Source organism: Pseudomonas sp. R15(2017) (genome assembly GCF_002112685.1).
GTDB lineage: Bacteria > Pseudomonadota > Gammaproteobacteria > Pseudomonadales > Pseudomonadaceae > Aquipseudomonas > Aquipseudomonas glycinae.
Genome location: NZ_NEII01000013.1, coordinates 55,375 through 112,592 on the forward strand (window position 1 = coordinate 55,375; position 57,218 = coordinate 112,592).

Sequence of the window (57,218 nt, forward strand, 5' to 3'; positions counted from 1 at the left end):
CAAGTGCGGGTTTTCTTTTGCCTGTGATTTTTTGCCCATGCCGGCTTAGAGCAAGACGGTTCTAAAAGTCGGACTAATCATCAGCAACAATGAACACACTAAGCCGACCAGCCAGACCAGACTGCGCAGCTTGGGAATATCCGCCAGGTAGAACCACAGATAGAAAATCCGTGAGATCACAAAGATGATCGCCAGTGTATCGATCAGCCATCCCGCCGTCTGCGTGGTGTGTGCCATCAGCACACCAACGGCAAACAGGGCGAAGGCTTCGATGCTGTTCTGATGTGCCGCCAGCGCCCGAGCCCCATAACCGGTGAGTTGCGCCTGCTGCTGACGCGGCAAGTGGTTGTTGTAACCGCCCTGCTCTTTCATGGCCCTGCCGACCGGCATGCGCGCCACGTAGATCAACAATGCACTGATAAACACACACCAGAACGGAATACTCATCAAGCAGCCTCTTTGTTCGCTTCAGGCAATGGCGCCTCTGTAGGGGTATAGACCATTACATCGAGCACGTCGGAATGAAACTCCCGGCGATACAACACCAGCACCACGCCTGCGCTCATCAACATGAACAGCCACGGGCTGACGAACCACGCCAGCATGCTCATCCCGAAGTAATAGGAGCGCAGACCGAAGTTGAACTGGTTGGCCGCCATCGAAATCACCCGCGCCGCCCGCGAGGCGAACGCCTTGCGCTCCTGCTCCGAGACCTGCCGCTCACCGATCATCGGGGCCGAGCCGACCAGAATGGCGGCGAAGTTGTACTGGCGCATGCACCAGCTGAAGGTGAAGAAGGCATAAACGAACACCAGCGCCAGGCACAGCAACTTGATCTCCGACATCCCCTGCGAGGCCTGTTGCACCATCGGAATGTCTGCCAGCAGCGACACCGCGCGCTCGGAAGCACCGAGCACGGTCAGGATGCCCGCCAGGATAATCAGTGTGCTGGAGGCGAAGAACGAGGCGTTGCGTTCGAGGTTGCCGATCACGCTGGCGTCGGCGATACGGTTGTCACGCAGCAGCATGCGGCGCATCCAGTCTTCGCGATACAGGTGCAGCACGCTGGCCAGACACGCCGTGTCACGGCCCTTCCAGGTGGCATAACGGGTGTAACCGCCCCAGCAGATGACAAACCAGAGCGCGGCCAGCAGATGGATCAGGTTGGCTTGGATGAACGACATGCAATTCCCTGTGATGAAGATTTCGGCTCCCCTTCGACGTTAGTCGAGGGAAAAAGACACTGCCTGAAGCCCATAAAAAATGCCCCGTATCGATTGATACGGGGCATTTCTGTTTAATCGCTCGGCAGCCGCTTGTGGCGACCCGGCAATCTTAAGCGAGTGCTTCGGCGCGCTTGCCCAGCAGGCGGTCGCAAACCACGGCAACCACCAGGGTCATCACGCACGGCACCAGCCACGCCAGACCTTGCTCGCTCAGCGGCAGGTGGGCCAGTTGCGATGGCATCCAGTCAGCCAGGCCAGCACCTTTCAACGCATCGATGGTGCCGAACACGAACGACACCAGCATTACCGGGCCCATGATGCGGCTCTGCTCATGCCAGAACGCGGCGCAGAAGCTCAGGGCCACCAGCACGATGCACGGTGGGTAGATCGCAGTCAGCACCGGGATCGAGAACGCGATCAGCTTGGTCAGGCCCAGGTTGGACACCAGCAGCGAGAACGCCGCCAGGATGATTACCAGGGTCTTGTAGGACAGCGGCAATACGCGGCTGAAGTATTCAGCACAGGCGCAGGTCAGGCCAACAGCGGTCACCAGGCACGCCAGGGAAATCAGCACGGCAAGGAAGCCACTGCCCAGCGAACCGAAGGTGTGTTGCACGTAGGCGTGCAGCACCGCGGCGCCGTTGGTCGCGCCCGCCGCCACTTCATGGCTGCCGGAACCCAGACGGAACAGGCTGACATACACCAGCGCCAGACCGACACCGGCAATCAGCCCGGCGATGATCGCGTAACGGGTGATCAGCGCCGGCGACTCGACGCCACGGGAGCGGATCGCGTTGACGATGACGATGCCGAACACCAGCGCGCCGAGAGTATCCATGGTCAGGTAACCATTGATGAAGCCTTGCGAGAACGGCGCCGCGACGTATTCCGGGGTGGCTACGCCGATGTCACCGGCCGGCAGCGCGAACGCGGCGATGCCGAGCACGGCCAGGGCGATGATCTTCAGTGGCGCGAGGAAGCGACCGACGGTGTCCAGCAGACGCCCAGGGTAGAGCGAAATGAAGAACACCAGCAGGAAGTACACCGAGCTGTAGAGGAACAGTGCCAGCGGGCTCTCGCCGGTCAACGGCGCCAAGCCCACTTCAAAGGAAACGGTCGCGGTACGCGGCGTTGCGAACAACGGGCCGACTGCCAGGTAGCAAGCCGCTGCCAGTACGCCGCCAGCGATCTTGCCGATCGGGCTGCTCAGGGCGTCCATTGCGCCACCAACCTTGGCCAGTGCAACTACCGTGACCACCGGCAGACCGACTGCCGTGATCAAAAAGCCCAGCGCCGCGATCCAGACGTTAGGCCCGGACTGCAAACCGACGATAGGCGGGAAGATGATGTTGCCGGCCCCGACGAACAGGGCGAATGTCATAAAGCCAAGTGCCAGGATGTCCTGACCTTTCAAAACTTTCATTAAGGAAATACCACACTACTGAATCGGAATTTAGAGGGGGATTTCCCTGTGGGGTTAGGGAAATGCTGTCAATCCGTATAAGACTGACCCGTTTAGCGCGTTGCATGCCTTGTGGGCGGCAGACGCAAAATGGCGGCTAGCCTAACGAATTTGCCTGACAAACGCACTGTTCGAGGGCGAACTATCCGATACGCGACGTTTCCGTGTCGCGTTTTTGCATGTTATTGGGTGAGTGCTTATAAATTGCCATCGTCCACCCGAACCCCAGAAACGACAAAGGCCACCCGAAGGTGGCCTCTGTTGCTGGAGCAGAGAAGTCAGCCGAAGCTTACTTCTTCACTTCCCAGCCAGTCAGCTCGGCCAGGGCCTTGCCGATGTCTGCCAGCGAACGCACGGTTTTCACGCCTGCGTCTTGCAGAGCAGCGAATTTCTCGTCTGCAGTGCCTTTGCCGCCGGAGATGATTGCGCCAGCATGGCCCATGCGCTTGCCCGGAGGAGCAGTCACACCAGCGATGTAGGAAACAACCGGCTTGGTCACGTGTGCCTTGATGTAGGCAGCCGCTTCTTCTTCAGCCGAACCGCCGATCTCGCCGATCATGACGATCGCTTCGGTCTTCGGGTCTTCCTGGAACAGCTTCAGGATGTCGATGAAGTTCGAACCCGGGATCGGGTCACCACCGATGCCGACGCAAGTCGACTGACCGAAACCGGCGTCAGTGGTCTGCTTCACAGCTTCGTAGGTCAGGGTGCCGGAACGGGAAACGATACCGACCTTGCCTGGCAAGTGAATGTGACCTGGCATGATGCCGATCTTGCATTCGCCTGGGGTGATCACGCCTGGGCAGTTAGGGCCGATCAGGGTAACACCCAGCTCGTCGCACTTAACTTTGGCGTCCAGCATGTCCAGGGTAGGAATGCCTTCGGTGATGCAGACGATCAGCTTGATGCCGCCGAAAGCTGCTTCCAGGATCGAGTCCTTGCAGAAAGGAGCCGGAACGTAGATGACGCTGGCGGTGGCGCCAGTGGCTTCTACAGCTTCTTTCACGGTGTTGAACACTGGCAGGTTCAGGTGAGTGGTGCCACCTTTGCCTGGCGTCACGCCGCCAACCATTTTGGTGCCGTAGGCAATGGCTTGTTCGGAGTGGAAAGTACCCTGCGCACCGGTGAAGCCCTGGCAGATTACTTTGGTGTCTTTATTGATCAGGACGCTCATTACTTGCCCTCCGCAGCTTTAACGACTTGTTGAGCAGCGTCGGTCAGGCTGGTAGCAGCGATGATGTTCAAACCGCTTTCTGCCAGTACTTTAGCGCCCAGTTCAGCGTTGTTGCCTTCAAGACGAACAACAACCGGGATTTTCACGCCGACTTCTTTCACTGCACCGATGATGCCTTCGGCAATCATGTCGCAACGAACGATGCCGCCGAAGATGTTAACCAGTACTGCAGCGACATTGCTGTCGGACAGAATGATTTTGAAAGCTTCGGTTACGCGTTCTTTGGTAGCACCACCACCTACGTCGAGGAAGTTGGCTGGCTTGCCGCCGTGCAGGTTGACGATGTCCATGGTACCCATGGCCAGGCCGGCACCGTTCACCATGCAGCCGATGTTGCCTTCCAGCGCTACGTAGTTCAGTTCGAACTTGGCAGCGTGCGCTTCGCGCGGATCGTCCTGCGACGGATCGTGGAAAGTCTTCAGCTTTGGCTGACGGTACATTGCGTTGGCGTCGATGTTGATCTTGGCGTCCAGGCAGTGCAGATCGCCGTCAGCCTTGATCACCAGCGGGTTCACTTCCAGCAGAGCCAGGTCGTGATCCTTGAACAGCTTGGCCAGACCTACGAAGATCTTGGCGAACTGAGCAACCTGCTTGCCTTCCAGACCCAGCTGGAATGCCAGCTCGCGACCCTGGAATGGCTGAGCGCCAACCAGTGGATCGATAGTGGCTTTCAGAATTTTTTCTGGAGTGTCGTGAGCGATTTTCTCGATGTCCACGCCACCTTCGGTGGAAGCCATGAACACGATGCGACGGCTCGAACGGTCAACGACAGCGCCCAGGTACAGCTCTTTAGCGATATCAGTGCACGATTCAACCAGGATCTTGGTGACTGGCTGGCCGTTGGCGTCAGTCTGGTAAGTCACCAGACGCTTGCCCAGCCACTGCTGTGCGAAGGCTTTGGCGTCTTCTTTGCTGCGAACCAGCTTGACGCCGCCCGCTTTACCGCGACCACCGGCGTGAACCTGGGCTTTGACAACCCACTCGTTGCCGCCGATTTTGTCGCAAGCTTCTGCTGCTGCTTCCGGGGTGTCTACTGCGAAACCAGTGGAAACTGGCAGGCCGTATTCAGCGAACAGCTGCTTACCCTGATACTCGTGAAGATTCATGCTTTTTACCGTCTTCGTTAGGTACTGCGCATTCGGCGCTGCGCTCTTTATGAGTGCCGCGCCACCTGTGACTGCTGCTTGCGTAGCTTTTCCGGATACCCGGTGCAGCTACGCAAGGCTGCGTCCAGCGGACATTCCGCGGTGAGTCTTGCACGCAAGGCTCACGACGGGCCGTACCGCCGTGGTTTCTTATTGTGTGTCTTAACGCTTCTTGCGGTTGGCAATGTGGATGGCGCCGCCATTCACTGCCAGAGCTGCTTCGTGCAAGGCTTCAGACAGGGTCGGATGGGAGAAAACCATCATGCCCAGGTCTTCAGCGCTGGTGCCGAATTCCATACCGATCGCGCCCTGCTGAACCAGTTCTGCGGCGCTCGGGCCAATCACGTGCACGCCCAATACGCGGTCAGTCTTGGCATCGGCGATGACCTTGACGAAACCACCGGTATCGTTGGCGGCCATGGCACGGCCGGATGCTGCGAACGGGAAGGTGCCGACGTTAACTTCAACGCCTTCAGCTTTCAAGGCCTGCTCGGTTTTACCGACCCATGCGATTTCCGGGTGAGTATAAATAACCGAAGGGATCAGGTCATAGTTCATCTGGGCCTTGTGGCCCTTGATGCGCTCGACAACCATGATGCCCTCTTCCGAAGCCTTGTGAGCCAGCATCATGCCGCGAACCACGTCGCCGATGGCGTAAACGCCCGGTACAGTGGTGGCGCAGTGATCGTCAACGTGCACGAAACCGCGCTCGTCCAGGGTCACGCCGCTGTCGGCAGCCAGCAGATCAGTGGTCACCGGACGGCGACCAACGGCTACGATCAGCTTGTCGAAAGTGATGGTCTGTTCGCCGTTGGCGTCGGTGTAGTTCACAACGACTTCGTCGCCGTTCACTTTCGAGCCGGTTACACGGGCGCCCAGCTTGATGTCCAGACCCTGCTTGGTCAGGGTTTTCAGCGCTTCCTTGGAAACCGCGGTGTCCGCTGCCATCAGGAAGGTGTCCAGGGCTTCCAGGACAGTCACTTCTGCACCCAGACGCGACCAGACCGAACCCAGTTCCAGACCGATCACGCCAGCGCCGATCACGCCCAGACGTTTAGGTACGGATTGGAATTCCAGAGCGCCAGTCGAATCGACGATGACTTTCTGATCGACCGGAGCCGGTGGAATGTCGATCGGACGCGAACCTGGAGCCAGGATGACGTTTTCGGCTTCGATGACTTCAACCGAGCCGTCCGGCTTGGTGACTTCGACTTTCTTGCCGGCCAGCAGTTTGCCGTGGCCCTGGATCGAAGTAACGCCGTTGGCCTTGAACAGGGTGGCAACACCGCCGGTCAGGTTCTTGACGATGCCAGCCTTGCGGCCAACCATCGCAGCGACATCCATTTTGACTTCGCCGGTCGAGATACCGTGGACGTTGAAGCTTTCTTTCGCTTCCTTGTATTTCCAGGAGCTGTCCAGCAGCGCCTTGGAAGGAATGCAGCCTACGTTCAGGCAGGTGCCGCCCAGGGCTTGCTTGCCTTCAGCATCGGTGTACTTCTCGATGCAGGCAGTGCTCAGGCCGAGTTGAGCGGCCTTGATGGCTGCCACGTAGCCGCCAGGGCCCGCACCGATCACTACTACGTCAAATTTCTGCGACATTCAAAAAATCCTCTTTAGCGAAAAGCTTCAAGCCACAAGCTTCAAGCCAAGCCGCCCTTTCTTGCGGCTTGTTGCTCGAAGCTTGCAGCTGCTTCTATCAGATATCCAGCAACAGACGAGCCGGATCTTCCAGCAGGTTCTTGATGGTCACCAGGAAGGTTACAGCTTCTTTGCCATCGATCAGACGGTGATCGTAGGACAGCGCCAGGTACATCATCGGACGGATCACGACCTGACCGTTGATGGCCATCGGACGCTGGATGATGTTGTGCATGCCCAGAATCGCTGCCTGCGGCGGGTTGACGATCGGGGTCGACATCATCGAACCGAAGGTACCACCGTTGGTGATGGTGAAAGTACCGCCGGTCATTTCGTCCATCGACAGTTTGCCGTCACGGGCTTTCTTGCCGAAGGTGGCGATGCCGCCTTCGATCTCAGCCAGGCTCATGTGCTCGGCGTTACGCAGAACCGGAACTACCAGGCCACGATCGCTGGAAACTGCGACGCCGATGTCGGCATAACCGTGGTAAACGATGTCGTTGCCATCGATCGAAGCGTTGACCGCCGGGAAGCGTTTCAGCGCTTCGGTGGCAGCCTTCACGAAGAACGACATGAAGCCCAGGCGTACGCCGTTGTGGGACTTCTCGAACAGGTCCTTGTACTTCGAACGCAGGGCCATGACTTCGGTCATGTCGACTTCGTTGAACGTGGTCAGCATCGCCATGTTCGATTGAGCTTCAACCAGACGCTTGGCAACGGTGGCACGAACGCGGGTCATCGGAACGCGCTTCTCGATGCGGTCGCCAGCGGCGAACACAGGAGCGGCGGCGGCCGGAGCAGCAGCCTTGGCAGGCGCGGCAGCCGGAGCGGCTTTCTTGGCAGCAACGGCTGCAACCACGTCTTCCTTGGTCACGCGACCGCCTTTGCCGGTGCCGGCAACGGAAGCGATGTTGATGCCGTTCTCTTCAGCCAGCTTGCGCGCGGCAGGAGCAGCGATCGGGTCGTCTTCGCCATCAGCGGCAGCAGGTGCAGCGGCGGCAGCGGCCGGAGCAGCAGCGGCAGCCGGAGCAGCGGATGCAGCGCCGCCTTCAACGATGGAGCCCAGGACTTCGTCGGACAGGACGGTTTCGCCCTCGCCCTTGACGATCGCGCCCAGTACGCCGTCGGCGGTAGCCAGCACTTCCAGTACGACTTTGTCGGTTTCGATGTCGACGATCAGTTCGTCACGCTTGACGGCGTCGCCCGGTTGTTTGTGCCAGGTGGCAACGGTGCCATCGGCAACCGATTCCGGGAAAGTGGGGGCTTTGATCTCGATAGCCATTATCTGTGGTTCCTTAAATTCGGTTTCAGGTGCGCGAAGGCGTTAAACGGTAAACGCGTCTTGCAGCAGTTGTTCCTGCTGCTCGGCGTGCATCGATGCGTAACCACATGCTGGGGCAGCAGAAGCCTCACGGCCCGCGTACTCGAGTACGAGAGATTTGTTGAGGTTGCTGATGCTGCGACGCAGGTGGTGCTGGCTGCAGTACCAGGCGCCCTGGTTCATCGGCTCTTCCTGACACCACACGGCCGCTTTGGCATTGGTGTAAGGAGCCAGGACTTCTTTCAAGTCGTCCTCAGGGAACGGGTACAGCTGCTCGATACGCACGATGGCGATATCTTCGCGGCCTTCGGCACGACGTTTTTCCAGCAGGTCGTAGTAGACCTTGCCGCTGCACAGAACAACGCGCTCGACCTTTTTCGGGTCCAGTGCATCGATTTCCGGGATAACGGTCTGGAACGAACCTTCGGCCAGATCTTCCAGGGTCGAGATGGCCAGCTTGTGGCGCAGCAGCGACTTTGGAGTCAGAACGACCAATGGCTTGCGCAGCGGGCGAATCACCTGACGGCGCAGCAAGTGGTAGATCTGGGCCGGGGTGGTCGGCATGCACACCTGAATGTTGTGCTCGGCGCACAGCTGCAGGTAACGCTCAAGACGTGCCGAGCTGTGCTCAGGGCCCTGACCTTCGTAACCGTGTGGCAGCAGCATGGTCAGACCGCAGAGACGGCCCCACTTGTGCTCGCCGCTGGTGATGAACTGGTCGATAACGACCTGTGCACCGTTGGCGAAGTCGCCGAACTGGGCTTCCCAGATCACCAGCGCGTTTGGCGTAGTGGTCGAGTAACCGTATTCGAACGCCAGTACGGCTTCTTCCGACAGGAACGAGTCGTACAGGTCGAAGCGTGGCTGACCTTCATACAGATGCTTGAGCGGAATGTAGGTACCGGCATCTTTCTGGTTGTGCAGCACAGCGTGACGGTGCGAGAACGTGCCGCGGCCAATGTCCTGACCGGTCATGCGGATCGGGTGACCTTCGAACGCCAGGGTCGCGTACGCCATGGTTTCGGCGTAACCCCAGTTGATCGGCAGGCCGCCGGCTTGCATTTTCTGACGGTCTTCGTAGATCTTCGCGACCTGACGCTGAACCACGAAGCCTTCCGGAATTTCCAGCAGCTTGGCGGACAGTTCCTGCAGGGTCTTGAGGTCGAAGCGAGTGTCGTGACGCGCAGTCCAGGCGTGGCCCAGATACGGACGCCAGTCCACGAACAGCTCTTTGTTCGGCTCTTTGACCAGCGATTTCACGACGTGCAGACCGTTGTCCAGCGCGTTGCGGTATTCGTCGACTTTCGCCTGAACACGCTCTGCGTCCAATACACCGGCCTGGGTCAGACGATCAGCGTACAGCTCACGGGTGGTGCGCTGCTTGGTGATCTGCTGATACATCAGAGGCTGGGTGCCGCTTGGCTCGTCGGCCTCGTTGTGGCCGCGACGACGGTAGCAGACCAGGTCGATCACCACGTCACGCTTGAACTGCATGCGGTAGTCGATGGCCAGCTGGGTCACGAACAACACGGCTTCCGGATCATCACCATTCACATGGAGGATCGGCGCCTGGATCATTTTCGCAACGTCGGTCGCGTACTCGGTGGAGCGCGAGTCCAGCGGGTTGCTGATGGTGAAACCGACCTGGTTGTTGATCACGATGTGCACGGTACCGCCGGTCTTGAAACCGCGGGTCTGCGACATCTGGAAGGTTTCCATTACCACGCCCTGACCGGCGAATGCCGCGTCACCGTGGATGGAGATCGGCAGAACCTTCTCACCGGTAGGGTCGTTGCGACGATCCTGACGGGCGCGAACCGAACCCTCGACCACCGGGGAAACGATTTCCAGGTGGGACGGGTTGAACGCCATGGCCAGGTGAACTTCACCGCCGGTGGTCATTACGTTGGACGAGAAGCCCTGGTGGTATTTAACGTCACCGGAACCCAGCTCGACCTTCTTCTTGCCTTCGAACTCGTCGAACAGCTCGCGCGGGTTCTTGCCGAAGGTGTTGACCAGTACGTTCAGACGGCCACGGTGGGCCATGCCAATGACGACTTCCTTGGTGCCGTAGGAACCGGAACGCTGGATCAGTTCGTCGAGCATCGGAATCAGGCTTTCGCCGCCTTCCAGACCGAAACGTTTGGTGCCCGGGTATTTGGTGCCCAGGTATTTTTCCAGGCCTTCACCGGCCGTCACGCGCTCGAGCAGGTGGCTCTTGATGTCCGCGGAATATTCCGGACGGCCACGCACGCTTTCCAGACGCTGCTGGAACCACTGGCGCTGCTCGGAATCGGTGATGTGCGTAAATTCAGCGCCGATGGTGCGGCAATATGTCTGCTGCAACGCTTCGTGAATTTCACGTAGGCTCGCTTCCTCTTTGCCGATGAACAGGTCGCCGGCACGGAAGGTCGTATCAAGATCGGCATTGGTCAAGCCGTAGTGATTGATCGACAGGTCTGCAGGTGCAGGACGCTGCCACAGCCCCAGCGGGTCAAGCTGGGCTGCCTGGTGGCCACGCATACGGTAGGCCTGGATCAATCGCAGCACTTCAACTTGCTTCTTCTCGTGCTCACTGCTCACGCTGCCGGCGGAAACCGGTTGGGCGCGGCGCTGGTTCTTTGCCAGCAGCACGAAATGATCGCGAATTGTGGAGTGCGAAACATCGGTGGCAGAGCTGCCGTCGGCAGGCAGCTTCTGAAAGTAGGTGCGCCACTCTTCTGGCACAGCGTTAGGGTCGTGCAGGTAGAGCTCGTAGAGCTCTTCCACATAGGCAGCGTTTCCACCTGAAAGGTAGGCGCTGTTCCACATGCGCTGCATCACGCTTTCTTGCATGCTTGGTCACCCTCGGTTAGGGGAACACCATCGGTGCCGACACCGAGCAAGCTTGCAGAAGTCCGAATGCAGCGACCAAAACAAGCCACTTAGGATCACACTGATAGTCCGGGTACCAGCCCGGATGCCCCTGCTTGTCTCATTTCTTCAAAATAAGAGCCGCAGCTTATGGCTGCTGCTCTGGTTATAGCCATGGCGCGGGTTGAAGCCCGCGCCTAAGCCCTCTGCGGGTACAGCGGTTACAGCAGCTGAATCACACGCCGCTCGAAAGCAGCATGTTACGGATGTGACCGATGGCCTTAGTCGGGTTCAGGCCTTTCGGACATACGTTGACGCAGTTCATGATGCCCCGGCAGCGGAAGACGCTGAACGGGTCATCGAGGGACGCCAGACGCTCGGATGTCTTGGTGTCACGGCTGTCTGCCAGGAAGCGGTACGCTTGCAGCAGGGCAGCTGGACCCAGGAACTTGTCCGGGTTCCACCAGAAGGACGGGCAAGAGGTCGAGCAGCAGGCGCACAGGATGCACTCGTACAGACCGTCGAGCTTTTCACGCTCTTCAGGGGACTGCAGACGCTCGATGGCCGGAGCCGGCGTGTCGTTCTGCAGGAATGGCTTAACCTTCTCGTATTGCTTGTAGAAGATGCTCATATCGACAACCAGGTCACGGATAACCGGCAAACCTGGCAGCGGACGAACGATCAGCTTGTTACCTTTGACGACAGCGGACAGCGGCGTGATGCACGCCAGGCCGTTCTTGCCGTTGATGTTCATGCCGTCGGAGCCGCAGACGCCTTCACGGCAGGAGCGACGATAGGAGAAACCTTCGTCCTGCTCTTTGATCAGGGCCAGCACGTCCAGCACCATCAGGTCTTTACCACCGGTATCGACCTGGAATTCCTGCATGAACGGCGCAGCGTCCTGATCAGGGTTGTAACGATAAACACTGACTTGCAACATGGCGGTCACCCTTAATAAGTCCGGACTTTAGGTTCGAAAGTCGGAACAGTCTTCGGCGAGAAGTTCACGGCACGCTTGGCGACGCGTTTCTCACCCGGGAAGTACAGGGTGTGGCACAGCCAGTTTTCGTCGTCACGGTCTTCGAAGTCTTCACGGGCGTGGGCGCCGCGGGACTCTTTACGTACTTCGGCAGCGATGGCGGTAGCTTCAGCCACTTCCAGCAGGTTTTGCAGTTCCAGCGCTTCGATACGTGCAGTGTTGAACGCCTGCGACTTGTCGTTGATCTTCACGTTGGCGATGCGTTTGCGCAGATCGGCCAGCTGGGCAATACCCTTCTGCATGTATTCGCCGGTACGGAATACGCCGAAGTAGTTCTGCATGCAGCTTTGCAGCTCGCGACGCAGAGTAGCGACGTCTTCGCCGTCGGTACGGCTGTTCAGGGCGTTCAGACGCGCCAGGGCAGCTTCGATGTCGGCTTCGGTAGCGTCGTCGTATTCGATGCCGTCGGTCAGCGCCTTTTCCAGGTGCAGGCCGGCAGCGCGGCCGAATACCACCAGGTCGAGCAGCGAGTTGCCGCCCAGACGGTTGGCACCGTGAACCGATACGCAAGCCACTTCACCTACCGCGAACAGACCAGGGATGATCTGATCCACGCCTTCGGCGTCCTGGGTGATCGCCTGGCCGTGAATGTTGGTGGCAACGCCGCCCATCATGTAGTGGCAAGTCGGAACAACCGGAACCGGAGCAACCACCGGGTCAACGTGTGCGAAGGTCTTCGACAGTTCGCAGATACCTGGCAGACGGCTGTGCAGCACTTCCTCGCCCAGGTGGTCGAGTTTGAGCATCACGTGGTCGCCATTCGGACCGCAACCGTTACCGGCGATGATCTCTTTAACCATCGAACGGGCAACCACGTCACGACCGGCAAGGTCTTTGGCGTTCGGAGCATAACGCTCCATGAAACGCTCGCCGTGCTTGTTGATCAGGTAACCACCTTCACCACGGCAACCTTCGGTCACCAGTACACCGGCGCCGGCGATGCCGGTCGGGTGGAACTGCCACATTTCGATGTCTTGTACCGGCACGCCAGCACGCAGAGCCATGCCGACGCCGTCACCGGTGTTGATCAGGGCGTTGGTGGTGGAGGCATAGATACGACCTGCACCGCCGGTAGCCAGTACGGTGGCTTTGGCGCGGATGTAGGTGGTTTCGCCGGTTTCGATGCAGATCGCGATCACACCGACGAATTCGCCTTCCTGGTTTTTCACCAGGTCGACAGCGTAGTACTCGTTCAGGAACGTGGTACCGGCTTTCAGGTTGCCCTGATAAAGGGTGTGCAGCAGCGCGTGACCGGTACGGTCGGAAGCGGCGCAGGTACGGGCAGCCTGCCCGCCTTTACCGTAATCCTTCGACTGACCGCCGAACGGACGCTGGTAGATACGGCCTTGCTCGGTACGCGAGAACGGCAGACCCATGTGGTCGAGCTCGAAAACGGCAGCCGGGCCTTCCTGACACATGTATTCGATAGCGTCCTGGTCACCGATGTAGTCGGAACCCTTGACGGTATCGTACATGTGCCAGCGCCAGTCATCGTTCGGGTCGGCCGAAGCGATGGCGCAGGTGATCCCGCCCTGTGCGGACACAGTGTGCGAACGGGTCGGGAAAACCTTGGTGATCACGGCCGTCTTGTGACCGCCCTGGGCCAGTTGCAGCGCTGCGCGCATGCCGGCACCGCCGCCACCAATAATGATGGCGTCGAAAGAAATCGTTGGAATGTTAGCCATGAATCAGATACCCCAGAGAATCTGCACACCCCAGACGAAGTAAGCGAACATCGCGACGCCGCATACTGCCTGGAAAAGGAAACGTACTGCAGTCGCGGACTTGCCCAGCGCCATTGGCGTCAGGTAGTCGGTCGCGATGGTCCACATGCCGACCCAGGCGTGAGCGCCCAGGGCAACCAGTGCCAGCAGACTGAAGATACGCATTCCGTTGTGGGCGAACAGGCCGTGCCATTGGTCGTAGCCAATGCCCGGGTTCGCGGCGAGGTAGCCGATCAGGAATATGAAATAAGCCGCGAGAACGACCGCAGACACACGCTGTGCCATCCAGTCATAGAGGCCCGAACGCGAAAGGTTTGTAACGCTGGTTACCATATCCAAACTCCTGCCAGAACGATCAGCACCACGGAAACGGCGATGATCAGTTTCGAGCCCAGGCGGCCGCCTTCCAGCGTCTCACCGATGCCCATGTCCATGATCAAGTGGCGCACACCGGCAACCAGGTGATACAGAAGAGCGGACAGGAGGCCCCATGCTACGAACTTGGCCAGCGGGCTGGTCAAGCATGCCTTCACCTCGACATAACCTTCCTCGGAACCCAGGGATTTGCCCAATGCATAAAGCATGATGCCAAGGCCCAGGAAGAGGATGATGCCGGAAACACGGTGAAGAAACGACGTAACGCCGGTGATGGGGAGTTTGATGGTCCTTAGGTCTAGGTTTACAGGTCGTTGGCTTTTCACGGCTTTTTTTTCACACTGAAGAGCCCCTAACAATCAGGGCAAAGTTGTTGGGGAGTGCACTGGTCAGGTAACCACCACCCAGGGATGCGACCCCCAATGAAAGCAAGCCCAAAAGCCCTTGGCGGTCGGTCGCCGAGTATAGACAGTTAGGCTACTAATGACAACGCAATCGCCTACCCCCAATAGCGGATTGCACAAGTCGTATAAAAGGCGTAAATGGCAGGCAATTTCGAGGAAAAAGTACGGTTAAAGCCTTCTGGAGCAAGACTTTAGGCAAATTGACATTCGAATTTATCTCACTATAGTGGTGCGGGCCCTGCGTGGGGGGTCTGTCTGATGATTTCAAGCATAAATAGGAGGCCACATGGCTGACAAAAAAGCGCAGTTGATCATCGAGGGCGCAGCCCCCGTCGAGCTGCCCATTTTAACCGGCACCGTTGGTCCCGATGTTATCGATGTTCGGGGCCTGACGGCCACGGGCCGCTTCACTTTCGACCCCGGTTTCATGTCGACCGCTTCCTGCGAATCGAAGATCACCTATATCGACGGCGACAACGGCATCCTGCTGCACCGCGGCTACCCGATCGAACAGCTGGCTGAAAAGTCGGACTACCTGGAAACCTGCTACCTGCTGCTGAACGGCGAACTGCCGACTGCAGAGCAAAAGGCCCAGTTCGTCGGCACCGTGAAGAACCACACCATGGTTCACGAACAGCTGAAAACCTTCTTCAACGGCTTCCGCCGCGACGCCCACCCGATGGCCGTCATGTGTGGTGTAGTCGGCGCCCTCTCGGCCTTCTACCACGACTCCCTCGACATCAATAACCCGCAGCATCGCGAAATCTCCGCGATCCGCCTGGTTGCCAAGATGCCGACCCTGGCCGCGATGGTTTACAAGTACTCCATGGGCCAACCCATGATGTACCCGCGCAACGACCTGTCGTACGCGGAAAACTTCCTGCACATGATGTTCAACACCCCGTGCGAGATCAAACCGATCAGCCCGGTACTCGCCAAGGCCATGGACCGGATCTTCATCCTCCACGCCGACCACGAGCAGAACGCCTCGACCTCCACCGTGCGTCTGGCGGGCTCCTCGGGCGCCAACCCGTTCGCCTGTATCGCCGCCGGCATCGCCGCACTGTGGGGCCCTGCCCACGGCGGTGCGAACGAAGCCGTGCTGACCATGCTCGATGAAATCGGCGATGTTTCGAACATCGACAAGTTCATCGCCAAGGCCAAGGACAAGAACGATCCGTTCAAGCTGATGGGCTTCGGTCACCGCGTCTACAAGAACCGCGACCCTCGCGCGACTGTAATGAAGCAGACCTGCGACGAAGTGCTGAAGGAACTGGGCATCCAGAACGACCCGCAACTCGAACTGGCCATGCGCCTGGAAGAGATCGCCCTGACCGATCCGTACTTCATCGAGCGCTCGCTGTACCCGAACGTCGACTTCTACTCGGGGATCATCCTCAAGGCGATCGGCATTCCGACCAGCATGTTCACTGTGATCTTCGCCCTGGCACGTACTGTCGGCTGGATTTCGCACTGGAAGGAAATGCTCTCCAGCCCGTACAAGATTGGCCGTCCGCGTCAGCTGTACACTGGTTACGAGTCGCGGGATATCACCAAATTGGAAGACCGCAAATAAGAGCTGTCTTGCGATAGCGTCTTAGCGCTGTACCGGGAACGGCCTCCATGTGAATGGGGGCCGTTTTTCGTTTTGGGCATCTCAGCGGCCTTTGGGCCGACTGTTTTTTTTGTTGATTGGGTGTATATCCGTTGCTTCGGGTGCTGCCGCTGGCGGTTTCGCTCTTACAGCGAGTCCCTTTTTCAAACGCCAAAAAGGAACCAAAAGGCTTTTGCCCCGGCGTACGGCACTTCGCCTAGGCTCAGTGTTCCCTCGCTACGGTGTCCATCAGGGGGCATCGCCTACGGTTTGCTTCGCTGCACCTCCTCTCGATGTATGCGGCTTCGCCGCACGGCGCTGCGCGCCTACCCCCTGATGGACACCTACGCTCGGCCTGCCGAAGGGGCAAAAAATCAAAAGCCAGAGCCAGAGCCAGAGCCAGAGCCAGAGCCAGAGCCAGAGCAAAAGCCAAACACGCCGCGCCCCTCCCCACTCACCACAATGAGCGTTAGCTCGAGTACCGCTGTTGATCGCAGGGCCCGTCGGCAGGCTGAGTGGAGGGATTGATCCGGGGGTGGGAGCGTAGCGACCGTTTGGCGAAGCCAAACACATCGAGAGGAGGTGCAGCGAAGCAAACCGTAGGCGATGCCCCCGGATCAATCCCGGAGCGAAGGAACCCGAGCCACAGCGAGGGCCGTACGTCAGGGTAAAGCCTTTTGGGTTACCTTTTCGGCGTTTGGAAAAGGTGACCCGCCGTAAGGGCGGAACCCCAAGCAGCCGTTACCGCAGCAACGGATATACACACAAACCAAAACCACCCTAAGAAAGTCCGATAATCGCCCACAAAAAAAATGCCCCAATCTCTCGACCAGGGCATTTTCATTCAACTCAACCTACACAAAAAGCCTCAGTGCGAAACCGCCCCACTAGCCCCCAACCCAGTCTGCGAACGCACAAACTGCGGGAAGAACAGCGCACGCTCATTCTCGGCTTCGGCCGACTTATCGGTGACCGAGAAGAACCAGATCCCGATAAACGCAATGATCATCGAGAACAACGCCGGATACTCGTAAGGGAAGATCGCCTTCTCATGATGCAGAATCTGCACCCAGATGGTCGGGCCAAGAATCATCAGACCCACCGCACTCACCAGGCCCAGCCAGCCGCCAATCATGGCGCCACGAGTGGTCAGCTTCTTCCAGTACATCGAAAGCAGCAGCACCGGGAAGTTGCAGCTTGCCGCGATGGAGAACGCCAGGCCAACCATGAACGCAATGTTCTGGCTTTCGAACAGGATGCCCAGGCCAATGGCCAGAACGCCCAGCGCGATGGTGGTGATCTTCGAAACGCGGATCTCATCCTTCTCGTTGGCCTTCCCCTTCTTGATCACGCTGGCGTACAGGTCGTGAGACACCGCCGAAGCACCGGCCAGGGTCAGACCGGCCACGACCGCCAGAATGGTCGCGAACGCTACCGCCGAGATGAAGCCGAGGAAAACGCTGCCGCCCACGGCGTTGGCCAGGTGCACCGCCGCCATGTTGTTGCCGCCGAGCAGAGCGCCAGCCGCATCCTTGAAGGCCGGGTTGGTGCTGACCAGCAGGATCGCGCCGAAGCCGATGATGAAGGTCAGGATGTAGAAATAGCCAATGAAACCGGTCGCGTACAGCACGCTCTTACGGGCTTCTTTCGCATCGCTCACGGTGAAGAAGCGCATCAGGATGTGCGGCAGGCCAGCCGTACCGAACATCAGTGCCAGGCCGAGAGAGAACGCCGAGATCGGATCTTTTACCAGACCGCCCGGGCTCATGATTGCTTCGCCCTTGGCGTGAACCTTGATCGCTTCGGAGAACAGGGTGTTGAAGTCGAAGTTGACGTGTTTCATCACCATCAGCGCCATGAACGAGGCACCGGACAGCAACAGTACCGCCTTGATGATCTGTACCCAGGTGGTCGCCAGCATGCCGCCGAACAGCACGTACATGCACATCAGGATGCCGACCAGAATCACCGCGACGTGGTAGTCGAGGCCGAACAGCAGCTGGATCAACTTGCCGGCACCGACCATTTGCGCAATCAGGTAGAACGCTACCACCACCAGCGAACCGCAGGCAGACAGCGTGCGGATCTGGGTTTGCCCGAGGCGGTAGGACGCCACGTCGGCAAAAGTGTATTTGCCCAGGTTACGCAGACGCTCGGCGATCAGGAACAGAATGATCGGCCAGCCCACCAGGAAGCCGATCGAGTAGATCAGGCCGTCGTAGCCGGAGGTGAACACCAGCGCAGAAATCCCCAGGAAGGACGCCGCCGACATGTAGTCACCGGCAATCGCCAGACCGTTCTGGAACCCGGTGATCTTGCCGCCCGCCGCATAGTAGTCGGCCGCCGACTTGTTGCGTTTGGAAGCCCAGTAGGTAATGCACAGGGTCGCACCGACAAACACCACAAACATGACGATCGCGGAAACGTTGAGTGGTTGTTTGTGGACTTCGCCGGTCAGGGCGTCAGCGGCCCAGACGGCCGGAGCGAACGCTGCGATGCTCAAAAGAGCCAGTAGACGCCGGATCATTGCTGAGCCTCCTTGAGAATCGCGTTGTTCAGGTCGTCGAACTCGCCATTGGCGCGGCGCACGTAAATGCCGGTCAGGATGAAGGCCGAGACAATCAGTCCTACACCGATCGGGATGCCCCAGGTGATGGATGATTCGGGGCTGATTTTCGTCCCGAGCACTTGCGGCCCGTACGCGATCAGAAGGATGAAGCCGGAATAAAGCCCGAGCATGATCGCCGAGAGTATCCAGGCGAACCTTTCTCTTTTCTTCACCAGCTCCTTGAATCGCGGGCTGTTCTGAATCGAGAGGTAAATGCTGTCGTTCATTGTTTTTATCCTCGCAGCACAGATTTTTATTTTTGGAACATATCCACTGTATGCGGCTGCGAGCCGGGTTCCAGACGACCTTAGTAGTAGAACGCCATGACGTTTTCGCCAATTTCCAGACGGATCGAAAACGTCCAACGCTGCCTATTAATAGAGGACAAACAAAAAAGGCCGCCCGACTGTCATGTCGGGCGGCCCTGGGAAGCGCAGATTAGACGCTTCGGCTTAAATCACTTGGTCCAGTCGGCAACACGCTCAGGGTGCTTGGCAACCCAATCCTTGGCCGCTGCGTCAGGTTTTGCACCGTCCTGAATCGCCAGCATGACTTCGCCGATTTCGTCTTTCGAAGCCCACTGGAAGTTCTTCAGGAACTTGGCCACTTCCGGCGCCTTGGTCGCCAGCTCCTTGCTGCCGATGCTGTTCACGGTTTCAGCCGCGCCATACACGCCTTTCGGGTCGTCGAGGAAGCGCAGTTTCCACTTGGCGAACATCCAGTGCGGCACCCAGCCGGTGACGGCGATGGATTCGTTTTTCTTCTCGGCGCGAGTCAGCTCGGCAATCATGCCGGCGCCGGAACTGGCCTTGAGGGTGTATTTGTCGAGGCCGTAATCCTTGATCGCCTGATCGGTCTTGAGCATCACGCCTGAACCGGCATCGATGCCGACGATGCGATTCTTGAAGGAGTCGTCGGTTTTCAGGTCCTCGATCGACTTGGCCTTGACGTACTCCGGCACGATCAGACCGATTTTCGCGTCCTTGAAGTTCGGGCCGTAATCGACGACCTGATCCTTGTTCTTGGTCCAGTATTCGCCGTGGGTCACTGGCAGCCAGGCCGAGAGCATGGCGTCGAGTTTGCCGGTGGCAACACCCTGCCACATGATGCCGGTGGCGACGGCCTGCAGTTTCACGTCGTAGCCGAGTTTCTGCTTGATCACTTCGGCCGCCACGTGAGTGGTCGCGACGCTGTCGGACCAGCCGTCAACGTAACCGATGTTCAGGGTCTGTTTTTCAGCGCTGGCGAAAGTGGAGCTCATCGCAAGTACCAGAGCGGCACCTGCGCCTAAAAGTCGTCGCATCTTCATCGTTACTTCCCCGAAATGCTGCGCCCGACGGATGCCGGGCATCGTCAACGTGTTGTTATGGTGCTCGGCGCCCCCATCACGCCCGTTCGCGAATTCGTTCGAACATCAGCGGAGTACTGACGCTTTTGATCATCAACCTGACGCCCGATAAGACCTGCTCTGCCAGCGACCTCGAAGCAACGAGAAACGACATCAGAACGCCATTAACTGCGTCCGGATATTTGGCGCCAGACAATCCGCCCGAACTTTGCATGTCAAAATCGTGCGGGCCACCAACCTGCTTATAAATGCAGGTAACATGCGTCGCTTTGCAGCCACTCGGCCTGACCATGTCCGCGACTTCCCGCTTCCCCTTTCGTCCTTATCTGTTCGCCTGCCTGCTCGGGCTGTTTGCCCTGTGCGGTTTCTGGTACGGCCTCGGTAAACCGGTGATCCTGCCGGACGTCGCCACCCCGACCCACAAGCTGCAATGCGCCTCCTATACCCCGTTCGACAAAGACCAATCGCCGTTCGACGTGCCGTTCAAACTGCGCCCGGAGCGCATGGACGCCGACCTCGCCCTGCTCGCCACCCGCTTCGAATGCATCCGCACCTACTCAATGAGCGGCCTCGAAGCGCTGCCGGATCTGGCGCGCAAGCACGGTTTGAAGTTGATGATCGGCGCGTGGGTCAACAGCAATCCGGTGGACACCGAGAAGGAAGTCGATCTGCTGATTGCCTCGGCCAACGCCAACCCGGATGTGGTCAGCGCCGTGATCGTCGGCAACGAAGCCTTGCTGCGCAAAGAGGTTACCGCGACCCAGCTGGTGAAGCTGATCAACAAGGTCAAGAGCCACATCAAGCAGCCGGTGACCTACGCCGATGTCTGGGAGTTCTGGCTCAAGCACCCGGAAGTCGCGCCGGCGGTTGATTTCCTGACCATTCATTTGCTGCCGTACTGGGAAGATGATCCGTCGAACATCGACGCCGCGCTGCATCATGTAGCGGAAGTGCGCCAGGTGTTCGGCAACAAGTTCGCCCCCAAGGACGTGATGATTGGCGAAACCGGCTGGCCGAGCGAAGGTCGCCAGCGCGAAACCGCCCTGCCGAGCCGGGTCAACGAGGCCAAGTTCATTCGTGGTTTTGTCACCCTCGCCGAACAGGAAGGCTGGCGTTACAACCTGATCGAAGCGTTCGACCAGCCATGGAAGCGCGGCAGCGAAGGCGCGGTCGGCGGTTACTGGGGGCTGTTCGATGCTGATCGCCAGGACAAGCGCGTGCTGGCCGGCCCGGTGTCGAACGTGCCGTACTGGTCGCAGTGGCTGGCGGTCGGCGGGCTGATTTTCCTCGGCACATTACTGCTGGGCGGCCGGGTTCGCACGACGCGCTCGGCGCTGATCCTGCCGCTGCTCGGCGCCCTCGCCGCCTGCTCGATCGGTGCCTGGGGTGATCTGGCGCGGGTGACCACGCGATTTGCCAGCGAATGGCTCTGGGTCGGCTTGCTGACGGCTCTGAATCTGTTGGTGCTGGCCCATGCTGCGCTGACCTTGAGCGCCCGTAATGGCTGGCGTGAACGGGCGTTCAACGCTTTCGAGCGACGGGCCGGCTGGCTGGTGGCGGCAGCCGGTTTTGCCGCTGCGGTGATGATGCTGGAGTTGGTGTTCGATCCGCGCTATCGCAGCTTCCCGAGCGTGGCGTTCATCCTGCCGGCGCTGGTTTACCTGTGCCGTCCAGTGCCCGTGGCCCGTCGGGAGATCGCCCTGCTGACCTTCATCATCGGCGCCGGCATTGCGCCGCAGCTGTACCGCGAAGGACTGCAGAATCAGCAGGCCTGGGGCTGGGCGCTGGTCAGCGTGTTGATGGTGGCTGCACTATGGCGCTGCCTGCGGGTTCGCAACCACTGATCTTCAGGGCTGAACCGGCCTCTTCGCTGGCAAGCCAGCTTCCACAGGATTCCTGTCTGCCACAGGTTCTGTATCTACATGGATCAAGCGTGGGAGCTGGCTTGCCAGCGATGGCTGACTGTCAGACGCCGCGAGATGCTCGAACCAGTCGCAAACCGGCAATCACCACCGCAAACACCGCCAGCGTCGTGTTGTACAGCGCCAGCGCCGGCAACCCGAACACCAGCGCCAGCACCGCCAGCCACCACCCGGCTCGGCCCGGCACTACAAAACCGATCACCGCAGCCGCGACCGCCGCCCAGCCAAGCAGCTGAAAATGAATCATCAGGCCCAGATTCGAGCGCACCGAGCATTCCCAGCGGCTCGCCTCATCCACGCAGATGCCCACCCACTGCGCGTCCTCCATGAAGCCATAACGCGCGCCATAACTGGCGGCCAGCCACAACGGCAACAGAACGAGCAGCAGAATCACGGGCAAGCGGCGGGACATGGAACACTCCAATCGATGAAATCGGCGGCCAGCTTAATCTGCCGCGGCGCATACGCAAGGACTAACAACTCTTAACTGGTCATTCCTTCCTTGCAAAGTGTATCGTCCGGCTACTATTACTCCGAATTCCGTCAGTTTGGTGCCGAGGCATGGCACTTTGGCGCAACCCCGGTGGTCATAGCCTGCGAACTTCATTCGGCACCTTCCTCTAAGGGATCCAGTCATGCTCCGTTCCTTGCGCTTCGCCGCCCTGTTTGGCGGCCTTATTCTGAGTGCGTCCGCACTGGCGGTGGATATCGACGCCGCCAGCTATGGCTATCCCCTGACCAATCCGTTCGAGGCGACCATCGCTACCACGCCGCCGGACTTACGCCCGGAACTGCCACTGGACGACGACATCGATCAGGCCGATCGCAGCGTCACCCTGCGCCCCGAGCGCGAATTCATCCTGCCGGACAATTTCTGGCCGGTGAAAAAACTGACCTACCGCATCGCCACCCAGGACAAGGCCGCACCGCTGATCTTCCTGATCGCCGGCACCGGCGCGCGTTATGACAGCACGCTCAACGAGTACCTGAAGAAGCTTTATTACAAGGCCGGCTACCACGTCGTGCAGCTGTCATCGCCGACCAGCTTCGACTTCATGAGCGCCGCCTCGCGTTTCGCCACCCCCGGCGTGACCAAGGAAGATGCCGAAGACATGTACCGGGTGATGCAGGCCGTGCGGGCGCAAAACCCGAAACTGCCGATCACTGACTATTACCTCAGCGGCTACAGCCTCGGCGCACTGGACGCAGCGTTCGTCGCCCATCTGGATGAAACCCGGCGCAGCTTCAACTTCAAGAAAGTCCTGCTGCTCAATCCGCCGGTCAACCTCTACACCTCGATTACCAACCTCGACAAGCTGGTACAGACCGAGGTCAAGGGCATCAACAACAGCACGACGTTCTATGAGCTGGTGCTGAACAAACTGACCCGCTACTTCCAACAGAAGGGCTACATCGACCTCAACGATGCGCTGCTCTACGACTTCCAGCAGTCCAAGCAACACCTGAGCAACGAGCAGATGGCGATGCTGATCGGCACCTCGTTCCGTTTCTCGGCGGCGGATATCGCGTTCACTTCCGACCTGATCAACCGTCGCGGCCTGATCACCCCGCCGAAATTCCCGATCACCGAAGGCACCAGCCTCACGCCGTTCCTAAAGCGTGCGCTGCAATGCGACTTCGACTGCTACCTCACCGAACAGGTGATCCCGATGTGGCGCGCCCGCACCGACGGCGGCAGCCTGCTGCAACTGATCGATCAGGTGAGCCTGTACGCCTTGAAGGATTACCTGCACGACAGCCCGAAAATCGCCGTCATGCACAACGCTGACGACGTGATCCTCGGCCCGGGCGACCTCGGTTTCCTGCGCCGCACCTTCGGCGATCGCCTGACCGTTTATCCGCTGGGCGGCCATTGCGGCAACCTTAACTACCGCGTCAACAGCGACGCCATGCTGGAGTTCTTCCGTGGCTAAATATCTCCTGCTGATTGCAGCGCTCCTCAGTGCAGGTATGGCCCAGGCCGACAACAGCAAAGCCAATGCACCGGTGGTCATCGACAGCGACGGTTTCAAGGAGCCGCTGTCCAAACTCAAGTTCAACCCGGGGCTGGATCAGCGCGAATTCGAGCGCTCGACCCTCAGCGCGCTGAACGTCTATGACCCGCTGGAAGAGTGGAACCGCCGCGTCTACCACTTCAACTACCGCTTCGACCAATGGGTGTTCCTGCCGGTGGTCAATGGCTATCGCTACGTCACCCCGAGCTTCGTGCGCACCGGCGTGAGCAACTTCTTCAACAACATTGGCGACGTACCGAACCTGGTCAACAGCCTGTTGCAGTTCAAGGGCAAGCGCTCGATGGAAACCACCGCGCGCCTGCTGCTCAACACCACCATCGGCATCGCCGGGCTTTGGGATCCGGCCACCGCCATGGGCCTGCCGCGCCAGAACGAAGACTTCGGCCAGACCCTGGGCTTCTACGGCGTACCGGGCGGTGCTTACTTCGTGCTGCCGATCCTCGGCCCGTCGAACCTGCGCGATACCGCAGGCCTGGCCGTGGACTACACCGCCGAGTCTGCGATCAACTTCCTCAACGTCTCGGAAGTCAGCTCCAACCACCCGGAAGTGTGGGTACTGCGTGGCGTCGACAAGCGTTACCAGACCAGCTTCCGCTACGGTCAGTTGAACTCACCGTTCGAGTACGAGAAGGTGCGCTACGTCTACACCGAGTCGCGCAAGTTGCAGATCGCCGAGTAAAAACAACAGCCACAAAAAAGGCCATTCGATGCGAGTCGAATGGCCTTTTTATTTGCCTCAGGATTTAACCTTTCAGGGCTTTCCAGACTTTACCGATCACGGACACGCCCGCCAGCACCACCGCACCCGCGATGATCCCCGCCACGCCGTTCAACAGCATCGGCACCACAAACCCGGCACCACCGGCCGCTGCGCCGACGCTTTCGATCCAGTGATGCACCACCGGCACGCCGTGGGTCAGGATGCCGCCACCGACCAGGAACATCGCAGCAGTGCCGATCACCGACAGGCCTTTCATCATGTACGGCGCCGCACGCAGAATGCTGTTGCCGATGCTTTTTGCCATCTGCCCGGGCTTCTGGGTCAGCCACAGGCCGAGGTCATCGAGTTTGACGATACCGGCCACCAAACCGTAAACGCCCACGGTCATGACGATGGCGATGCCCGACATCACGATCACTTGCTGGGTCAGCGAAGCATCGGCCACGGTGCCGAGGGTGATGGCGATAATTTCCGCCGAGAGGATAAAGTCGGTGCGGATCGCGCCCTTGATCTTGTCCTTCTCGTACGCCACCAGATCGGTTGCCGGATCAGCCACGGCTTCAACCAACTGCGCATGCTCGGCCTCGTCTTCAGCCTTGCTGTGCAGGAATTTGTGCGCGAGTTTTTCGAAACCTTCGAAACACAGGTAGGCGCCACCGACCATCAACAGTGGCGTCACCAGCCACGGCACGAACGCACTGATCGCCAGCGCCGACGGCACCAGGATCAGCTTGTTGACGAACGAGCCCTTCGCCACCGCCCAGACCACCGGGATTTCCCGCTCCGCGCGTACGCCGGAGACCTGCTGGGCATTGAGCGCCAAGTCGTCGCCGAGCACGCCGGCGGTCTTCTTGGCAGCCATTTTGGTCATCAACGCAACGTCGTCCAGAACGGTAGCGATGTCGTCGATCAGCACCAGCAAACTGCTTCCTGCCATGAATCATGTTTCCTTATGTGAATAATGCCGCGCAGCATACCGCGACTGCGGGCCACACGGGGCATTGTTGAGCGCCGCGCGAGGCCGGTGCTACCATGCGCAACCGCCAGAACAGGCAAGGAACCACCGGGTTTATGAGCACAATCCGCGAGCGCAACAAAGAACTGATCCTGCGTGCAGCCAGTGAAGAGTTTGCCGACAAGGGCTTCGCTGCGACCAAAACCAGCGACATCGCCGCCAAGGCAGGACTGCCCAAGCCCAACGTCTATTACTACTTCAAGTCCAAGGAAAACCTCTACCGCGAGGTGCTGGAAAGTATCATCGTGCCGATTCTGCAGGCCTCGACCCCGTTCAATCCGGACGGCGTACCGAGCGAAGTGCTGAGCGGCTACATCCGCTCGAAGATCCGCATCTCCCGCGACCTGCCCTTCGCCTCCAAGGTGTTCGCCAGCGAAATCATGCACGGCGCCCCGCACCTGAGCGCCGACCTGGTCGAGCAGCTCAACGGCCAGGCCAAGCACAACATCGACTGCATCCAGACCTGGATCGACCGCGGCCAGATCGCCCCTATCGACCCCAACCACCTGATGTTCAGCATCTGGGCCGCAACCCAGACCTACGCCGACTTCGACTGGCAGATCTCCGCCGTCACCGGCAAGCACAAACTCGACGAAGCCGATTATGAAGCGGCAGCACAAACCATTATCCGGTTGGTGCTCAAGGGCTGCGAGCCGGACTGAAAATTCGCGGTGCGACTATCTCGAGCAAGTCGAATCGTCGCATCGCGGCCCCCACAGGTTTCTGTGCTGAATTCAGATTTAGCAAACAACACAAATCCCTGTGGGAGCTGGCTTGCCAGCGATGAAGGCAACTCGGTTCAAAGTTGCTAAAGCCAAACTGCATCCCACAGCGGATAGTCGCCGATTTTACCCACCAGCCCAGCGCGCAAAGGATTGGCCACTACATAGCGTGCCATTTTCACCAAGTCATCTTCCCGCCTCAACGCCCGGTCATGGTAACCCTGCTGCCATAACGGCCCATGTCTGCCACTGTGCAGATTCACCTCTCGCGCAATCAGGGATTTGGTCTCGCGCATCAGTTTGCGGAGAGAGCAATTTTCCAGCTCGACCAGCCAGTGAAAATGATCGGGCATCACAACCCACGCCAACGATTTCGCCATTCTGTGGTCCTGTGCGCGACGAAGTTGATGAACAACCAGTCTGCCCAACGCGAAATCGGCAAAGATCGGTTCTCGATCAAGAGTGTTTGAAGTCAGTAAATAGATTTGATTCGGCTCGGCATAGCGACCGGTTCGCAGCCGATGCGAAGCAGGAAGATCAGGCAATCCGTTGCCCCTTTCTGATGAGTTCATCAGAAGGCTAGACCTCAATGATTCCTTTGACTGGGTCAGTCTGTTATCTGGATGTGTCAGTAAGACCGCCATCGCTGGCAAGCCAGCTCCCACAGGGTTTGGTGCCGTTCGCAGAGTTTGAATGCAACGCACAATGTGTGGGAGCTGGCTTGCCAGCGATGACTTTCGATCAATCGCCGCACATCACGCAGCCACCCCCGCATCGGCGCGCAGGTCCAGGGCCTCTACGGCCTTGATTGCCACCTGCTCATCGATGTCCGAGAGATCGCCGCTGATGCCGATCGCACCCAGCACGTTCCCCGCCTGATCACGAATCAACACACCACCCGGTGCCGGCACGACGCTGCCCTGCCCCATGCTGTTGAGGGCGGCGATGAACGCCGGGCGTTGTTGCGCGTCCAGCGCCAGCAGGCGTGAGCCCTTGCCCAGGGCGATGGCGCCCCAGGCTTTGCCGATGGCGATGTTCGGGCGCAGCAGGCTGGCGCCGTCTTCGCGTTGCAAGGTGACCAGGTGGCCGCCGGTATCCAGTACTGCAATGGTCAGCGGTGCGGCGGAGATCGCCCGCCCTGCGCTGATGGCTTCGTTGACCAGCTTGACTGCGACTTTCAAGGTTAAAGCGCTCATGGTGCCGTCCTCATTTTGTTATTGGGAAAGTCGTTGGGCTGCGTTTTTTTGCTGCGCGCTTGCGTCGCAGCCCGATGCAACAAATAGAACACAATGAATTATTTTTTTGTATACAATAATTCTCGAAAAGCGCCTCATGCGACGAAAAGCCACAGCAGAACGGGCTTCCGACGAATGAAACAGGCGCTTGAGAAAATGGATTGACCTGCGCCGTCCGCCGTGAATACACTCTGCGCAAAGCCACTTGTATACAATTACAAAACGTAAAGAGGCACAAAACCATGAGCAAAATGAGAGCAATCGAAGCCGCCGTTCTGGTGATGCGCCGTGAAGGGGTTGATACCGCTTTTGGCATTCCAGGCGCTGCAATCAACCCGCTGTACTCCGCCCTGCAGAAAGTCGGTGGCATCGATCATGTCCTCGCTCGCCACGTTGAAGGCGCCTCGCACATGGCCGAGGGCTACACCCGCACCAAGGCCGGCAACATCGGCGTGTGCATCGGTACTTCCGGCCCGGCCGGTACCGACATGGTCACCGGTCTGTACAGCGCCTCCGCGGACTCGATCCCGATTCTCTGCATCACCGGGCAAGCACCCCGCGCCCGTATGCACAAGGAAGACTTCCAGGCCGTCGACATCACCAGCATCGTCAAGCCGGTGACCAAGTGGGCGACCACCGTTCTGGAGCCGGGCCAGGTGCCTTACGCCTTCCAGAAGGCCTTCTACGAAATGCGCTCCGGCCGCCCGGGCCCGGTGCTGATCGACCTGCCGTTCGACGTGCAGATGGCTGAAATCGAATTCGACATCGACGCCTACCAGCCACTGCCGCTGGCCAAGCCGAGCGCCACCCGCGTGCAGGTCGAAAAAGCCCTGGCGATGCTCGATCAGGCCGAGCGTCCATTGCTGGTGGCCGGCGGCGGCATCATCAACGCCGACGCCAGCGAGCTGCTGGTCGAGTTCGCCGAGCTGACCGGCATTCCAGTTATTCCGACCCTGATGGGCTGGGGCACTATCCCGGACGATCACCCGCTGATGGTGGGCATGGTCGGTCTGCAGACTTCGCACCGTTACGGCAACGCCACCCTGCTCAAGTCCGACGTGGTGCTGGGCGTCGGCAACCGCTGGGCCAACCGTCACACCGGCTCGGTCGACGTTTACACCGAAGGCCGCAAGTTCATTCACGTCGACATCGAACCGACCCAGATCGGCCGCGTGTTCACCCCGGACCTGGGCATCGTTTCCGACGCCGCTGCCGCGCTGACCGTGTTCATCGAAGTCGCCCGTGAATGGCAAGCCGCCGGCAAGCTGAAAAACCGCAGTGCCTGGCTGCAGGATTGCCAGCAGCGCAAAGCCAGCCTGCAACGCAAGACCCACTTCGACAATGTGCCGGTCAAACCGCAGCGCGTTTACGAAGAAATGAACCAAGTGTTCGGCAAGGACACCTGCTACGTCAGCACCATCGGTCTGTCGCAGATTGCCGGCGCGCAGTTCCTGCACGTCTACAAACCGCGTCACTGGATCAACTGCGGCCAGGCCGGCCCGTTGGGCTGGACCATTCCGGCAGCGCTGGGCGTGGTGAAGGCCGATCCGAACCGTAAAGTCGTGGCCCTGTCGGGGGACTATGACTTCCAGTTCATGATCGAAGAACTGGCGGTCGGCGCTCAGTTCAAACTGCCGTACATCCACGTCGTGGTGAACAACTCGTACCTGGGGCTGATCCGTCAGGCCCAGCGCGGGTTCGATATGGACTACTGCGTGCAGCTGTCCTTCGATAACCTGAACGCGCCGGAACTCAACGGTTATGGTGTCGACCACGTCGCAGTCGCCGAAGGCCTGGGCTGCAAGGCACTGCGTGTGTTCGAACCGGCTGACATCGCCCCTGCCCTGCGCAAGGCCGAAGAGCTGATCGAAGAGTTCAAGGTGCCGGTGATCGTCGAGATCATTCTGGAGCGTGTGACCAACATCTCCATGGGGACCGAGATCAACGCCGTCAACGAATTCGAAGACCTGGCGCTGGTCGGCAACGATGCGCCTACCGCGATTTCGTTGCTCGATTGATTGCTTTTGCTTGATCGTTCCCACGTCGAGGCGTCGAACCGTCTGCGTGGGAACGCAGCCGGGGACGCTCTGCGTCCCAAAGCGGACGCAGAGCGTCCATAGAGGCATTCCCACGCAGAGCGTGGGAACGAGAATCTAGAACGGGAGACCACCATGCCGCGTTTCGCAGCCAACCTGTCCATGCTGTTCACCGAACAGGATTTCCTTGCCCGTTTCGACGCCGCCGCCAAGGCTGGCTTCAGCGGTGTCGAGTATCTGTTCCCGTACGATTTCAGCTCTGCCGAAATCAAGGCCAGGCTCGATGCCAACGGTCTGACCCAAGTGCTGTTCAACCTGCCGGCCGGTGACTGGGCCAAGGGCGAGCGCGGTATCGCGTGCCTGCCGGACCGGGTCGAAGAGTTCCGCGCCGGGGTTGATCTGGCCATCGCTTACGCACAGGTGCTGGGCAATACCCAGGTCAACTGCCTGGCCGGCATCCGTCCGCAGGGCGTGGACGATGCCACTGTTGAAAAGACCTTCGTCGCCAACCTCAAGTACGCCGCCGACAAGCTGCAAGCCGTCGGCATCAAACTGGTGATGGAAGCGATCAACACCCGCGACATCCCGGGCTTCTACCTGAACAACACGGCACAGGCCCTGTCGATTCGCGAGCAGGTCGGCAGCGCCAATCTGTTCCTGCAATACGACATCTATCACATGCAAATCATGGAAGGCGATCTGGCCCGCACCCTGCAATCGCACCTGGCCGAGATCAACCATGTGCAGCTCGCCGACAACCCGGGCCGCAACGAGCCGGGCACTGGCGAGATCAACTACCGCTTCCTGTTCGAACACCTCGATCGCATCGGTTATCAGGGCTGGGTCGGCTGCGAATACAAACCGCTGACCACCACGGAAGCGGGCCTCGGCTGGCTGAAGACCCACAACGCGATCTGAACGAACACCACAAAAGCCTGTGGGAGCGGGCTTGCCCGCGATGGCGTTGGCACACACAACAGATATGTTGCCTGACCCACCGCCCTCGCTGGCAAGCCAGCTCCCACAATGAATCTGCTGCGTCTCCAGACTGCATTGCAGCATCAGAATAAAAAGAGGAATTTCTCATGGCTAAAATCGGATTCATCGGCACCGGCATCATGGGTCACCCAATGGCGGCGAACCTGCAGAAAGCCGGTCACAGCCTGTTCCTGTCGGCGCACCACGACGCTGCCCCTGCCGACCTGGTCGCCGCTGGCGCCGTCGCTCTGGCCAACCCGCGTGACGTGGCTCAAGAAGCCGAATTCATCATCGTCATGGTGCCGGATACCCCGCAGGTCGACGACGTGCTGTTCCGCGCCGACGGCGTCGCTGCCGGCATCGGCAAAGGCAAAGTCGTGATCGACATGAGCTCGATCTCGCCGACCGCCACCAAGGCTTTCGCCGCGAAGATCAACGAGAAAGGCGCGCAGTACCTCGACGCTCCGGTGTCCGGTGGTGAAGTCGGCGCCAAGGCCGCGACCCTGAGCATCATGGTCGGTGGCGACGCCGATGCCTTCGAACGCGCACTGCCGCTGTTCCAGGCCATGGGCAAGAACATCACCCTGGTCGGTGGCAATGGCGACGGTCAGACCGCCAAGGTTGCGAACCAGATCATCGTTGCCCTGAACATTCAGGCCGTGGCCGAAGCCCTGCTGTTCGCTTCGAAAAACGGTGCCGATCCGGCCAAGGTGCGTGAAGCGCTGATGGGTGGCTTCGCCTCCTCGAAGATCCTCGAAGTGCACGGCGAGCGCATGATCAAGGGCACTTTCGATCCGGGCTTCCGCATCAGCCTGCACCAGAAGGACCTGAACCTGGCCCTGCAAGGCGCCAAGGAGCTGAACATCAACCTGCCGAACACCGCCAACGCCCAGCAAGTGTTCAGCACCTGCGCGGCCATCGGTGGCAGCAACTGGGACCACTCGGCGCTGATCAAGGGCCTGGAACACATGGCCAACTTCTCGATTCGCGACAAGAAGTAAGTTGCGTCCCTGACCCGCTCCCTGTGGGAGCGGGCTTGCCCGCGATGGCATCGACTCGCTCGGTCTGAAAGACCGCAGCGCCTGAATCGCTGGCAAGCCAGCTCCCACAAGGATCGCGTCGCTGCATCGCTGTCGCTCTATCCCAATAACAAGAATTCCGGGAGCCCGCCATGTCGGTCGATCCGCAACAACTGCTGCGCGAGCTGTTTGCCACAGCCATCGACGCGGCCCATCCGAACCAGGTCCTCGAAGCTCATTTGCCGGCCGACCGCACAGGTCGCGTGATCGTCATCGGCGCCGGCAAGGCTGCCGCTGCCATGGCGCAAGTGGTCGAGCGCTGCTGGGAAGGTGAAGTCTCGGGTCTTGTGGTGACCCGCTACGGTCACGGCGCCCCGTGCGAAAAAATCGAAGTGGTCGAAGCCGCGCACCCGGTGCCGGACGCTGCCGGCCTGGCCGTGGCCAAGCGCGTGCTGGAACTGGTCAGCAACCTGACCGAAGACGACCGCGTGATCTTCCTGTTGTCCGGCGGTGGCTCTGCCCTGCTGGCGCTGCCGGCCGAAGGCATCACCCTGGCCGACAAGCAGTCGATCAACAAAGCCCTGCTCAAATCCGGCGCGACCATCGGCGAGATGAACTGCGTGCGCAAGCACCTCTCGGCGATCAAGGGCGGACGCCTGGGCAAAGCCTGCTGGCCGGCGACTGTTTATACCTATGCGATTTCCGATGTGCCGGGCGACCTTGCCACGGTCATCGCCTCCGGCCCGACCGTGGCCGACCCGAGCACCAGCGCCGAAGCGCTGGCGATCATCAAGCGCTACGGCATCGAGATCCCGGCCTCCGTGCGCAGCTGGCTGCAAAGCCCGGAATCGGAAACCGTCAAACCCGGTGATCCGAGCCTGGCCCGCAGTCACTTCCAGTTGATCGCCCGCCCTCAGCAATCGCTGGATGCGGCAGCGGTGAAATGCCGTCAGGCCGGTTTCAGCACGCTGATCCTCGGCGACCTGGAAGGCGAATCCCGTGAAGTGGCGAAAGTCCACGCCGGCATCGCGCGCCAGATCATCCATCACGGCCAGCCGCTGGCGGCGCCGTGCGTGATTCTCTCCGGTGGCGAAACCACGGTGACCGTGCGCGGCAATGGCCGTGGCGGACGCAACGCCGAATTCCTCCTCAGCCTCACCGACAGCCTCAAGGGCCAACCCGGCGTCTATGCGCTGGCCGGTGACACCGACGGCATCGACGGCTCGGAAGACAACGCCGGCGCGATCATGACCCCGGACAGCTACGCCCGCGCCGCCGCCCTGGGCCTGAGCGCCAGCGACGAGCTGGATAACAACAACGGCTATGGCTACTTCGAGGCGCTCGATGCGCTGATCGTCACCGAGCCGACTCGCACCAACGTCAACGACTTCCGCGCCATCCTGATCCTCGAGAGCTCTAAATCATGACGCCTGATAAAAAGGTCAAAATCCTCGCCACCCTCGGGCCTGCCGTCGACGGCATCGAAGACATCCGCGAGCTGGTCGAGGCCGGGGTCAATATCTTCCGCCTCAACTTCAGCCACGGCGATCACGCCGACCACGCCAAGCGTTATCAGTGGATCCGCGAAGTCGAGCGCCAGCTCAACTATCCGCTCGGGATCCTGATGGACCTGCAAGGGCCGAAACTGCGGGTCGGCAAGTTCGCTGACGGCAAGGTTCAGTTGCATCGCGGTCAGGCGTTCCGCCTCGATCTGGATGCGACACCGGGCGACGAACGCCGGGTGAACCTGCCGCATCCGGAAATCATCGCGGCGCTTGAAGCCGGGATGGATCTGCTGCTTGATGACGGCAAACTGCGCCTGCGGGTCGTCACCAAATACTCCGACGCGATCGACACCACCGTGCTCAACGGCGGCGAACTGTCGGACCGCAAAGGCGTGAACGTGCCGCAAGCGGTGCTCGACCTGAGCCCGCTGACCACCAAGGATCGTCGTGACCTGAGCTTCGGTCTGGAGCTGGGTGTGGACTGGGTCGCGCTGTCGTTCGTGCAGCGTCCGCAAGACATCCTCGAGGCCCGCGAACTGATCGGCGACAAGGCGTTCCTGATGGCGAAGATCGAGAAGCCGTCGGCGGTCGAGCAACTGCGCGAGATCGCCGAACTGAGCGACGCGATCATGGTGGCTCGCGGTGACCTGGGCGTGGAAGTGCCGGCCGAAAGCGTGCCGCAGATCCAGAAAAACATCATCACCACCTGCCGCCAGCTCGGCAAACCGGTGGTGGTGGCGACGCAGATGCTCGAGTCGATGCGCTTCTCCCCGGCGCCGACCCGCGCCGAAGTCACCGACGTGGCCAACGCCGTGGCCGAAGGTGCCGATGCGGTGATGCTGTCGGCGGAAACCGCGTCCGGCGAATACCCGCTGGAAGCCGTGCAGATGATGAGCAAGATCATCCGCCAGGTGGAGAACGGTCCGGACTACCAGACCCAACTCGACGTCAGCCGGCCGAAAGCCGAAGCGACCGTGTCCGATGCGATCAGCTGCGCGATCCGCCGGATCAGCAACGTGCTGCCGGTGGCGGTGCTGGTCAACTACAGCGAGTCCGGGGCATCGAGTCTGCGTGCGGCGCGGGAGCGGCCGAAAGCGCCGATCCTCAACCTGACGCCGAACCTGCAGACCGCCCGCCGGTTGAGCGTGGCGTGGGGCATTCACTCGGTGGTCAATGATCGCCTGCGTCAGGTGGACGAGGTGTGCTCGACCGCGCTGGAAATCGCTCAGGCGCAAGGAATGGCCGAGCGTGGCGATACGTTGCTGATCACCGCGGGGGTGCCGTTCGGGCAGCCGGGGTCGACTAATTCGCTGCGGATCGAAACATTGATTTAACCACTGACCAAGATCGTTCCCACGCTCCGCGTGGAAATGCGGCCCGGGACGCTCTGCGTCCCAAGAGCAGACTCATAGCGTCCTTTGAGGCATTCCCACGCAGACGGTTCGACGCCTCGACGTGGGAACGATCAGTACCGAATGACCTGCCATGCCTGCCAATCATTTCAACACCCACTGCCCCGACTGGGCCGAGGCTTTGCTCAACGGCTTCAGTCAAATCTTCCTCCAGCGCCATCCGCTGTGTGGCCTGCTGTGCCTTCTGGCCATTTTATTCACCGCGCCGGTGCTGTTTGCCGGCGCGCTGCTCGGCGCGGTCGCCGGATTGCTCACCGCGCAACGGCGCAACTACGCCAAGGCGGATCGTCAGGCCGGACTGTTCAGCTACAACGGCGTGCTGGTCGGCCTGTTGCTGAGCCTGTATTTCCCCTGGTCGCCGATGCTGCCGCCGCTGATTCTGGCGGCCGGTGGGCTGAGCGCGATGATCACGCAGCAGTGGCTCAAACGCGCACGCCTCACCGAGTACCTGCCCGCCTACACCGCGCCGTTCGTGCTGCTGAGCTGGGTGTTCCTGTGTTTCGCCGAGCCTTTGTCCGCCGCACCGGTGCTTGAACTGAACACCGTGAACCTGCTCGGTGCCGCCCTGAAAGGCTTCGGTCAGGTGATGTTCCTCGACCACCCGTTGGCCGGTGGTTTGATCGCCGCCGGTTTGCTGATCGCCGATCGCCGGGCCTTTGCCTGGGCGCTGCTGGCTTCGGCGATTGGCCTGGGTTCCAGCCTGTTGCACCACGACAGTCAGGTCGCGTTGCTCGGTCTGGGTGGCTACAACGCGGTACTTGCCGCCCTCGCCTTCAGCGCCCAGCGCCAACAACCGTGGCTGCCGCTGTTCGGCATCGGCCTGGCGCTGCTGCTGACGCCGCTGTTCAGTGCCCTGGGTCTGGCGACTCTCACGGCACCGTTCATTCTTGCCTGCTGGCTGCTGCGCACCGGCATTCGCCTGACGCAGCAACCGCAGATCAGCGGCGCGCCTTGCGCTCACGGGGAGAATCAACCTAGGCTGCGCTGATCTTTGATTCAGGCGTGATCCATGGACAGTAACAAGCACTGGCGTGAACAGCTTTACGTCATGATTTTCCAGAGCGACACCCCCGCCGGGCGACGTTTCGACGGCATTCTGCTGCTGATCATTCTGGCCAGCCTGGTGATCGTGATGCTCGACAGCATCGACAGCGTTCACCGCAATTACGCCGATGTGCTGGCGTATATCGAGTGGGGGTTCACCATCATCTTTGCCGGCGAGTACATCCTGCGCCTGTACTGCTCGCCTAAACCGCTGCGCTACGCCTTCAGTTTTTACGGATTGGTGGATCTGCTGGCGATCGTGCCGGGCATCCTCGCGCTGTACTACAGCGATGCGCAGTACCTGTTGATTATCCGGATCATCCGGATGCTGCGAATTTTCCGCGTCCTCAAACTCAGTCCGTACCTCAAGCAAGCCAACTACCTGATGTCGGCGCTGCGTGGCAGCAAGCAGAAGATCGTGGTGTTTCTGGTGAGCGTCTGCACTCTCGTAACGGTGTTCGGTACGTTGATGTACGTGATCGAAGGCCCGGAACACGGCTTCACCAGCATTCCCAAGGGTATCTATTGGGCTATCGTGACCCTGACCACCGTCGGCTTCGGCGACATCGTGCCGAAGACTCCGTTGGGCCAGGTGATTTCGTCGCTGGTGATGATCACTGGTTACTCGATCATAGCCGTGCCCACCGGGATCTTCACCGCCGAACTGGCCAATGCGATGCGTGGTGAACAGTTGCAACACGACTGCCCGGTTTGCCAGAAAAAGAGCCATGAAAGCAGCGCCGCCTTCTGTTCGCGATGCGGCAACCCGTTATTCAAGAAAATGGAATAAGCAAAGTTCTTTTTAATCTTTAAACGACTATGCGCGCCCCGCTATAGTCGCTGGCAAATGGCCTCATCTTTGTAAAAAAACACCCCCACAGAACAAGGAATGCGCAGTGAAAAAACTCTTTGGCGCCTCACTTCTCGCCGCTGGTCTTGCCTTCGGCAGCGTGGCTCAGGCCGCACCGACCCTGCTCAACGTGTCCTACGACGTGATGCGCGATTTCTACAAGGACTACAACACTGCGTTCCAGAAACACTGGCAGGCCGAACACAACGAAAACATCACGGTGCAGATGTCTTTCGGCGGTTCGAGCAAACAGGCGCGCTCGGTGATCGACGGCCTGCCGGCTGACGTTATCACCATGAACATGGCCACCGACATCAACGCCCTGGCCGACAACGGCCAACTGGTGCCGAAGGACTGGGTCACCCGTCTGCCGAACAACAGCGCGCCGTTCACCTCGGCCACGGTGTTTATCGTGCGCAAGGGCAACCCGAAAGCCCTGAAAGACTGGCCGGACCTGCTCAAGGACGGCGTGCAGGTTATCGTGCCGAACCCGAAAACCTCGGGTAACGGCCGCTACACCTACCTGTCGGCCTGGGGCTACGTGCTGAAAAACGGCGGCGACGAGAACAAGGCCAAAGACTTCGTCGGCAAGCTGTTCAAGCAGGCGCCGGTGCTGGATACCGGTGGCCGCGCCGCGACTACCACGTTCATGACCAACCAGATCGGCGACGTGCTGGTGACCTTCGAAAACGAAGCCGAAATGATTGCCCGCGAGTTCGGCCGCGACCAGTTCGAAGTCATCTACCCGAGCGTCTCCGCTGAAGCCGAGCCGCCGGTGTCGGTGGTCGACAAAGTGGTCGAGAAGAAAGGCTCCCGCGCCGCTGCCGAGGAATACCTGAAGTTCCTGTGGTCACCGGAAGGCCAGGAAATCGCGGCCGCCAACTACCTGCGTCCACGTGACCCGGCGGTGCTGGCCAAGTACACCGACCGTTTCCCGAAAGTCGACTTCCTGTCGGTCGAGAAGACCTTCGGCGACTGGCGTACTGTGCAGAAGACCCACTTCAACGATGGCGGGATCTTCGACCAGATCTACAACGGCCAGTAAGGCGTGAGCTGACATGAAGAAGGCGACCTGAAGAGGTCGCCTTTTTTGTGGCCGGCTACATGGGTGGCTTCACGCCATCCTTTCCCGCCGAGATCGATTGCGCGGTCAGCGTGCCGTCCGCGCTCTGGGTCACGAAAGTGACGATCTTCACCCCGACCTTGAGCAGGCTGCGATCGCCCGGCGTCAGGTTGACGATCGGCACGTCCTCCGGCACCAGGATCTTCTGCTGACCGCCCTTGTAGTTGACGGTCAGGACCCGGCCGTTGCTGACCACCAGATCGCCGACGCTGCCGTTGGTCATGCTGCTGCCCTTGGCCAGGTCGAACGGCCGATGACCGTCGCCGCTGCCGGCCAGCTCCGGTGGGAAGACATGAACCTCCAGCGCCTTGAGCGTGCCATCCTCTTGGGGAATGGCGGCCGAACCGATGTAGCTGCCGGGCTTGATGTCTTCGATATTGGCCAGGGTAACCGCGCGGACCTTGGTGTCCGGGGTCAACTGGACCACCACGTTTTCACCCGTGTTGACGTGAATCTTGAGCGAGTCTGGACCGACCCCGGTGATTTCGCCGCGCACGCCCATGCGCATGCCGGGCGCTTCGGCGGCCTGCACGGCCGTGGCGCCGAGCAGACTGATCAGGGCAATCGTTGTGGTGTGGCGAAGCAACTGACGAAACATCGCAATCCTCCGTTGATGAATGCTGAAACTCGGTCACAACATAAGCACGCTATCGGACAAGATGTAAGTGAATGTATCATCGACGCACAACGGTCGGACGCAAGGTTCGCCGATGAACAATGGGTTGTTCGGCGCCACCCATTCCGCAACGGAATAACTGATATCGATCAGAAGCCTCTACTGCCGGCTCGGCCCGTCCCTTAGCCTCACCGCATTCCTTTTCGCTGGATCGAGAAACCCTATGACCGCCACAACTCACGCAATGACCCGAGGCATGGTGCTGCTGTTCGCTTTCTGCTGCGGCGCCATCGTTGCCAACATCTACTACGCCCAGCCGATCATCGGCCTGATCGCGCCGGACATCGGCCTGAGCGACACCATGGCCAGTTTCATCGTGTCGCTGACCCAGATCGGCTATGCGCTGGGCCTGTTCTTTCTGGTGCCGCTGGCGGACCTGCTGGAAAACCGCCGGTTGATGATCATCACCACCGTGGTGGCAATTGCCAGCCTGCTGGGTGCGGCGTTTACCGATCAACCGAATGTGTTCCTGCTGATTTCGTTGCTGGTGGGCTTCAGCTCGGTGTCGGTGCAGGTGCTGATTCCATTGGCGGCGCATCTGGCGCCGGAAGAATCCCGTGGCCGGGTGGTCGGCGGGATCATGGGCGGTCTGCTGCTGGGGATTCTGCTGGCGCGTCCAGTGTCGAGCGTGGTCGCCGACCACCTCGGCTGGCGGGCGATGTTCATGATCGCGGCAGGCTTGATGGTAGCGATCAGCGTGGTTTTGGCGCTGACTGTGCCCAAACGCCAGCCGGATCACAGCGCCTCCTACGGCCAGTTACTCGGATCGTTGTGGACGCTGCTGCGCAAACAACCGGTGCTGCGTCAGCGAGCGTTTTATCAGGCCTGCATGTTCGCCACCTTCAGCCTGTTCTGGACCGCCGTGCCGCTGGAACTGGCGCGCAACCATGGCCTGTCCCAGAGTGAAATCGCGATCTTCGCCCTGGTCGGCGCCATCGGTGCCATCGCCGCGCCGATCAGCGGACGCCTGGCCGACGCCGGCCACACCCGCATAGCCTCGCTGCTGGCCATGCTGTTCGCCAGTCTGAGTTTCCTGCCCGCCTTCATCCACCCGGCCTACAGCGTGATCGGCCTGGCCGTGACCGGCGTGGTGCTCGATTTCTGCGTGCAGATGAACATGGTGCTCGGCCAGCGCGCGGTCTACTCCCTCGACGCCAAAAGCCGCGGCCGCCTCAATGCGCTGTACATGACCAGCATCTTCGTCGGCGGCGCCTTCGGCTCGTCGGTGGCCAGTGCGGTATACAAGCATGGTGGCTGGTTGTGGATCGTGATTGTCGGCAGCGCGTTCCCGCTGCTGGCGCTGGTGCGGTTTTTGAGTGCTTCGCAGAAGACCGTTCTGGCAACGGCCTAGAACCTGAAAAGCCCTGTTGGATCGCTGATCCGACAGGGCTCGAGGTTCAATGCCGGACCAGTTTTTCCATGGCGGCATCCGCCAGAAAAGAGGAGCGGCTTTTGACATTGTGTTCACGCACATAGCGGTCAATGCGCTGGATGACATAGCCCGGCAACGTCACATTGACCTTTTCGGTCTTGCCCATGTACGGCGAGATGTCCAGCTCCAGCATGCCCCAGCCCATGTCGGCAAATTCCGGATTGTTGCGATGGGTCGCCGCCGAGGTCGGCATCGGAATCGAATCACCATCCGCCGCGATTTCCTGCAGCATGATGTGGGCAATCTCGACGGCTGCGTTGTAGGCACCCTCAAACGTATCCCCGGCCGTTACCGCGCCGGGAATATCGGGGATCTGAATCCCGATGGCGGTGTTCTCGTCACCCCATTCGATGCAGATTGGGTATTGCATTACGGATCTCCTCTGTAACTGGCTGGCGGGTCGTACAACCCGGCACGCCTCCTGATGCTCTTGACCGTCCCGACCGGCAAATCCTTTTTCGGATGCGGGACGGGAATCGTGTGTGGGTTGTAACGGTGCGTGAAGATGTGGTGGCTGCCGGTTATCCGGTCCAGCGTCCAGCCTGCCTCCTCCAGCTCCTTGATCAATAACCTGCTCTGCACCAACCGCCTCCTTGCTTCGGCTTAACAAAAGTAACCCTAGAGTTATCTTTACTCAAGCACAGAAATTCGCAGCACGACGTTCGGTTGTTTTGCAGCATGTGATTGATGCACTGCCCCAGCGAGCTGGCATTGGCGCTTCTCGCAAAGCAAGCTCAGGCGTTAAGGACAGGATACGAGTGAGGCATTGCTCATCACCCCAGACAGCAAAACGGCGATCCTGAGATCGCCGTTTTTCATTACTCCCCGAACTGCTTGCCCAGTCCCGCCGGTACGCCGTGGATGTTGGTTTCTTCCCAAGGGCCGTTGGGGCTGATCGAGCGGCTCCAGCCGTTGTTCCAGCGGTAGTAGGTGCGCTGGCGGTAGAAGGTGTTGGTCTGGTCGTCGAGTACGTACACGCCCAGTTTCTGGTCCCAGTGGCTGTTGCCGCCCGGGGGCGGTGCGAAGCTGGCGGAGGTGCGCGGGACGGGTTTGGCGGGTTTGGCCGGGATGCCCGGTTTGCTCGGCGTCGGGGTGGTTGACGGGGTCGGGCCGGGTTGTGACGGCGGGATCGGCGGCAGCCGTGTGGTCGGCTCCGGTCGTTGCACCGCACATGCGCTCAAGCCCAGGGCCAGTGTGAGGACTGTGATTCGGGCGATGGCGTTCATGGCGGTGCTTTCCTGTTGTGTCCGGCTATTTGTCCGGGCTGTCGATGGTCAGTGTCTGCGGCGCGGTGGTGCTGCTGGGCAGAGGCCCGCTGCGACCGACCCACTCACCGGCGGTCGGCTGACCGGCACGGGAGATGCGCGCAACCAGTTGGACTTCGGGGAAGTTCGACAGTTTCAATTGCGGCATCATTGCGTCGGCATCGCCCAGTTCGACGGTCACCGGCAGGTCGGCGACGGTCAGACGCTTGGCCGCCAGCGGCGCCGGTGGGCCCGAGGTGGCGCGGGCAAAAATGAACACGCTGTCGCCCGGTTGCACCTTGGCTTTGAGCTCGCTGGCCAGATCCACACGCACTTTCAACAACGCCGCCGCTTTCGCCGCCGGCGCCTGGGCGACCTTACCGCCGCTGGCCTGCAGTTTCTCGGTGGCGCGGGTGATGCCGCCCTGCAGGGCCTCACGGGATTTGTCCTGCGGCGGCAGTTGCGCCAGCAGACGGTTCCAGTAGTCGATGGCTTCCTGATAGCGCTCGCCTTCGAACGCGGCGATGCCCAGCAGGCCGAGACTGGTGACTTCTTTCGGATCGGCTTTCAGCGCTTCATCGGTCAAGGCCTGAACCTTGTCCGACCATTTCTTGTTGTCGGCGAAATATTGGGCCTGCGCCCACTGGCCGAGCAGTTCCGGCTGACGACCGGCGAGATTGACCGCGCGTTCGAACATCTTCGCCGCGTCCGCCGGGCGATCCTGAGCCATGTAAGTGCGACCGAGGAAGTACACGCCTTCAGCCGAATCCGGTTGTGCTGCGACTGCGCGCTCCAGACGTTGGGTCATCTCTTCCATCGACTGTGGCGCCTGGGCGAACTCGCGGGTCAGTTCGACCTTGTCGCTCGCGCCAAAGTGCAGGTACAGACCGAGGCCCAACACCGGCACCAGCACCGCTGCCAGCAATGGCAAAGGCTTGCCCAAACGCGAAACCCGCGCCGGCGCCACGCCTTCGGTGTCGGCCAGCAATTCACGGGCGGCTTCGGCGCGGCCGCTGTCCATTTGCGCGGCGTCGAGCACGCCTTCGGCCTGCTGCGATTGCAGTTCGGCGACGCGTTCCTGATACAGGGCGACGTTGAGAGCGGTTCGATCCTCTTCACGCTGGGCGCGACGTTCGCGCAGGACGGGGATCAGCAGGAAACTCAGGGCGACCAGAAGCAACAGCCCTGCGGCAAGCCAGAAATCAATCATTCTTGGTTTTTATCCAACAGTTGGTCGAGGCGCTGACGCTCTTCAGGGGACAGCGATTGCGGCGTCTCGGCGCGTTGCCCACGACGGCGGCGGACGATCACGGCAATCACCACGAACCCACCCAGCAATAGGCCGGCCGGGCCGAACCAGAGCAAAGCGGTTTTGGCATTGAGCGCCGGTTTGTAGCGGACGAAATCACCGTAGCGATCGACCATGAAGTCGATGATCTGCTGATTGTCCTTGCCCTCGCCGAGCATGCGGAAAATCTCTTTGCGCAGGTCGGCGGCAATCGGCGCGTTGGAATCGGCGATGTCCTGGTTCTGGCACTTGGGGCAGCGCAATTCCTTGGTCAGCTCGCGGAAGCGCTCGCGATCGCCTTCTTTGGCGAACTCGTAGGTATCGATGGCGGCGTGGGCCACACCGGCCAGGCTCAAGCCCAACACCATGGCCGCTAAAAAGCGCTTCATGGCTTGGCCTCATCGACCAGCGCCTGATACTTGGCCGCCAGTTTTTCCCGCCATACCTGCTCGTCGATCACCCCGACGTACTTGTCGCGGATGATGCCCTTGGCGTCGATGAAGAAGGTTTCCGGTGCGCCGTAGACACCGAGGTTCAGGCCCAGGGAGCCTTCGTCGTCGCGGATATCGAGTTGATACGGATTGTGGAACTCGGCCAGCCACTTCAACGCATCGGCGTTGGTGTCCTTGTAGTTGATCCCGTAGATCACCACGCCGCGCTCGGCGAGTTTGTTCAGCACCGGGTGCTCGACCCGGCAGGAAATGCACCAGGTGCCCCAGACGTTGACCAGTGCCGGCTTGCCGAGGATGTCAGCCTTGGTCAGAGTCTTGTCGCCCTGCACCGCCGGCAGGGAAAACTCCGGAAACGGTTTGCCGATCATCGCCGACGGCAGTTCCGCCGGATCCAGGTACAGACCGCGATAAAGGAATACGGCCACCAGCAGGAAAATCGCCAATGGCACCAGCATCAACCAACGTCTCATGCAGCGGCTCCTTCCATGCCCAGCGCTTCACGCACCTTGGCTTTGACCTTCACTCGATAACGCCGATCCAGCGCCGCCAGCAGACCACCGAAACCGGTCAGCAGGCCGCCGAACCAGATCCAGCGCACGAACGGTTTGACGTGAACCCGCACCGCCCAGGCGCCGTCACCCAGCGGTTCACCCAAGGCGACGTAGAGGTCACGGGTGAAACCGGCGTCGATCCCGGCCTCGGTCATCACCGAGTTCTGCACGGTGTACAGGCGTTTTTCCGGGTGCAGTACGCTGATTTCCTGACCGTTGCGGATCACTCGGACGGTGCCCTTGTCGGAGGTGAAGTTCGGGCCTTCGAAGTGCTTGGCGCCTTCAAACACGAACTGATAACCGGCCAAATCCATCGACTCGCCCGGCGCCAGGCGCAGGTCACGTTCGGCACTGTTCTGGCTCGACAACACCACGCCCAGCGCACAGACGGCGATACCGAGGTGGGCGATCTGCATGCCCCAGTAACTGCGGGTCAGGGTCGGCAGGCCTTTGATCAGACCTTTGTGGCGGGTCTTGTCGAAGATGTCGCGCACACCGGCCAGCAACACCCAGGCCGCAAGCAAGAACGTCGCGATCACCGCCCAGTTGAAATCGCCGTAAGCGACACCGGCCACCACCGCCAGCGCCACGCTGCCCAGCAGCACCGGAGTCAGCATACTGACCAGCCATTTCACCGGGGTGTCCTTCCAGCGCACGATCACACCGACGGCCATCACCAGCATCAACAGCGCCATCAACGGAATGAACAATGCGTTGAAGTACGGCGGGCCGACCGACAGCTTGGCGCCGCTGATCGCATCGAGAATCAGCGGGTACAGCGTGCCAAGCAGGATCATCGACGCCGCCACTACCAGCACCAGGTTGTTACCCAGCAACAGGGTTTCCCGCGACCACAGGTTGAAGCCGACCTGACTCTTGACCACTGGCGCCCGCAGCGCAAACAGGGTCAGCGAACCACCGACCACAAACAGCAGGAAGATCAGGATGAACACGCCGCGCTCAGGATCGGAGGCAAACGCGTGCACCGAGGTCAGCACGCCGGAACGTACGAGGAACGTCCCGAGCAGGCTCAGGGAGAATGCGGCAATCGCCAGCAACACCGTCCAGCTCTTGAACACGCCACGTTTCTCGGTGACCGCCAGCGAGTGAATCAGCGCCGTGCCCACCAGCCATGGCATGAACGATGCGTTTTCCACCGGGTCCCAGAACCACCAGCCGCCCCAGCCGAGTTCGTAGTAAGCCCACCACGAACCGAGGGTGATGCCGATGCCGAGGAAGGCCCAGGCGACGATGGTCCACGGACGCGACCAGCGTGCCCACGCGGCATCGAGACGACCGCCGAGCAATGCGGCAATGGCAAACGCGAAGGCCACGGAGAAACCGACGTAACCCATGTAGAGCATCGGCGGATGAACGATCAGGCCGATGTCCTGCAGCAACGGATTGAGGTCACGACCGTCGGCCGGGATCTGCGGCAGGATCCGCGAAAACGGGTTTGAGGTCAGAATCAGGAACAGCAGAAAACCGGTGCTGATCATGCCCATCACCGCCAGCACGCGAGCGAGCATGACTTGCGGCAACTGCCGCGAGAACACCGACACCGCGAAGGTCCAGCCGCCGAGGATCAGCGCCCACAGCAGCAGCGACCCTTCGTGGGCGCCCCACACCGCGCTGAACTTGTAGTACCACGGCAGCGCGCTGTTGGAGTTCATCGCGACGTAAGCCACGGAGAAATCGTCGGTCATGAAGGCGTAGGTCAGGCAACCGAAGGCGAACAGCAGGAACGCGAACTGCCCCCACGCCGCCGGTTGAGCGAGGCCCATCCACAGACGATCACCGCGCCAGGCACCGAGCAACGGCACCACCGCCTGCACCAGCGCGAAACACAGCGCCAGGATCATGGCCAGATGGCCCAACTCAGGAATGAAAATGCTGGATGTCATCGATCAACCCTCCTTCGCAGGGGTTGGCGCGGATTGACCGCTGTCCTTCAGGGCCTTGGTCACTTCCGGCGGCATGTATTTCTCGTCGTGCTTGGCCAGCACTTCATCGGCGACCACCACGCCATCGGCGTTGAGCTTGCCCAGTGCGACGATGCCCTGCCCTTCGCGGAACAGATCCGGCAGGATTCCACGGTAGGTGATGGTCACGGACTTGTTGAAGTCGGTGACCACGAATTTGACGTCCAGCGAATCCGTGGAGCGTTGCAGCGAGCCCTTCTCGACCATGCCGCCGGCGCGGATGCGAGTGTCCTGCGGCGCTTCGCCGTTGGCGATCTGGGTCGGGGTGTAGAACAGGTTGATGTTCTGCTGCAGGGCGCTCAAGGCCAGGCCGACGGCAGCGCCGACCCCGACCAGAATTGCCAGGATGATGATCAGACGCTTTTTACGCAGCGGATTCACTTGCCGTTCTCCCGGCGCAGACGACGCGCCTCTTGTTGCAGATAACGCTTGCGGGCCGCGATCGGCGCCGCCACGTTGAGGATCAGTACCGCCAGACAGAAGCCGTAGGCCGACCAGACATACAGGCCGTGAGGGCCCATGGCGAGGAAGTCGCCGAATGACGCGAAACTCATCGAGCGGCCTCCAGACAGTTCTGCACTTCTTCTTTCACCCAACTGGCGCGGGCTTCGCGCTTGAGCACTTCAAGACGCATGCGCAATAACAGCACGGCGCCGAAGAAACAGTAGAAACCCAGCACCGTCAGCAGCAGCGGCAGCCACATCTCGACGGGCATCGCCGGTTTTTCGGTGAGGGTGAAGGTCGCGCCCTGATGCAGGGTGTTCCACCACTCCACCGAGTATTTGATGATCGGGATGTTGATCACACCGACGATGGCCAGCACCGCGCAGGCCTTGGCGGCGCTGTCGCGATTGCTGATGGCGTTGCCCAGGGCGATCACGCCGAAGTACAGGAACAGCAGAATCAGCATCGAAGTCAGCCGCGCGTCCCAGACCCACCACGAACCCCAGGTCGGCTTGCCCCAGATCGCCCCGGTGACCAGCGCCACGGCGGTCATCCACGCGCCGATCGGTGCGGCGCATTGCAGGGCGACGTCGGCCAGTTTCATCTTCCACACCAGCCCGACCACCCCGCACACCGCCAGCATCACGTAGATCGACTGAGCGAGCATCGCGGCGGGTACGTGGATATAGATGATGCGAAAGCTGTTGCCTTGCTGATAGTCCGGCGGCGCGAAAGCCAGGCCCCAGATGACGCCAATGGAGATCAGCAACAACGCTGCGATGCTCAACCACGGCAGCAACTTGCTGCTGATGCCGTAGAACCACTTGGGCGAGCCGAGCTTGTGAAACCAGGTCCAGTTCATACTGTTTCCATCACGGGTGCCGCTCATCGGTGTGAGCAGTCTCAGGGTCTTTGCTGGTTAATTTTTAACCAGACCTCATTATTCGCCGACGCTGATCTTCAGGCCAGCCGCTATTGCAAAAGGTGTCAGGGTGATTGCCAGGGCGGTCAGGCTACCAAGCCACAACAGATAACCAAGCGCCGGCATGCCCTGCAACGCCGCCTGCAAGGCGCCACTGCCGAGGATCAACACCGGGATGTACAACGGCAGAATCAGCAGCGCCAGCAACAGGCCACCGCGTTTCAGACCGACCGTCAGCGCCGCGCCCACCGCGCCGAGCAAGCTCAGCACCGGTGTTCCCAGCAACAACGAAAGCAGCAATACCGGCAGACACGCAGCCGGCAACCCGAGCATCAACGCCAGTAACGGCGAGAGCAAAACCAGTGCCAGCCCGGAAAAAAGCCAGTGTGCCAGCACCTTGGCCAATACCAGAAGTGGCAGGGGGTGCGGCGAAAGGACCCACTGTTCAAGGGAGCCATCTTCGAAATCACTGCGGAAAAGCCCGTCCAGCGAGAGCAGGACCGACAACAGTGCCGCCACCCAGACTAACCCCGGGGACAAGTTTTGCAATACTTGAGTTTCCGGTCCGACGGCCAGCGGGAACAGCGCGATGACGATGGCGAAGAAAATCAGCGGATTGGCCAGCTCCGCCGGGCGGCGGAACAGCAGTCGGGATTCACGGGCAACCAGCAGGCCGAACACACTCATACCGCCCAATTCCCCAGATCGATGTCGCGATAACCGGCCGGCATCCGGCTCAGCGTGTGGTGGGTGGTGAGCACCACCAGACCGCCCCGTTCGCAGTGCCCGGCCAGGTGTTCTTCAAGCTGTGCCACGCCCTGCTTGTCCAGCGCGGTGAACGGTTCGTCGAGAATCCACAACGGCGGGCTATCGAGATACAACCGCGCCAGCGCCACGCGGCGCTGTTGACCAGCGGACAGACTGTGGCAGGGAACATCCTCGAAACCGCGCAATCCAACCGCCGCCAGGGCCTGCCAGATCGCGTCGCGTTCGGCGGGTTGATGCAGGGCGCAGAGCCAGGCGAGGTTTTCTTCCGGCGTAAGCAAGTCCTTGATCCCGGCAGCATGGCCGATCCACAGCAGGTTGCGCGCCAGCTCGCTGCGTTGCTCGCCCAGTGGCTTGCCGTTGAGCAATACCTGGCCATCGGTCGGCTGCATCAGACCGGCCAGCAAACGCAGCAAACTGGTCTTGCCGCTGCCGTTGGGGCCGCTGATCTGCACCATATCGCCACTGGCCAGTCTCAATTCGAGATTGTCGAAGAGCAGTCTGAGATCACGTTCACACGCGAGGGCGACGGTTTGCAGGACAGGACTGGTCAAGGGATCACGGGCCTTATACGGTTCAAGTCGGCTCTGGCGCGGCCGTTAAAGAGTTGCAGCATAAATGCAATGACGGCTCAATCCAGAGAGCTGCGTCAAACAATTGCTATGTTTTTTGAACGAATGGAAGGACGGGCGGCATTATACATGGCGTCCCCCGCTCTCCCGAGTGCATTTTCCTCAGGTTGTGTCCGCGTATGACAGGCGAAATGAACATCCTCCCGCTCCCGCCCACCACCCCGGCGACCGTTCGCCCGCAGGTGGGTGAGCTGCTGAAGTTGCTGACGCCGGTCGACGGGCTGATTGCCGCCGGCCAGAGCGCAAAAGCCGAGGTGTTGTCGCTCAAGCAGGCGGATCAGACCTTTGAGTTGCTGCTCAAGGTGACGCTGGACAGCGGCCGTCAGACCACCGTGCAGGCGACCAGCAATCTGCCGCTGCCTCAGGGCACCAGTCTGGCGATCACCCAGCCGTCGGCGGGCAATCTGGCGATCACCGTGCAACAGGCCATCGCCAGCAGCGTCGCCACCCTAACCCGCATCGACACCGCGCAACTGCCGGTCGGCACGCTGCTGCAAGGCAAGGTACTGACGGCTCAGGTCTTGCCGCAGGTGCCGGGGCAACCGACGGTGTACCGCTCGATGGTCAGCCTGCTCAACACCGCGTTGAGCGGCAGCACCCTGAGCATCGACAGCCCGCAACCGTTGCGCATCGGCACCCTGCTGTCGGCACTGGTGCAGGACTCGCAGACCCTGAAGTTCCTGCCGCTGAGCAATCGCCAGGAACAACTGGCGGTCAGCCAGCAACTGGTCAGTCAGCAAAGCCGTCAGGGTTCGCTCGATGGCTTGCTGAAAATGCTCCAGAGCCTGCCCCCCGCCACCGACCAGACCTCCCAGGACTTGCGCGCCGCCGTAGACAAACTGCTCGCCAATCTGCCGGACGTGCAGCAACTGAGCACGCCGAAAGGTCTGGCCCAGGCGCTGGCCAACAGCGGCGTGTTCCTCGAAACCAAACTGCTGACCGGGCAGACCCCGACGCTGGCCCCGGACATGAAAGCCGATCTGCTCAAGCTGATCGCCCAACTCACCCCCGGCTTGCCCGGCAATACCAATCTGAATGCGATCATCGCCGCCAACACGCTGGCCCAGGCGCTACCGAGTTTCGTGCGCAACGCCCTCGGCATGCTCGGTCAGGTCAGCGCGAAACCGGTGCCGAGCAGTTTCCCGCTGCCCGACCGGCTGCTGCAAAGTCTGGAAGGCGAAGGCGATCTGGAACATTTGCTGCGCCTGGCCGCAGCTGCCGTGTCGCGCCTGCAAAGTCATCAGCTGTCGAGTCTGGAACAGACCGGCGTGACCGACGACGGCCGCCTGCTCAGCACCTGGCAACTGGAAATCCCGATGCGCAACCTGCAGGACATCGTGCCGTTGCAGGTCAAGTTCCAGCGCGAAGAAGCACCGGAGAAACAGGAAGCCAACGAGCAGCGCCGCGATGAGCGCGAACCGAAGCAGCAACTGTGGCGCGTCGATCTGGCGTTCGACATGGAACCGCTGGGGCCGATGCAGATTCAGGCGCAATTGATCAGCGGCAGCCTGTCCAGCCAGTTGTGGGCCGAGCGGCCGTACACCGCGAGCCTGATCGAAAACAACCTGAGCGCACTGCGCCAGCGTCTGCTGGATTCCGGGCTGAACGTCGGCGACCTCGACTGCCACCTCGGCACCCCGCCGCAAGGCATCCAAACCCGCCTCGAACACCGCTGGGTCGACGAAACCGCATGAATGACACCACCGCTCCACGCCAGGCCATCGCCCTCAAATACGACGGCAGCCACGCCCCGACCCTCACCGCCAAGGGCGACGAAGAACTGGCCGAAGAAATCCTGCGCATCGCCCGCGACTGTGAAGTGCCGATCTACGAAAACGCCGAGCTGGTGAAGTTGCTGGCGCGAATGGAACTGGGCGACAGCATCCCCGAAGAGCTGTACCGCACGATCGCCGAGATCATCGCGTTTGCCTGGAATCTCAAGGGCAAGTTCCCGGCGGGACAGGACCCGAATGCACCGATGGTCGAGAAGGACATCACCGAACGCGGCGACGATTACTGAAGGCAAAAAAAATCGCAGTCATCGATGACTGCGATTTTTTTCGCTGATTGTTCCCACGCTCTGCGTGGGAACACCCGCCCGTGACGCTCTGCGTCACCCTTCACACGCGGAACGCGGAGCGTTCCAAGATGCATTCCCACGCAGAGCGTGGGAACGATCCAGATCGCAAATATCAGTTCTTGTGCAGCTTGCGCATCAACTCCGCCTCAGCCTGGGTCAACCCGCAGGACTGGGTCAGCTCATCGACACTCGCGCCCATTCCCACCAGTTTCGCCGCCTGGGCGAATGACAGGCTGGAAGGATCGCGCTGTTCGAGCTGGGAAAGCTTGTCCGGAATCGGACTGACTACCGCGCGCAGCTCGTGCAGGGCTTCGCCCATGCGCACGTTGCCGTTCTGGTAATCGTCGACACGTTTGGCCAGGTCCCTGATGCGCTGATCACGCAGCGCATCGCCCTGGGCCTGTTGCGCAGCGATCACCCGCTGCGCCTTGATGTACGCCAGAAACATCGCCAGCGTGCCTGCCCAGAACAGGAACAGGACAATGACCGCTACCTCGAGAATCAATCAGATGTTCTCCAGTTCCGACCACTCTTCTTCGCTCATCATCTTGTCCAGCTCGACCAGGATCAGCAACTCGTTGTTCTTGTTGCACACGCCCTGAATGAACTTGGCCGACTCTTCGTTACCGACGTTCGGTGCAGTCTCGATTTCCGACTGACGCAGGTAAACCACTTCCGCCACGCTGTCGACCATGATGCCCACGACCTGCTTGTCGGCTTCGATGATGACGATACGGGTGTTGTCGCTGATCTCACCGCTCATCAGGCCGAAGCGCTGACGGGTGTCGATCACGGTCACCACGTTGCCGCGCAGGTTGATGATGCCCAGCACGTAGCTTGGCGCACCCGGCACCGGAGCGATCTCGGTGTAACGCAGGACTTCCTGAACGCGCATCACGTTGATGCCGTAGGTTTCGTTGTCCAGCTTGAAGGTCACCCATTGCAGGATCGGATCTTCGGAACCCTTTGCCGCCGTAGCCTTGTCGTTCATACCCTAGCCCCTCGAAAAACCGCGCCTGGCGGTGTGTGTTTCGTTCGCCGGCATTTAAATGCCGGTACTGTCTTTATGTCGGTTTGTGGTTCGGCTTACTGCCGGACATGTGCTTTGCCCCACCGCTGGCGATCAACTCGGCCAGTGCGGAAACATCGAGCAAGGCGCACATGTGTTCAATCACCGTGCCGGCGAGCCATGGCCGCTGACCCCGGTGACTTCTCCATTTGATTTCATTCGGGTCCAGGCGCAACGAGCGACTGACCTGATGCACCGCCAGGCCCCACTCGTAACCCTGCACCGAAATCACGTATTGCAGGCCCTGACGGAAATCGTCGCGATAGCGATCCGGCATGACCCAGCGTGCGGTGTCCAGCACCTTCAGGTTGCCGGCCTGACTCGGCAGAATCCCGAGGAACCATTCCGGCTGACCGAACAGCGGCGTCAGCTCATGGCCGGCCAGCGAATAGATCGAGCCCAGACACACCAGCGGCACCGCCAGCGTCAGCCCGGCCACGTCGAACAACAGGCATTCGAACGCTTCCGAAGCCCAGGCCGGACGGCCATCAGTCTCTACCGGTGGCGGCGTGTTACTGGGTGGCAGATGCACTTCCACCAGCGGCGCAACCAGGGTCGGTTCGACCGGGGCTGGCGCAGGCACTTCAGGCTCGGGCTCTGGTACTGCTGGAGCCGGAGGTGATTGCAGAAGTTGAGTTTGCAGCAGCGGTGCCAGGGGCGAGACCACGCGCACCGGCTCAGGCTCTTTGATCAGGGTCGCGGGCGCTTTGGTCACCACAGCGGCAGGCGCTGCAACCGGGACGATCGGCCGGGCGGCTTTTTGCGCATCCCGGGCCTGTTCTTCAAGCACGGCGGCCTGGAATTCATCCAGCGCCGCAGCGGTCTCGACCACCTCGACCGGCGCCACGACTGGTTGCTCGACCTCGTCCGTCACTTCCTGCAGCAAGCCGTCCAGATAGGACTGCAGCGCCAGTTGCGGCTTGGACGTCAGCTTGATCGGCCGATTCATGCTCAAGCCACCTGCGGAACGAGTTGCTGCGCCAGCAGATGCTTGAGCAGCGCGCGGTAAGCCAGCACGCCACGGCTCTTGCCGTCGAACTGCGAAGGCGTGACACCGGCACGACTGGCGTCGCGCAGACGGGTATCGACCGGGATGTAACCCTGCCAGATCTCGTCGGGGAATTTGTCGCGCAGTACGCGCAAGGTGCCCATCGACGCCTGGGTACGGCGGTCGAACAGGGTCGGCACGATACTGAACGGCAGCGCCTGTTTGCGTGAGCGGTTGATCATCGCCAGGGTGTTGACCATGCGCTCCAGGCCTTTGACGGCCAGGTGCTCGGTCTGCACCGGGATCACCAGTTGCTGACTGGCGGCCAGGGCGTTGACCATCAGCACGCCGAGCAACGGCGGGCTGTCGATGATTGCGTAATCGAAGTCCTGCCACAGCTGCGCCAGACTCTTGGCGATCACCAGCCCCAGGCCACTCTGCCCCGGCGATTGGCGCTCGAGGGTGGCCAGCGCGGTGCTCGACGGCAACAGGGAAATGCGCTCATCGCTGGTCGACAGCAGCAGTTGGCCCGGCAGACCTTGCGGCACGCCGCCCTTGTGCAGAAACAGGTCGTAGTTGCTGTGTTCCAGGCTGTCGGGGTCGTAACCGAAATAGCTGGTCATCGAGCCGTGCGGGTCGAGATCGACCACGACCACGCGCTTGCCCGCCTCTGCCAGCAACCCGGCTAAAGCGATGGAAGAAGTGGTTTTACCAACACCACCCTTTTGATTGGCGACTGCCCAGACTCTCATTCGGATCGTTCCTCCCGGCCGGGATACTCGGCCGAGACATGGTTCAGCGTATTAATGCGGGCGACGGAGAATTGACGGCACTCTCGCGTCCCGGCGTCTTGACCGGGGTCGGTGCAGTTTGTGTGCCAGCACGCTTCAACGCGGCATCCGGTTGCGCATGGGCGGTTCCGGTGCCGGTCAGGCTGCGGCGCACATCGAGATTGCGCGACACCACCAGCACCACACGACGGTTCTTCGCCCGGCCTTCGGCGGTGGCGTTGTTGGCCACCGGCTGGAATTCGCCGTAGCCCACTGAGGCCAGGCGGCCAGGGTTCACACCCTGCATCGCCAGCATGCGCACGATGCTCGCCGAACGCGCCGAGGACAGTTCCCAATTGGTCGGGTACTGCGCAGTGCGGATCGGTTGATCGTCGGTGAAGCCTTCGACGTGGATCGGGTTGTCGAACGGTTTGAGGATCGCTGCGACCTTGTCGATGATGTTGAACGCGATGTCGCTCGGCATCGCATCACCGCTGCCGAACAACAGGCTGGAGTTGAGTTCGATCTCGACCCACAGCTCGTTGCCGCGCACGGTCATCTGGTTCGACGAGATCAGGTCGCCGAACGCGGCGCTGATGTCATCGGCGATGCTTTTCAACGGATCGCTGGCCCCGGCGATGCCGGCGTCAACCTGTTCGGCATCCTTGACCAGCGGCTTGGCCGGAGTCACGGTCTTCGGTCGTTCTTCACCGATCGGGATCGGCTTGAGTGCGCGGTCGGAGTCGGTGAAGACCCCGATCAGCGCTTCGGAGATGATCTTGTACTTGCCTTCGTTGATCGACGAGATGGAGTACATCACCACGAAAAAGGCAAAGAGCAAGGTGATGAAGTCGGCGTAGGAAACCAGCCAACGTTCATGGTTTACGTGCTCTTCATGCTGGCGACGACGTGCCATGAGGTCAGTCCCTTAATCCATGAAGCCCTGGAGCTTCAACTCGATGGAGCGTGGGTTTTCACCTTCGGCGATCGACAAAATACCTTCCAACAACATTTCGCGATAACGCGATTGCCGCAACGCGATTGACTTCAGTTTGGCGGCAACCGGCAGCAGCACCAGGTTGGCACTGGCCACACCATAGATGGTGGCGACGAATGCCACGGCGATGCCGTTGCCCAGTTGCGACGGATCGGCCAGGTTGCCCATCACATGGATCAGGCCCATCACCGCACCGATGATGCCGATGGTCGGCGCGTAGCCGCCCATGCTTTCAAACACTTTGGCCGCTTCGACATCGCGGGCTTCCTGGGTGTAGAAATCCACTTCGAGGATGCTGCGGATCGCTTCCGGCTCCGCGCCGTCGACCAGCAGTTGCAGGCCCTTGCGCGAGTAGGCATCAGGCTCAGCATCCGCCACGCCTTCCAGACCCAACAGGCCTTCCTTGCGCGCGGTGAGGCTCCAGTTGACTACGCGGTCGATGCCGCCGGCCAGGTCCACACGCGGCGGGAAAAAGATCCAGGCCAGAATCTGCATGGCGCGCTTGAACGCGCTCATCGGCGATTGCAGCAGCGCGGCACCGATGGTGCCACCGAGCACGATCAGCGCTGCCGGGCCGTTGGCCAGCGCGCCGAGGTGACCACCTTCCAGGTAGTTGCCGCCGATGATGGCGACGAACGCCATGATGATCCCGATAAGGCTTAGAACATCCATCAGACGCACGCCTCGACGATGTGCTTGCCGATATCGTCCAGGCTGTACACCGCGTCGGCGAGGTCAGCCTTGACGATGGCCATCGGCATGCCGTAGATCACGCAACTGGCTTCGTCCTGGGCCCAGACCGTGCTGCCGCACTGCTTGAGCAGGCGTGCGCCTTCACGGCCGTCGGCGCCCATGCCGGTCAGTACGACCGCCAGAACTTTGTCACTGTAGGATTTGGCTGCAGAACCGAAGGTGATGTCCACGCACGGCTTGTAGTTCAGACGCTCGTCGCCCGGCAGGATTTTCACCGCGCCACGGCCGTCGATCATCATCTGCTTGCCACCCGGCGCCAACAGCGCCAGGCCCGGACGCAGGATGTCGCCATCCTCGGCTTCCTTGACGCTGATGCGGCACAGCTTGTCCAGGCGTTCGGCGAAGGCCTTGGTGAAGGCCGCCGGCATGTGCTGGATCAGCACGATCGGTGCCGGGAAGCTGGCCGGCAACTGGGTCAGGACCCGTTGCAGGGCTACCGGGCCGCCGGTCGATGTGCCAATCGCCACGAGCTTGTAGTTCTTGCGTTTCGGGGCCGGCGACGAAGCGCTGGCCGCTGGCGCGCGAGTCGGTGCAGGCGCAGGTGCCGGACGGGCCGGAGCGCTGTGGCTGCCAAAGCTCGACGGCGCCGCTGCCGGAGTCGGCGCAGGCGCAGGTGCAGCGGCAGGCGCCGGCGCACTGTAGGCACTGAAACGACGGTTGCTGCGCGAGATGCTGTGCACCTTCTCGCACAGCAGTTGCTTGACCTTCTCCGGATTGCGGGAGATGTCTTCGAAATTCTTCGGCAGGAAATCCACCGCGCCGGCATCCAGCGCATCCAGGGTGACCCGGGCGCCTTCGTGTGTCAGCGAGGAGAACATCAACACCGGGGTCGGGCAGCGCTGCATGATGTGCCGCACGGCCGTGATGCCATCCATCATCGGCATCTCGTAGTCCATGGTGATCACGTCCGGCTTGAGGGCCAGGGCCTGATCGATCGCCTCTTTACCGTTGGTTGCCGTGCCGACAACCTGGATGCTCGGATCCGCTGAAAGAATTTCCGAGACGCGGCGGCGGAAAAAACCCGAATCGTCCACCACCAGGACTTTGACTGCCATAAACACTCCATTAGGTGCGGCGGGACGTTGTCGCCCCGCCGCCCCGGATTCAAATACGCCGTGCGGCGTAACGCTTGAGCATGCTCGGAACATCGAGAATCAGTGCAATGCGGCCGTCACCGGTGATGGTGGCGCCGGACATGCCCGGAGTTCCCTGGAGCATTTTGCCCAATGGCTTGATGACCACTTCTTCCTGGCCGACCAGTTGATCGACGACGAAGCCGATCCGCTGGGTGCCCACCGAAAGGATCACCACATGGCCTTCGCGCTGCTCTTCGTGAGCGGCGGAGCTGACCAGCCAGCGCTTGAGGTAGAACAATGGCAGCGCCTTGTCCCGCACGATCACCACTTCCTGGCCATCCACCACGTTGGTGGTCGACAGGTCGAGGTGGAAGATTTCGTTGACGTTCACCAGCGGGAACGCGAATGCCTGGTTGCCGAGCATCACCATCAGGGTCGGCATGATCGCCAGCGTCAGCGGCACCTTGATGACGATCTTCGAGCCCTGGCCCTTGGTCGAGTAGATGTTGATCGAACCGTTGAGCTGGGAAATCTTGGTCTTCACCACGTCCATGCCCACACCGCGGCCGGACACATCGGAGATCTCGGTCTTGGTCGAGAAACCCGGGGCGAAAATCAGGTTGTAGCACTCGGTGTCGCTCAGGCGATCGGCGGCATCCTTGTCCATCACACCGCGTTTCACGGCGATGGCGCGCAGGACGTTCGGGTCCATGCCCTTGCCGTCGTCGGAGATCGACAGCAGGATGTGGTCGCCTTCCTGCTCGGCCGCCAGGATCACCTTGCCGCCACGGGCCTTGCCCGAGGCTTCGCGTTCTTCCGGCGACTCGATGCCGTGGTCGACGGCGTTGCGCACCAAGTGGACCAGCGGGTCGGCCAGGGCCTCGACGAGGTTCTTGTCGAGGTCGGTCTCTTCGCCCACCAGTTCCAGGTTGATCTCTTTCTTGAGCTGGCGTGCCAGATCGCGAACCAGACGCGGGAAGCGGCCGAAGACTTTCTTGATCGGCTGCATCCGGGTCTTCATGACGGCGGTCTGCAAGTCGGCGGTGACCACGTCGAGGTTCGACACGGCCTTCTGCATCGACTCGTCGCCGCTGTTCAGGCCCAGGCGCACCAGACGGTTACGCACAAGCACCAGCTCGCCGACCATGTTCATGATTTCGTCGAGACGTGCGGTGTCCACACGCACGGTGGTCTCGGCTTCAGTCGTCGGTTTTTCCGGTGGCGGCGTCGCCGGTGCACGGGCCGGAGCCGGTGCCGCAGCGGCCGGCTTGGCCGGTTCAGCTTTCGGCTCAGGTGTTTTTGCAGCAGGTTTTGCCGCAGCAGCCGGGGCCTTGGCGGCAGGCGCTGCAACCGCCGAAGCATTGCCGGCAGTCACGACGGCACCGGTGGCGACGTCAGTGAACTTGCCTTTGCCATGCAGATCGTCGAGCAGCGATTCGAACTCGTGGTCGGTGATCAGATCGCTACCGGCCGCAGCGGCTGCCGGAGCAGCCGTCGCAGGGACCGCA

At 60.7% G+C, this 57,218-nt stretch carries 56 protein-coding genes (1 of these 56 running past the window's edge); 16 read left to right on the top strand and 40 right to left on the bottom strand.

Going from position 1 to position 57,218, the window contains the following annotated elements; genetic code table 11:
* Positions 1–45: 45 nt before the first annotated feature.
* The 12 genes from CAF77_RS24010 to sdhC form a co-directional block, all read right to left on the bottom strand.
* Positions 46–447, bottom strand: coding sequence for an MAPEG family protein (locus CAF77_RS24010; protein WP_085655465.1), 402 nt, complete (start codon positions 445–447; stop codon positions 46–48).
* The gene (locus tag CAF77_RS24015; protein WP_011333121.1) at positions 447–1,184 is read right to left on the bottom strand and encodes a DUF599 domain-containing protein; all 738 of its coding nucleotides are present in this window, start codon (positions 1,182–1,184) and stop codon (positions 447–449) included. Before CAF77_RS24015 ends, CAF77_RS24010 begins: the two co-directional genes overlap by 1 nt.
* A gap of 151 nt (positions 1,185–1,335) precedes the next feature.
* On the bottom strand, positions 1,336–2,649 hold the full coding sequence (gene brnQ, locus CAF77_RS24020; protein WP_039769790.1) for a branched-chain amino acid transport system II carrier protein: 1,314 nt from the start codon (positions 2,647–2,649) through the stop codon (positions 1,336–1,338).
* A gap of 328 nt (positions 2,650–2,977) precedes the next feature.
* Complete coding sequence (gene sucD, locus CAF77_RS24025) at positions 2,978–3,862, bottom strand: succinate--CoA ligase subunit alpha (RefSeq protein WP_007959025.1); 885 nt, start codon at positions 3,860–3,862, stop codon at positions 2,978–2,980.
* Entirely contained in the window at positions 3,862–5,028 is a 1,167-nt protein-coding gene (gene sucC, locus CAF77_RS24030) for an ADP-forming succinate--CoA ligase subunit beta (protein WP_007959029.1), read from the bottom strand. Before sucC ends, sucD begins: the two co-directional genes overlap by 1 nt.
* A 201-nt stretch (positions 5,029–5,229) precedes the next feature.
* On the bottom strand, positions 5,230–6,666 hold the full coding sequence (lpdA, locus tag CAF77_RS24035; RefSeq protein ID WP_011333117.1) for a dihydrolipoyl dehydrogenase: 1,437 nt from the start codon (positions 6,664–6,666) through the stop codon (positions 5,230–5,232).
* A gap of 97 nt (positions 6,667–6,763) precedes the next feature.
* Complete coding sequence (odhB, locus tag CAF77_RS24040; protein ID WP_011333116.1) at positions 6,764–7,987, bottom strand: 2-oxoglutarate dehydrogenase complex dihydrolipoyllysine-residue succinyltransferase; 1,224 nt, start codon at positions 7,985–7,987, stop codon at positions 6,764–6,766.
* Between the two features lie 42 nt (positions 7,988–8,029).
* Positions 8,030–10,861, bottom strand: coding sequence for a 2-oxoglutarate dehydrogenase E1 component (locus CAF77_RS24045; RefSeq protein WP_011333115.1), 2,832 nt, complete (start codon positions 10,859–10,861; stop codon positions 8,030–8,032).
* A 253-nt stretch (positions 10,862–11,114) separates the two neighbouring features.
* The gene (locus CAF77_RS24050) at positions 11,115–11,819 is read right to left on the bottom strand and encodes a succinate dehydrogenase iron-sulfur subunit (protein ID WP_007959035.1); all 705 of its coding nucleotides are present in this window, start codon (positions 11,817–11,819) and stop codon (positions 11,115–11,117) included.
* A gap of 11 nt (positions 11,820–11,830) precedes the next feature.
* Positions 11,831–13,603 carry a succinate dehydrogenase flavoprotein subunit gene (sdhA, locus tag CAF77_RS24055; RefSeq protein ID WP_085655464.1) on the bottom strand — a complete coding sequence of 591 codons (1,773 nt, stop codon included), beginning with the start codon at positions 13,601–13,603 and terminating at the stop codon, positions 11,831–11,833.
* A gap of 3 nt (positions 13,604–13,606) precedes the next feature.
* The gene (sdhD, locus tag CAF77_RS24060; protein ID WP_007977503.1) at positions 13,607–13,975 is read right to left on the bottom strand and encodes a succinate dehydrogenase, hydrophobic membrane anchor protein; all 369 of its coding nucleotides are present in this window, start codon (positions 13,973–13,975) and stop codon (positions 13,607–13,609) included.
* Entirely contained in the window at positions 13,969–14,343 is a 375-nt protein-coding gene (gene sdhC, locus CAF77_RS24065) for a succinate dehydrogenase, cytochrome b556 subunit (protein ID WP_011333113.1), read from the bottom strand. The genes sdhD and sdhC overlap by 7 nt, the downstream gene beginning before the upstream one ends.
* Positions 14,344–14,707: 364 nt before the next feature.
* Here sdhC and gltA point away from each other — a divergent pair, with 364 nt between their 5' ends.
* Positions 14,708–15,997 carry a citrate synthase gene (gene gltA / locus CAF77_RS24070; RefSeq protein ID WP_007959044.1) on the top strand — a complete coding sequence of 430 codons (1,290 nt, stop codon included), beginning with the start codon at positions 14,708–14,710 and terminating at the stop codon, positions 15,995–15,997.
* An 886-nt stretch (positions 15,998–16,883) separates the two neighbouring features.
* Here the strand turns inward: gltA and CAF77_RS24080 are convergent.
* The 3 genes from CAF77_RS24080 to CAF77_RS24090 form a co-directional block, all read right to left on the bottom strand.
* Complete coding sequence (locus tag CAF77_RS24080; protein WP_064378656.1) at positions 16,884–18,542, bottom strand: cation acetate symporter; 1,659 nt, start codon at positions 18,540–18,542, stop codon at positions 16,884–16,886.
* Complete coding sequence (locus tag CAF77_RS24085; RefSeq protein WP_011333111.1) at positions 18,539–18,850, bottom strand: DUF485 domain-containing protein; 312 nt, start codon at positions 18,848–18,850, stop codon at positions 18,539–18,541. Before CAF77_RS24085 ends, CAF77_RS24080 begins: the two co-directional genes overlap by 4 nt.
* A gap of 230 nt (positions 18,851–19,080) precedes the next feature.
* Positions 19,081–19,932: a glycine betaine ABC transporter substrate-binding protein gene (locus CAF77_RS24090; RefSeq protein ID WP_064378654.1), complete on the bottom strand. Its 852-nt coding sequence runs from the start codon at positions 19,930–19,932 to the stop codon at positions 19,081–19,083.
* Between the two features lie 287 nt (positions 19,933–20,219).
* Between CAF77_RS24090 and CAF77_RS24100 the strand changes: the two genes are divergently transcribed.
* Positions 20,220–21,815 (top strand): hypothetical protein, encoded by a 1,596-nt coding sequence (locus CAF77_RS24100; protein ID WP_064378653.1) that lies wholly within the window; start codon positions 20,220–20,222, stop codon positions 21,813–21,815.
* 121 nt (positions 21,816–21,936) lie between these two features.
* Here CAF77_RS24100 and CAF77_RS24105 read toward each other — a convergent pair whose 3' ends face one another.
* On the bottom strand, positions 21,937–22,305 hold the full coding sequence (locus CAF77_RS24105; protein WP_064378652.1) for a hypothetical protein: 369 nt from the start codon (positions 22,303–22,305) through the stop codon (positions 21,937–21,939).
* 223 nt (positions 22,306–22,528) lie between these two features.
* Between CAF77_RS24105 and CAF77_RS24110 the strand changes: the two genes are divergently transcribed.
* Together CAF77_RS24110 and CAF77_RS24115 are read left to right on the top strand one after the other, a co-directional pair.
* Positions 22,529–23,827, top strand: a complete 1,299-nt coding sequence (locus CAF77_RS24110; RefSeq protein ID WP_064378651.1) for a hypothetical protein — start codon at positions 22,529–22,531, stop codon at positions 23,825–23,827.
* A complete protein-coding gene (locus CAF77_RS24115) occupies positions 23,820–24,608 on the top strand; it encodes a VacJ family lipoprotein (RefSeq protein ID WP_064378650.1) in 789 nt (262 codons plus the stop codon). The genes CAF77_RS24110 and CAF77_RS24115 overlap by 8 nt, the downstream gene beginning before the upstream one ends.
* 64 nt (positions 24,609–24,672) lie before the next feature.
* Here CAF77_RS24115 and CAF77_RS24120 read toward each other — a convergent pair whose 3' ends face one another.
* Complete coding sequence (locus CAF77_RS24120; protein ID WP_064378649.1) at positions 24,673–25,587, bottom strand: DUF808 domain-containing protein; 915 nt, start codon at positions 25,585–25,587, stop codon at positions 24,673–24,675.
* 134 nt (positions 25,588–25,721) lie between these two features.
* Between CAF77_RS24120 and CAF77_RS24125 the strand changes: the two genes are divergently transcribed.
* Positions 25,722–26,327, top strand: coding sequence for a TetR/AcrR family transcriptional regulator (locus CAF77_RS24125; RefSeq protein WP_085655462.1), 606 nt, complete (start codon positions 25,722–25,724; stop codon positions 26,325–26,327).
* A 146-nt stretch (positions 26,328–26,473) separates the two neighbouring features.
* Here CAF77_RS24125 and CAF77_RS24130 read toward each other — a convergent pair whose 3' ends face one another.
* Both CAF77_RS24130 and CAF77_RS24135 read right to left on the bottom strand, forming a co-directional pair.
* On the bottom strand, positions 26,474–26,932 hold the full coding sequence (locus CAF77_RS24130) for a transposase (RefSeq protein WP_085655491.1): 459 nt from the start codon (positions 26,930–26,932) through the stop codon (positions 26,474–26,476).
* 210 nt (positions 26,933–27,142) lie between these two features.
* Positions 27,143–27,583 (bottom strand): heme-binding protein, encoded by a 441-nt coding sequence (locus tag CAF77_RS24135; RefSeq protein WP_007959289.1) that lies wholly within the window; start codon positions 27,581–27,583, stop codon positions 27,143–27,145.
* A gap of 281 nt (positions 27,584–27,864) precedes the next feature.
* Here CAF77_RS24135 and gcl point away from each other — a divergent pair, with 281 nt between their 5' ends.
* From gcl to CAF77_RS24180, 8 genes are all read left to right on the top strand, one after another.
* Positions 27,865–29,640: a glyoxylate carboligase gene (gene gcl, locus CAF77_RS24140; protein ID WP_011333103.1), complete on the top strand. Its 1,776-nt coding sequence runs from the start codon at positions 27,865–27,867 to the stop codon at positions 29,638–29,640.
* A gap of 153 nt (positions 29,641–29,793) precedes the next feature.
* Entirely contained in the window at positions 29,794–30,576 is a 783-nt protein-coding gene (gene hyi, locus CAF77_RS24145; protein WP_011333102.1) for a hydroxypyruvate isomerase, read from the top strand.
* 167 nt (positions 30,577–30,743) lie between these two features.
* Entirely contained in the window at positions 30,744–31,637 is an 894-nt protein-coding gene (locus CAF77_RS24150) for a 2-hydroxy-3-oxopropionate reductase (protein ID WP_039769769.1), read from the top strand.
* 170 nt (positions 31,638–31,807) lie between these two features.
* A complete protein-coding gene (locus CAF77_RS24155) occupies positions 31,808–33,082 on the top strand; it encodes a glycerate kinase (RefSeq protein WP_039769767.1) in 1,275 nt (424 codons plus the stop codon).
* Positions 33,079–34,494, top strand: coding sequence for a pyruvate kinase (gene pyk, locus CAF77_RS24160; RefSeq protein ID WP_064378645.1), 1,416 nt, complete (start codon positions 33,079–33,081; stop codon positions 34,492–34,494). The genes CAF77_RS24155 and pyk overlap by 4 nt, the downstream gene beginning before the upstream one ends.
* Positions 34,495–34,645: 151 nt before the next feature.
* Positions 34,646–35,560, top strand: coding sequence for an urea transporter (locus CAF77_RS24170; RefSeq protein ID WP_085655460.1), 915 nt, complete (start codon positions 34,646–34,648; stop codon positions 35,558–35,560).
* A 21-nt stretch (positions 35,561–35,581) separates the two neighbouring features.
* Positions 35,582–36,406 carry an ion transporter gene (locus CAF77_RS24175; RefSeq protein WP_064378643.1) on the top strand — a complete coding sequence of 275 codons (825 nt, stop codon included), beginning with the start codon at positions 35,582–35,584 and terminating at the stop codon, positions 36,404–36,406.
* A gap of 106 nt (positions 36,407–36,512) precedes the next feature.
* On the top strand, positions 36,513–37,511 hold the full coding sequence (locus CAF77_RS24180; RefSeq protein ID WP_011333096.1) for a sulfate ABC transporter substrate-binding protein: 999 nt from the start codon (positions 36,513–36,515) through the stop codon (positions 37,509–37,511).
* 55 nt (positions 37,512–37,566) lie between these two features.
* Here the strand turns inward: CAF77_RS24180 and CAF77_RS24185 are convergent, their stop codons facing one another.
* Complete coding sequence (locus CAF77_RS24185) at positions 37,567–38,187, bottom strand: DUF5666 domain-containing protein (protein ID WP_085655459.1); 621 nt, start codon at positions 38,185–38,187, stop codon at positions 37,567–37,569.
* Between the two features lie 241 nt (positions 38,188–38,428).
* Here CAF77_RS24185 and CAF77_RS24190 point away from each other — a divergent pair, with 241 nt between their 5' ends.
* The gene (locus CAF77_RS24190) at positions 38,429–39,616 is read left to right on the top strand and encodes an MFS transporter (protein ID WP_085655458.1); all 1,188 of its coding nucleotides are present in this window, start codon (positions 38,429–38,431) and stop codon (positions 39,614–39,616) included.
* Between the two features lie 46 nt (positions 39,617–39,662).
* On the opposite strand, the gene CAF77_RS24195 is transcribed toward CAF77_RS24190, so the two are convergent.
* From CAF77_RS24195 to ccmA, 12 genes are all read right to left on the bottom strand, one after another.
* Positions 39,663–40,067, bottom strand: a complete 405-nt coding sequence (locus CAF77_RS24195) for a type II toxin-antitoxin system HicB family antitoxin (RefSeq protein ID WP_064378640.1) — start codon at positions 40,065–40,067, stop codon at positions 39,663–39,665.
* Complete coding sequence (locus tag CAF77_RS24200) at positions 40,067–40,279, bottom strand: type II toxin-antitoxin system HicA family toxin (RefSeq protein WP_085655457.1); 213 nt, start codon at positions 40,277–40,279, stop codon at positions 40,067–40,069. Before CAF77_RS24200 ends, CAF77_RS24195 begins: the two co-directional genes overlap by 1 nt.
* Positions 40,280–40,515: 236 nt before the next feature.
* Positions 40,516–40,923, bottom strand: coding sequence for a hypothetical protein (locus tag CAF77_RS24205; RefSeq protein ID WP_064378639.1), 408 nt, complete (start codon positions 40,921–40,923; stop codon positions 40,516–40,518).
* A 25-nt stretch (positions 40,924–40,948) separates the two neighbouring features.
* Entirely contained in the window at positions 40,949–42,151 is a 1,203-nt protein-coding gene (ccmI, locus tag CAF77_RS24210; RefSeq protein WP_011333090.1) for a c-type cytochrome biogenesis protein CcmI, read from the bottom strand.
* Entirely contained in the window at positions 42,148–42,618 is a 471-nt protein-coding gene (locus tag CAF77_RS24215) for a cytochrome c-type biogenesis protein (RefSeq protein WP_011333089.1), read from the bottom strand. Before CAF77_RS24215 ends, ccmI begins: the two co-directional genes overlap by 4 nt.
* The gene (locus CAF77_RS24220) at positions 42,615–43,151 is read right to left on the bottom strand and encodes a DsbE family thiol:disulfide interchange protein (RefSeq protein WP_011333088.1); all 537 of its coding nucleotides are present in this window, start codon (positions 43,149–43,151) and stop codon (positions 42,615–42,617) included. Before CAF77_RS24220 ends, CAF77_RS24215 begins: the two co-directional genes overlap by 4 nt.
* A complete protein-coding gene (locus CAF77_RS24225; RefSeq protein WP_085655456.1) occupies positions 43,148–45,136 on the bottom strand; it encodes a heme lyase CcmF/NrfE family subunit in 1,989 nt (662 codons plus the stop codon). The genes CAF77_RS24220 and CAF77_RS24225 overlap by 4 nt, the downstream gene beginning before the upstream one ends.
* Positions 45,137–45,139: 3 nt before the next feature.
* Positions 45,140–45,595: a cytochrome c maturation protein CcmE gene (ccmE, locus tag CAF77_RS24230; RefSeq protein ID WP_011333086.1), complete on the bottom strand. Its 456-nt coding sequence runs from the start codon at positions 45,593–45,595 to the stop codon at positions 45,140–45,142.
* Positions 45,592–45,768: a heme exporter protein CcmD gene (gene ccmD, locus CAF77_RS24235; protein ID WP_085655455.1), complete on the bottom strand. Its 177-nt coding sequence runs from the start codon at positions 45,766–45,768 to the stop codon at positions 45,592–45,594. The genes ccmE and ccmD overlap by 4 nt, the downstream gene beginning before the upstream one ends.
* Positions 45,765–46,520, bottom strand: a complete 756-nt coding sequence (locus tag CAF77_RS24240) for a heme ABC transporter permease (protein WP_085655454.1) — start codon at positions 46,518–46,520, stop codon at positions 45,765–45,767. Before CAF77_RS24240 ends, ccmD begins: the two co-directional genes overlap by 4 nt.
* Positions 46,521–46,598: 78 nt before the next feature.
* Positions 46,599–47,267 (bottom strand): heme exporter protein CcmB, encoded by a 669-nt coding sequence (ccmB, locus tag CAF77_RS24245; protein WP_011333083.1) that lies wholly within the window; start codon positions 47,265–47,267, stop codon positions 46,599–46,601.
* The gene (gene ccmA / locus CAF77_RS24250) at positions 47,264–47,899 is read right to left on the bottom strand and encodes a cytochrome c biogenesis heme-transporting ATPase CcmA (protein ID WP_007959232.1); all 636 of its coding nucleotides are present in this window, start codon (positions 47,897–47,899) and stop codon (positions 47,264–47,266) included. Before ccmA ends, ccmB begins: the two co-directional genes overlap by 4 nt.
* A 197-nt stretch (positions 47,900–48,096) precedes the next feature.
* Here ccmA and CAF77_RS24255 point away from each other — a divergent pair, with 197 nt between their 5' ends.
* Both CAF77_RS24255 and CAF77_RS24260 read left to right on the top strand, forming a co-directional pair.
* The gene (locus tag CAF77_RS24255; protein WP_085655453.1) at positions 48,097–49,671 is read left to right on the top strand and encodes a flagellar hook-length control protein FliK; all 1,575 of its coding nucleotides are present in this window, start codon (positions 48,097–48,099) and stop codon (positions 49,669–49,671) included.
* The gene (locus tag CAF77_RS24260) at positions 49,668–49,997 is read left to right on the top strand and encodes an EscU/YscU/HrcU family type III secretion system export apparatus switch protein (protein ID WP_064378633.1); all 330 of its coding nucleotides are present in this window, start codon (positions 49,668–49,670) and stop codon (positions 49,995–49,997) included. Before CAF77_RS24255 ends, CAF77_RS24260 begins: the two co-directional genes overlap by 4 nt.
* Positions 49,998–50,169: 172 nt before the next feature.
* On the opposite strand, the gene CAF77_RS24265 is transcribed toward CAF77_RS24260, so the two are convergent.
* The 8 genes from CAF77_RS24265 to CAF77_RS24300 all read right to left on the bottom strand — a co-directional run.
* A complete protein-coding gene (locus CAF77_RS24265; protein ID WP_039769738.1) occupies positions 50,170–50,562 on the bottom strand; it encodes a DUF2802 domain-containing protein in 393 nt (130 codons plus the stop codon).
* Positions 50,563–51,048 (bottom strand): chemotaxis protein CheW, encoded by a 486-nt coding sequence (locus CAF77_RS24270; RefSeq protein WP_007959223.1) that lies wholly within the window; start codon positions 51,046–51,048, stop codon positions 50,563–50,565.
* Positions 51,049–51,121: 73 nt separating this feature from the next.
* A complete protein-coding gene (locus CAF77_RS24275) occupies positions 51,122–52,075 on the bottom strand; it encodes a CheW domain-containing protein (RefSeq protein ID WP_085655452.1) in 954 nt (317 codons plus the stop codon).
* A gap of 2 nt (positions 52,076–52,077) precedes the next feature.
* Entirely contained in the window at positions 52,078–52,866 is a 789-nt protein-coding gene (locus CAF77_RS24280; RefSeq protein WP_011333076.1) for a ParA family protein, read from the bottom strand.
* 43 nt (positions 52,867–52,909) lie between these two features.
* A complete protein-coding gene (motD, locus tag CAF77_RS24285) occupies positions 52,910–53,800 on the bottom strand; it encodes a flagellar motor protein MotD (RefSeq protein WP_011333075.1) in 891 nt (296 codons plus the stop codon).
* A 12-nt stretch (positions 53,801–53,812) separates the two neighbouring features.
* Entirely contained in the window at positions 53,813–54,553 is a 741-nt protein-coding gene (locus tag CAF77_RS24290) for a flagellar motor protein (RefSeq protein ID WP_064384022.1), read from the bottom strand.
* The gene (locus CAF77_RS24295; RefSeq protein WP_085655451.1) at positions 54,553–55,689 is read right to left on the bottom strand and encodes a chemotaxis response regulator protein-glutamate methylesterase; all 1,137 of its coding nucleotides are present in this window, start codon (positions 55,687–55,689) and stop codon (positions 54,553–54,555) included. Before CAF77_RS24295 ends, CAF77_RS24290 begins: the two co-directional genes overlap by 1 nt.
* 49 nt (positions 55,690–55,738) lie before the next feature.
* Positions 55,739–57,218: the 3' portion of a chemotaxis protein CheA gene (locus CAF77_RS24300; RefSeq protein ID WP_064378629.1), read on the bottom strand. The gene runs 788 nt beyond the window's last position; only the last 1,480 of its 2,268 coding nucleotides appear in the window; the start codon falls outside the window, past its right edge — the gene reads right to left on this strand; its stop codon occupies positions 55,739–55,741.

Coding starts and splice junctions, on each gene's coding strand:
- CAF77_RS24010 (WP_085655465.1), bottom strand. CDS start 447: ATGAGTATTCCGTTCTGGTGTGTGTTTATCAGTGCATTGTTGATCTAC.
- CAF77_RS24015 (WP_011333121.1), bottom strand. CDS start 1,184: ATGTCGTTCATCCAAGCCAACCTGATCCATCTGCTGGCCGCGCTCTGG.
- brnQ (WP_039769790.1), bottom strand. CDS start 2,649: ATGAAAGTTTTGAAAGGTCAGGACATCCTGGCACTTGGCTTTATGACA.
- sucD (WP_007959025.1), bottom strand. CDS start 3,862: ATGAGCGTCCTGATCAATAAAGACACCAAAGTAATCTGCCAGGGCTTC.
- sucC (WP_007959029.1), bottom strand. CDS start 5,028: ATGAATCTTCACGAGTATCAGGGTAAGCAGCTGTTCGCTGAATACGGC.
- lpdA (WP_011333117.1), bottom strand. CDS start 6,666: ATGTCGCAGAAATTTGACGTAGTAGTGATCGGTGCGGGCCCTGGCGGC.
- odhB (WP_011333116.1), bottom strand. CDS start 7,987: ATGGCTATCGAGATCAAAGCCCCCACTTTCCCGGAATCGGTTGCCGAT.
- CAF77_RS24045 (WP_011333115.1), bottom strand. CDS start 10,861: ATGCAAGAAAGCGTGATGCAGCGCATGTGGAACAGCGCCTACCTTTCA.
- CAF77_RS24050 (WP_007959035.1), bottom strand. CDS start 11,819: ATGTTGCAAGTCAGTGTTTATCGTTACAACCCTGATCAGGACGCTGCG.
- sdhA (WP_085655464.1), bottom strand. CDS start 13,603: ATGGCTAACATTCCAACGATTTCTTTCGACGCCATCATTATTGGTGGC.
- sdhD (WP_007977503.1), bottom strand. CDS start 13,975: ATGGTAACCAGCGTTACAAACCTTTCGCGTTCGGGCCTCTATGACTGG.
- gltA (WP_007959044.1), top strand. CDS start 14,708: ATGGCTGACAAAAAAGCGCAGTTGATCATCGAGGGCGCAGCCCCCGTC.
- CAF77_RS24080 (WP_064378656.1), bottom strand. CDS start 18,542: ATGATCCGGCGTCTACTGGCTCTTTTGAGCATCGCAGCGTTCGCTCCG.
- CAF77_RS24085 (WP_011333111.1), bottom strand. CDS start 18,850: ATGAACGACAGCATTTACCTCTCGATTCAGAACAGCCCGCGATTCAAG.
- CAF77_RS24090 (WP_064378654.1), bottom strand. CDS start 19,932: ATGAAGATGCGACGACTTTTAGGCGCAGGTGCCGCTCTGGTACTTGCG.
- CAF77_RS24100 (WP_064378653.1), top strand. CDS start 20,220: ATGCAGGTAACATGCGTCGCTTTGCAGCCACTCGGCCTGACCATGTCC.
- CAF77_RS24105 (WP_064378652.1), bottom strand. CDS start 22,305: ATGTCCCGCCGCTTGCCCGTGATTCTGCTGCTCGTTCTGTTGCCGTTG.
- CAF77_RS24110 (WP_064378651.1), top strand. CDS start 22,529: ATGCTCCGTTCCTTGCGCTTCGCCGCCCTGTTTGGCGGCCTTATTCTG.
- CAF77_RS24120 (WP_064378649.1), bottom strand. CDS start 25,587: ATGGCAGGAAGCAGTTTGCTGGTGCTGATCGACGACATCGCTACCGTT.
- CAF77_RS24125 (WP_085655462.1), top strand. CDS start 25,722: ATGAGCACAATCCGCGAGCGCAACAAAGAACTGATCCTGCGTGCAGCC.
- CAF77_RS24135 (WP_007959289.1), bottom strand. CDS start 27,583: ATGAGCGCTTTAACCTTGAAAGTCGCAGTCAAGCTGGTCAACGAAGCC.
- gcl (WP_011333103.1), top strand. CDS start 27,865: ATGAGCAAAATGAGAGCAATCGAAGCCGCCGTTCTGGTGATGCGCCGT.
- hyi (WP_011333102.1), top strand. CDS start 29,794: ATGCCGCGTTTCGCAGCCAACCTGTCCATGCTGTTCACCGAACAGGAT.
- CAF77_RS24150 (WP_039769769.1), top strand. CDS start 30,744: ATGGCTAAAATCGGATTCATCGGCACCGGCATCATGGGTCACCCAATG.
- CAF77_RS24155 (WP_039769767.1), top strand. CDS start 31,808: ATGTCGGTCGATCCGCAACAACTGCTGCGCGAGCTGTTTGCCACAGCC.
- pyk (WP_064378645.1), top strand. CDS start 33,079: ATGACGCCTGATAAAAAGGTCAAAATCCTCGCCACCCTCGGGCCTGCC.
- CAF77_RS24170 (WP_085655460.1), top strand. CDS start 34,646: ATGCCTGCCAATCATTTCAACACCCACTGCCCCGACTGGGCCGAGGCT.
- CAF77_RS24175 (WP_064378643.1), top strand. CDS start 35,582: ATGGACAGTAACAAGCACTGGCGTGAACAGCTTTACGTCATGATTTTC.
- CAF77_RS24185 (WP_085655459.1), bottom strand. CDS start 38,187: ATGTTTCGTCAGTTGCTTCGCCACACCACAACGATTGCCCTGATCAGT.
- CAF77_RS24190 (WP_085655458.1), top strand. CDS start 38,429: ATGACCGCCACAACTCACGCAATGACCCGAGGCATGGTGCTGCTGTTC.
- CAF77_RS24195 (WP_064378640.1), bottom strand. CDS start 40,067: ATGCAATACCCAATCTGCATCGAATGGGGTGACGAGAACACCGCCATC.
- CAF77_RS24205 (WP_064378639.1), bottom strand. CDS start 40,923: ATGAACGCCATCGCCCGAATCACAGTCCTCACACTGGCCCTGGGCTTG.
- ccmI (WP_011333090.1), bottom strand. CDS start 42,151: ATGATTGATTTCTGGCTTGCCGCAGGGCTGTTGCTTCTGGTCGCCCTG.
- CAF77_RS24215 (WP_011333089.1), bottom strand. CDS start 42,618: ATGAAGCGCTTTTTAGCGGCCATGGTGTTGGGCTTGAGCCTGGCCGGT.
- CAF77_RS24220 (WP_011333088.1), bottom strand. CDS start 43,151: ATGAGACGTTGGTTGATGCTGGTGCCATTGGCGATTTTCCTGCTGGTG.
- CAF77_RS24225 (WP_085655456.1), bottom strand. CDS start 45,136: ATGACATCCAGCATTTTCATTCCTGAGTTGGGCCATCTGGCCATGATC.
- ccmD (WP_085655455.1), bottom strand. CDS start 45,768: ATGAGTTTCGCGTCATTCGGCGACTTCCTCGCCATGGGCCCTCACGGC.
- CAF77_RS24240 (WP_085655454.1), bottom strand. CDS start 46,520: ATGAACTGGACCTGGTTTCACAAGCTCGGCTCGCCCAAGTGGTTCTAC.
- ccmB (WP_011333083.1), bottom strand. CDS start 47,267: ATGAGTGTGTTCGGCCTGCTGGTTGCCCGTGAATCCCGACTGCTGTTC.
- CAF77_RS24255 (WP_085655453.1), top strand. CDS start 48,097: ATGACAGGCGAAATGAACATCCTCCCGCTCCCGCCCACCACCCCGGCG.
- CAF77_RS24260 (WP_064378633.1), top strand. CDS start 49,668: ATGAATGACACCACCGCTCCACGCCAGGCCATCGCCCTCAAATACGAC.
- CAF77_RS24270 (WP_007959223.1), bottom strand. CDS start 51,048: ATGAACGACAAGGCTACGGCGGCAAAGGGTTCCGAAGATCCGATCCTG.
- CAF77_RS24275 (WP_085655452.1), bottom strand. CDS start 52,075: ATGAATCGGCCGATCAAGCTGACGTCCAAGCCGCAACTGGCGCTGCAG.
- CAF77_RS24280 (WP_011333076.1), bottom strand. CDS start 52,866: ATGAGAGTCTGGGCAGTCGCCAATCAAAAGGGTGGTGTTGGTAAAACC.
- motD (WP_011333075.1), bottom strand. CDS start 53,800: ATGGCACGTCGTCGCCAGCATGAAGAGCACGTAAACCATGAACGTTGG.
- CAF77_RS24290 (WP_064384022.1), bottom strand. CDS start 54,553: ATGGATGTTCTAAGCCTTATCGGGATCATCATGGCGTTCGTCGCCATC.
- CAF77_RS24295 (WP_085655451.1), bottom strand. CDS start 55,689: ATGGCAGTCAAAGTCCTGGTGGTGGACGATTCGGGTTTTTTCCGCCGC.